The organism is Bradyrhizobium sp. USDA 4510, assembly GCF_054059095.1.
In genome coordinates, this window is sequence record NZ_JBSSBT010000001.1 from 3,202,609 (window position 1) to 3,257,603 (window position 54,995).

The following is a 54,995-nucleotide window of genomic DNA, read 5'->3' on the forward strand; positions in this document are numbered from 1 at the left end:
TTCGCCTTCCTGACCGATCCGCAAAAGATCGTAAGCTGGATGGGGCTGGAAGCCGCGACCGAGACGCATCCCGGGGGCCTCTACTTCCTCAAGGGGCTCGGCAGCGATCGCAGCCGCGCCGCGCGCGGAGCGTTCCGCGAGGTCGTGCCGGTGCATCGTCTCGCCTACAGCTTCGGCTGGGAGGGCAGCGAGGAAGTGCCGCCGGGATCGAGCCTGATCGAGATCGACCTGATGGAGCAGGACAACGGCACGCTGCTCCGCATGACCCATAGCGGCCTGCCGAACGCCGCGCAGTGCGAGAGCCACGACAAGGGTTGGGCGCATTACATGGGCCGGCTCTCCCACGCGGCCGCCGGTCGGGATCCCGGCCCCGACCACGGTCCTGCCAACCGCCATTGACGTCGCGTCATGTCGGCCATTTCGAGCCGAGGATGATCGAGCAGAAGTTCGTCCTGGTATAGTTCATGTCCTTCAGCGCCAGCACGTCGGCCTTGACGTTGCCGAAGGTCGTCAACGGCTTCCTGATGGTGCCGGCGGCGAAATGATCGATGATGTTCTCCTTGAAATTCGCCTCGCGCGGATGGTGCGCGCAGACATGGTCGCGGTGCTCGTGCGAGAAATCGTCGTAGGCGATGCCGAGCACGTCCATCTCGACGCCGGCGGTGACCAGCGCAATGGTCGGACGCATATGCTCGGGGACGCCAGGCGTGGTGTGCAGGGCGATTGAGGTCCAGACATCCTCGATGTCGCGCTCCGGAACGCCATAGCCCTTGAGGAAGTCGCGTGCAGCGTTGGCGCCGTCGACCTCGAAGCGCAGATCGGGGCTAGCGTGAGCAGCGGTGAGGCCCATGTCGTGGAACATGGCGCCGATATAGAGCAGTTCGGGATCGAATTTCAGCTTGCGGCGGTTGCCGGTCAGCGCGCCCCAGAAGAACACGCGGCGGCTGTGATTGTAGAGCAGGGCGTCCTCGGTATCCCATACCAGCTGGGTGGCGGCGCGGGCCATCGCGCTGTCGGGTACGCGGATGCCGGCGATGATCTCGGTCATTTCAAGACGCTCCTCGATGTGGCAAGACGATGCCGTGGCGTGCGAACACGCGAGCCCGGCGCTTGTCTCTGCGGTGTGTGCGGATCGCCGGATGGCGCGATCCGTGGGGTGCTTGTCGCCCGTTTTGGCCCGATCCCGCAACGATCGCGCGCCGCCGGATCGGGCCAACCAGACGTCGTTTCGCGCCAGCGGGCAGGGAGAAGGCATGGCGGTTCAGAGGGTCGCGATCGCGATTCACGAAGGGGTTCAGGCGCTCGATGTCGCGGGTCCCGTCGACGTGTTCGCGGAGACGAACGGCTTTGTGCCAGCGGGCGATGGCTATGAGACCGTGCTGGTCGGTGCCGACTGCGAACCGCTCCGCGCGTCGAACGGCATGAAGATATCGGCCGATCTCAGCTTCGCCGAGGCACAAGAGAGGTTCGATATCCTGCTGGTGGCGGGCGGGCCGGCATTGCCCGATGCCGCGCCGGATCCCGAACTGACACAGTGGCTGCGTGGGGCGCCCGCGCGCGCCGAGCTCTATGGTTCGATTTGCACCGGCGCCTTCGCGCTCGGCCATGCCGGGCTGCTCGACGGCCACAAGGTGACGACGCATTGGCAGAACGCGCAGCGGCTGGCGGCGCGCTTTCCCGCGGCCGAGGTGATCTTCGACCGCATCTACATTCGCGACGGACATCTGATGACCTCGGCTGGCGTGACCGCGGGGATCGATCTCGGGCTCGCGCTGGTCGCCGAGCGGCACGGGCCGCAGGTTGCGGTCGCGGTGGCCAAGCGCCTGGTCGTGGTGGCGCAGCGCCAGGGCGGGCAGTCGCAATTCAGTCCCTATCTCACCGCGCCGGTCGATGAGGATTCGCCGATTGCGCGCGCGCAGGCGCATGTCATGCAGCATGTCGGCGAGCGCCACACGCTGCAGTCGCTGGCGGAAGCCGTCGGCATGAGCGTGCGCAATTTCGGCCGCGCCTTTGCGCAGGAGACCGGAATCACGCCGCACGAATTCGTCGAGCGGGCGCGGGTCGACGCCGCGCGCCGGCTGCTCGAGGGCTCAGACCGGCCGCTGAAGGCGGTTGCATTCGACTGCGGCTTCGGTTCGGCCGACCGGATGCGGATCGTGTTTACCGAGCGGCTCGGCGTGTCGCCGGCGCAGTACCGCGCGAGTTTTCGCAAACTGTGATGCGGTTCATCAACCGGAGGCTGTATCGGGGATAGGATCGACGTCGCCGACGCCGGATCCTGCCACACATCTTCTCCCGAGAGGCCGCCCATGGACGCGCTCACGCTCTTCATCATCCGTCATGCCGAGAAGCCGGGCGATTCCTGGCCGGGACCCGGTTTCACCGCGGATGGCGTCTCAGACACCGAGTCGCTTGTGCTCCGTGGGTGGGAGCGTGCGGGCGCGTGGACCGCGTTGTTCGGCACCGATCTCACCGGCGGTGACTATGCCAAGCCCGATGCAATCTATGCCGCGACACCGGGCACCACGGCCAATCAGCCGCCGTCGAGCCGTCCGGCCGAGACGATCTCGGCGCTTGCCGCACGGCGCGGCCTGACCCCGAACGAAAGCTTTGGCAAGGGCGATGAGCCGAGGCTGGTGCCTGCGGTGCTGGCGCTGAAGGGCGTCGTGCTGCTGTGCTGGGAGCACAAGGCGATCATCTCCGATATCCTTCCGCTGATCCCGGTCAGCAAGGGCACCCCGCCGACCAAATGGGAGGGCAGCCGGTTCGACGTCGTGCTGCGCTTCGACCGCGCCAAGGGCGACGACAAGTTCGCCTTCAAGGAGCTGTTCCCGAAATTGCTGTCGGGCGATTCCGACAAGCCGCTGGGTGGTTGAGCCGCGTCGCGGCTCCGGCGATCAGTCGAGCCCGAGCGCCTTGCGCGACTTCCGCGTGAGCTTTCCGGCGATGAGCGCATGCGCCTGGTCGAGATAGGCCTTGAGCTCAGCGTCGGGCAGGGAGTCGTTCGCCATCAACTGCACCCATTTGGCGCGCGCCAGATACGGCGCCGGCCGCGCCAGGCCCTGCTCGATCAGAAGGTGATAGGCCATGTTCGAGGTCTTGAACATGAAGCCGCCGGTGCTCTCGATGTAGCCGCCGGCCAGCGCGAACATCTTGCCGCCGACCTTGAACACCGACGTGCCTTCCCATTGCACCACCTTGGTGGCGGCGGGCAGGCGCAGGCAATGGGCTTCGAAGGTCTTGGGGCGCATGAGTCGCGGGGCTGGAAGGCGTTCAAAGCCATAGGCCAGCCGCATGAAGGTCGGCAAGCCCCGGACTGAGAGCCCGGCCAGTCCTCGGCCAGCAGTCGTCGCCGTCCATTTCGGAAATTTCACGAAAATGTGGGTTGTTGTCCCTCCATCTGTAGATATATCGTAAGATATGTTTTCAGTAAGGAATGCACAAATGAGACGATCGATGTTTCGCGACCGGGACGATGACGGCTTCCGGTTTGGGTTCTTCGCCATGGGCCGGCATGGCAGGGGCGGTCACCGCTTTGGCCGCGGCGGCCATGGCTTCTTCGGGCGGGGTGGCGGCGGTGATTTTCCGGGATCGCGGCGGCTTTCGTCGCAGGATCTGCAACTGGTCATCCTGGCGCTGCTCGGCGAGCAGCCGGCGCACGGCTACGAGCTGATCAAGAGGATCGAAGAGCGGTCGGACGGCTTCTACAGCCCGAGCCCGGGCGTGATCTATCCGGCGCTGACGTTCCTCGAGGAGATCGGCCATGCCAGCGTCACCCAGGACGCGGCGCGCAAGCTCTACAGCATCACCGAGCAGGGCATGGCGTATCTCGGCGAGAACCGCGCGACCGCGGATACCATTCTCGAGGCGCTGTCGCGGATCGGCCGCCGCATGGAGGAGGTGCGCGAAGCCTTCGCCGGTGTGAGCGATCTCGATGGCGAAGCCTCCGACGAGGTGCACCGCGCCCGTCACGCGCTGAAGAGCGCGCTGCGCCAGAAGCGCGGCTGCGATGCCGCAGAGGCGCGGCGGATCGCAAAGATCCTCGACCGCGCGGCCGCTGAGATCCTGCAGCAATGACGCAGTCGCAAAGGAGCCCCTTCATGTACAACGCCGAACCGCACAGCGCGATCCGCGATGCCCGCGTCACGGCCGTCATCGAGCGCCTGCAGGCCACCCGCCGGGCGCCCGTGCGCGGCAATCCGATGCAGAGCGGCAGCCGCGACCCGCACGACTATGCCGAGCAGGGATTCTCGATCCACCCGGAGCAGGGCGAGCTGATCTATCTGTTGTGCCGCGGCTTGCGCGCCCAGCGCGTCGCCGAGTTCGCGACCTCGGTCGGAATGTCGACGCTCTATTTCGCCGCCGCGATGCGCGACAATGGCGGCGGCACCGTGATCGGGTCGGAGATCGTGCCGGCCAAGGTCGCAGCGGCGAAGCGCAATCTTGCGGAGGCCGGCCTTGCCGACTACGCCGACATCCGCGAGGGCGATGCGCGCAAGACGCTGCGCGATCTCGGTGGTCTCGTCGACTTCATCCTGATCGACGGCTGGCCGGGCGACAAGGGGCCGACGCTGGCGCGCCAGGTGATCGAGATCGTCGCGCCGCAGCTTCGGGTCGGCGGCTACGTCATGAACGACAATGCCGAGGCGGATTTCCTGGAGTTCGTGCGCGATCCCGACAATGGCTTCGTGTCGATCACGCTGCCGCTCAAAGGTGGCACCGAGCTCTGCCTGAAGGTGGCGTAGCGGGGTTTCACCTGCTGGCGTGATTGTGAGCCACAACCACAACACGCCATGCTGGATTTTGCCTGCGCTTCTTGCTCTGTTCGAGGAAAATCAGGAGCGAAGCGCCGCATGTCCGAAGTCCCGCCCAATCATCCGCTCGATCGCCCAATCTGGAGCGCGCTGACCACGAGACAACGCGAGCTGGCGGAAGGCGGCACCGATGCGCGGCGCTTTCCGCTCGCGATCGCACCCTTCGCCGACATGGTCGACATGTCGCCAAGGAGCTTTGCCGCGCTCGGTGCACTGCTGTCGGGACCTGACATCGCGGTGCTGTTCACGCCCGATCCTGTCCCGGTGCCGCCGCAGTTCAAGGTGCTGCTGGCCGAGACCGGCGAGCAGATGATCGGCGTGCCCGCGGACCATTCTGTGCCCGGCGTCGAGATCGTCACGCTCGGCGCTGCCGACGTTCCTGCGATGATGGCGTTGACGGAGCTGACAAAGCCCGGCCCGTTCAGTGTGCGGACGCATGAGCTCGGCAGCTTTCTCGGCATCCGCATCAATGGCGAACTGGTCGCGATGACCGGCGAACGGATGAAGCCGGGGAACTACACCGAGATAACCGCCGTCTGCGTGCATCCGGAGCATCGCGGCCATGGCTACGCGCAGGCGCTGCTGTCGGCGGTCGCCCGCCAGATCGTGGCGCGCGGCGAAATTCCATTCCTGCACGTCTTCACCAGCAACGTCTCGGCGATCGCGCTCTATCGCCGTCAAGGCATGGAGATTCGCCGCCGCCTGCACATCACGGTGTTGCAGAAGCAGGGGTAGGGATGCGCGGCAAAGTGGGTTGAGGGAAATCCCTCATTCCTCATCGCGGATCTCGTGCTTACCTTTGCCGGATCGCAACACGATGAGAGAGGATATCTCGATGTCCGAGCAATCCCAGGACAAGCGTCCCGTAGCCGATCCGGCGGAGAACAATGCTTACTCTCCGTCGCCTTACTCGCTTGGGCAATTCACCTCGGCCAAGTCGGATCTCTCCGGCGCAGACTATCCCAACGCCTACAGGGGCGGCCGCTGGAAAATTCTGATGATCGCCGCGGACGAGCGCTATCTGCTGTTGCAGAACGGCACGATGTTCTCGACCGGCAACCATCCCGTCGAGACCTTGTTGCCGATGTATCATCTCGACAAGGCGGGCTTCGAATTCGATATCGCGACCGTGTCGGGCAATCCGGTCAAATTCGAGCTCTGGGCGTTTCCGAAGGAGGATGACGCGGTCAAGAGCATCTACCAGAAATATCTCGCCAGGCTGAAGCAGCCGCTGAAGCTCTCCGACGTGATCGAAAACAAGCTCGGCAAGGATTCCGACTATATCGCGGTGTTCATCCCGGGCGGCCATGGTGCGCTGATCGGCTTGCCCGAAAGCACCGACGTGAAGGCCGCCCTGAAATGGGCGCTCGACAACGACAGGCACATCATCTCGCTTTGCCATGGCCCGGCGGCGCTGCTGGCGTCCGCGGTCGGCGAAGCCAAGGGCGACTATCCCTTCAAGGGCTACAAGATCTGCGCATTTCCCGACGCCATCGATCGGACCACGCCCGATATCGGCTACATGCCGGGCGCGCTGACCTGGGCGTTCGGCGAACAGTTGCAGGCGCTCGGGGTTGAGATCCTGAACAAGGACATCACCGGCAAGACCCATCAGGATCGCAAGCTGATCACCGGTGACAGCCCCTTCGCCGCCAATAATGTCGGCAAGGCAGCCGCAAGGGCTCTGCTCGATACGCTCGGCGGGCACTGAGCGGGCGGCGGCTCAACCTGCGGGCGGGGTGAACCGCGCCCCGCCGCCGGTGGCGGGCCAATGTCGCGCGCCTTGCAGGCCGACCTCGCTTGAGGGAAAATCCTCAACGCGCTCGGCCGCGCGCGACCGGCCTTCCGCACGACACGATGGCACCGCATGGACCGCTACATCGAAGCCGTGGTTGCGATCGAGGGCAGCGAGAGCTTGCCCGCGATCCAGGCGGCGGTGCGGTCCGCGAGCGTGCCGCTCGGCTACGACCGGTTCGTGATGTTCTCGGCGTCGCCGGCACGTGAGGACCTGGTTGACCGGATCTACTGGGTCGAAGGCGACTGGTTCGGCAAAGGCGTGACCGTCGATGCCGAAACCTATGTCCGGCATTGTCCGGTGACGCGCAATTTCCTCAATGTGGACCAGGCGTTTTTCTGGACCAAGGTGATGTCGGCGCGCGGCGAGAAGTATCGCGTGGTGCGCACGCCGCGCGGGCCCGGTTTCCATGGGCTGCAGGTTCCGGTGTTCGGGCGCACCGGCCTCGAAGGCGCGATGAGCTTCGCCGGAACGCGGATCGATGCGTCGCCGCGGACGCGTGCGGCGCTGACGATGGTCGGCGCGGCAGCCTTCCGCGCCGCCCGCGGGCTGATGGAAGCGCACGAGCCGAACGGTGCGTCGAGCCTGTCGCCGCGCGAGCGCGAGGTGTTGCGCTGGATTTCGGCGGGACGACGCCAGGCCGACATCGCGGCATCGCTCGGCCTGTCCGAACGCACGGTCGAGAACCATTTGCGGCGTGCGCGGCTTCGGCTCGGCGTCGCCACGACCGCGCAGGCCATCCGGCTTGCGATCCGCAGCGGCGAGATCGAGGACTGAGGCGCTTGCGGTCGGCCGCCACAGGGCCGGCGAGCGATAGCTGCGGCTCAGTGTTTCTTCGCCGTCTTCGCCCTGATCTTCGGCGCATGCGTGCCCGCAGCGATCCGCGTCAATGCATCGGCAAATGCACGTGCCGCAGGTCCCAGCGGTTCATCGAGCCGGTGGGCGAGATAGGCCTCCATCGCGAGCGCGGCGTTGCGGCCGAGCGCGCCGGTTTCGACCCGCACCAGGCGGCGCTCCTTCAGGTCGCGTGCCACCTGCCAGAGCGGCAGCCGGCCCCAGCCGAGCCCGGCCAGGATCATGGCGTGCTTGGTGTCCTGATTGCTCACCCGGCAGATCTGCGGCGAGAGCACGCCGAAGCTGCGGCCCTCCGACAGCGGGGTCGGATCCGACAGCACGATCTGCAGATGATCGGCGAGATCCGCCACGCTCTTGCGGCCGCGGCGCGCGAGCGGATGGCCGGCGGAGGCGACGGCGACGATCTGCACCGCGCAGATCGCATCGAGCGCAAGACGCGGATCGCGAAAATCCTCGCCGACCGTGACCGCGAGCGCGCTGCGCCGTTCGGTCAAGCCAGCGATCGGACCGCCCATCGGTTCGACCGCGAGCCGCACGCTGACGGACGGATAGGCCGCCCGCATTTCCGTCAGCGCCGCGCCGACGGCGGCGATCGGAAACAGCGTATCGACCACCAGCGACAGTTCCGATTCCACGCCATCGCCCAGGCCGCGTGCCCGCGCCCGCATCGCGTCGACACGGAGCAGCAGGTCGCGCGCGTTGCCCAGCAGTGCCTTGCCCTCGGCCGTCAGCGCCGGGCGATGGCTGGAGCGGTCGAACAGCGTCAGGCCGAGTTCGGCCTCGAGGTTGGCGATGGCATGGCTGACCGCGGATTGCACCCGCGCCAGTTTGGCCGCGGCGGCGCGGAAGCTGCCGCGCTCGGCGATGGCGACAAAGGTGCGGATCTGATCGAGCGTGAGGTTGTCGAGCATGATCTATGAAATCGATCAATCGGATGCAAAACATATCACTCCTGTCGATGGTCGGGAAACGCTATCTCTGTGCTCTGACCCAGGGCGGAGTGGACGCATGACGATCGAGACGGCCGTGATGCAGCAGAGCGAGGCGAAGCGATGGGCCACGGTCGCCATCGTGATCGGTTGCGGGATCGGCGCGGCGCTGCAGGTCGGCAAGGTTCCGATTGCCGCCTCGATGCTGCAACAGAGCCTCGGCATCGACCTTGCCGCGGTCGGAACGATCGCCGGCATCTTTGCGGTCCTCGGGCTTGTCGGCAGCGTTCCGGCGGGCGTGGTGATTGCCGCGGTTGGTGCTCGCAAGGTGCTGCTGTGCGGGCTCGCGGCCATCACGCTGGGGGCAGCCTCGGGCGCGCTCGCGCCACAGCTAGCGGTGCTGTTGGCGTCGCGCCTGCTGGAAGGGCTCGGCTTCCTGCTGGTGATGGTCGCGGCTCCTGCATTGCTGGATCGTGTCGTCGATGTCAGCGCGCGCGACGTCACCATGGCGGTGTGGAGCTGCGTGATGCCGTTCGGGATCGCGCTGGCGCTGGTCGCCGGCCCGATCTTCGATGGCTGGCGCACGATCTGGTGGGCCAGTGCTGCCTTTGTCGCCCTGCTGTTCGTACTCGCCGGCGTCATTGTGCCTGAAGTGGCATCGCGGACCGGCCCGGCGCGGAGCGGCCTGATGCAGGAAGCCACCGCGCTGGCGCGGCGCCGCACCCCGGCGCTTCTGATGGTGCTGTTTGCGCTCTACAGCCTGATGTTCTTTGCGTTGTTCAGCTTCCTGCCGATTCTGCTGACCGAGCGGCTCGGCGTGTCCAGCCAAGGCGCCGGCGGGCTCAGTGCGTTGGCCGCGGCCGGCAACATCGTCGGCAATCTCGCCGCCGGTCATCTGCTTGCGCGCGGCGTCAGCCGCAACTTGCTGATTGCCGTGGCGGCATTCGTGATGGGCGCGTCCGCGCTTGGAATCTTCCTGCCGGTGCTCGGCGGCTGGGGCGCATTCTGGCTGTGCCTTTTGTTCTCCGCGATCGGCGGCCTGATCCCGGCGACGTTGCTTGCAACCGCACCCGCGGCGGCGCGTTCGGCGGCGATGGTGCCTGTCATGATGGGCCTGTTGATGACGGGCAGCAATTTCGGCCAGGTCACCGGTCCAATCGCGGTCGGCGCCGTGGTCTCGGCATGGGGCTGGGCCGCGGCCTGCATCATGGTGGTGGCTGCGGCGATCCTTGCCGGTATTGCGGCATGGATGCTGGCGCGCGGCGATCACAAGCGCGTAAGCGAGGCGAGGGACCCGGCTTGACGCCGCGCACGCAGGGGCCGAAGGAGTGAAGGTCTCTCACGCCAACGACAACAGGAACCTTCATGACACGCGTGCGCTGTATCACCGAAATGGGCATGGGCGTCGACGTCCACGGCCGCGACGCCACCAAGGCCGCCAAGCGGGCCGTCTCGGATGCCATCCGTCATTCCAGCCTCGGCTTCTTCCGCATGCTCGGCAAGACCGCCAACGACATGTTCGTCGACGTCACGATCGCCGTGCCGAATCCCGAAGATGTCGATATCGAAGCGGTCGCGAAGAAATTGCCCTATGGCACCAAGACCGTGAAGGCGATCGCGGGCGGGCTCGAGATTCCGTCCGATCTCGGCAACGACCCGATCCTGATCGCGAACGCCGCCGTCATCGTCAGCTTCGACGACGGCAAGTGAGGGAAGCGCGTCGGGCGACCGCCATGCGGGCGTTATTCGCCGCCTCTGAAATAGTCGGGCTTGCCGGTCGTCCAGGTCTCGCCCCAATGCTGGCCGCCGCCGTCGACGGTCAGCGTCTCGCCGGTGATGAACTTGCCGGAGGGCGCGGCGAGGTAGACGGCGGCCTCCGCAATGTCCCAGGGGGTGCCCGGGCGCATCATCGGATTGGAGCGCGGATAGGCGGCGCGCGCCGCTTCGCTGTAAACGTTCCAGCCCTCGGTCTCGATCGCGCCGGGCGCGATGCAGTTGATGCGGATGTTCAGCGGCGCCCATTCGACCGCGAGCGCGCGCGACAGGCCGATCACACCGGAGCGTGCCGCGATCGAATGCGCAATGCCGTAGAGGCCGTGCGTCGTAACCACGACGATGTTGACGATGCTGCCGGGATGCTTGCGGTCGCGCCAGCGCTGCGCCGCGGCCTGCATCATGTACCAGGTGCCGTTGAGGTTGGTGTTGATGACCGCATTCCAGCCCTTGATCGAGACGTCGATCGCGGGTTGCGGGAACTGGCCGCCGGCGCTGTTGACGAGATGATCGACACGGCCGTGCTCGGTCCACAGCGCCTCGAACATTGCATCGACCGCGTCGGGATCCTTGATGTCGGCGACATGCGCGGACGCCTTGAGCCCGCGATGGACGAGACGATCGACCAGTGCGTCGAGCCTGCCGGCATTGCGGCCTGCGACGACGACATGCGCGCCGAGCCGCGCGAACAGCCATGCGATGGCGCGGCCGATGCCGCCGGCGCCGCCGGACACCACGACCACCCGACCGGCGAGCGCATCGGGGGCGAACACGGTCGGGTGCGTTGCGAGTTCGTCGTCGGAGAGGCCGAGCATTGCGCCTGTCGTTGCGCCCGTCTGTTGATCGTTCATGGCCGGTTGCAGACCTTGCGGCTTTCACTGAGCTCCGTACATTAGCCGTCCAACAACAACCCTGCAAAAGAATGTCGACATGACCGACTTGTCTGCCTTTGCCATCACAAAACGCTGGCCCGCCCAGCATCCGGACCGCCTCCAGCTCTATTCGCTGCCGACGCCGAACGGCGTGAAGGTCTCGATCATGCTCGAGGAGATCGGGCTGCCCTACGAGGTCCATCTCGTCGACTTCAACAAGGATGACCAGAAGGCGCCGGAGTTCCTGTCGCTGAACCCGAACGGCAAGATTCCGGCGATCCTCGATCCCAACGGCCCCGGCGGCAAGCCGCTGCCATTGTTCGAATCCGGCGCTATCCTGCAATATCTCGCCGACAAGACCGGCAAGCTGCTGCCGGTGGACGTCGCGCGCCGCTATCAGGCGATCCAGTGGGTACATTTCCAGATGGGCGGCATCGGACCGATGTTCGGCCAGGTCGGGTTCTTCCACAAATTCGCCGGCAAGGATTACGAGGACAAGCGGCCGCTGCAGCGCTACGTCGCCGAGTCGAAGCGCCTGCTCCGCGTGATGGAGACGCATCTCGCCGGACGGCAGTGGTTCATGGACGATGAATACAGCATCGCCGACATCTCGATGCTCGGCTGGGTGCGCAATCTGATCGGCTTCTACGGTGCGCGCGAGCTCGTCGAATTCGACCAGTTCACGCAGGTCGCGGCCTGGCTGGAGCGCGGTCTCAAGCGGCCGGCGGTGGAGCGCGGATTGAACATTCCGAAGCGTCCCTAGGCAACCTACTTCAGCACCTCATAGACGATGGGATTGTCGGCACAGGCGGCAAAGCCGCACTCGAGCAGGGTGGAGAACACATTCAGTGCCGTCAGCCCGACCACCAGCCACACCGCACCTTGCGCGAACCTGCCGGGCGAGCTGCCCGGCGCCGCGCGGTGCTCGAACTGGCGGTCGAACAGCAGTATCGCCGCGAGCAGCACGATCGCGACGACAAATCCGATCAGCGCCAACGTATAATAACGATAGCCGAGCAGCGCCGAACCGTAACCGGCGTCGCCGGGGAGGATGTGCAGCAGCACCTGCCGGGCCGAGACCGTGGCGCCAAGGACGGCCGTCAGCAGCGACAACGCATAATGACTCGGCCGTGGCCCGAAGCGGATATTGAGGATCGGCCCGATCGCCAGCAGGGCGAACAGGATGCGCTGCAACAGACAGAGCGGGCAGGGCAGCTCGTGGAGCAGCAGCTGCGCGGCAAAGGCGGCGGCCAGTACCAGCGCCAGCCCATAGAGCGCGACGGCATTGAGGGTGACGGCCTGCGTGTCGTTCATGGCCGGCCTCAGAACGACAAAGTGAGACGGTCGGTGGCGTGGTGCAGCAAGGTCGCGACGCAGGCGATCAGGATCACCGCGAACAGACCGATCGCGACGGGACGCGGGCCACGCCAGGCCACCAGCAGGGCGATGGTGATGGCGAGAAACAATGCCGTGAATTCCATTCCCAGCCTCCCGATGCGAGCCGGCCGCAGTCTATGACAGATTCGTGTGCGCTCGCGACGGTGCGAATGGGCATTGTCGCTTGCGCGCGGCTCCGCCAAGATGGCATCACCAGTTGAGTTCATCCCAGCCGGGGCACCTCATGACCACAGCCGCCATCAAGCCCGTTGCCCATCCCCGTCATCAGCCCTGGTACAAGATCCTCTACGTCCAGGTGCTGATCGCGATCGTGGCAGGTGTCCTGATCGGATATTTCTATCCGAATCTCGGCAAGGAATTGAAGCCGCTGGGCGACGGCTTCATCGCGCTGATCAAGATGATGATCGCGCCGGTCATCTTCTGCACCGTGGTGCACGGCATCTCCTCGATGGGCGACCTCAAGCGCGTCGGCCGGGTCGGGTTGAAGACCTTGATCTATTTCGAGGCGGTGTCGACGGTGGCGCTTGCGGTCGGTCTTCTGGTCGGCGAGCTGCTACAGCCCGGCCACGGCTTCAACATCGATCCTTCCACGATCGATCCGAAATCGGTCTCCAATTACGTCACGCAGGCCAAAGAGCAGGGCATCGTTGCCCATCTGATGGCGATCATTCCGGACAGCTATCTCGGCGCGGTCGCGCGCGGCGACCTGTTGCAGGTGCTGCTGATCTCGATCCTCTCGGGCTTCGCCATCGCTCTCATGGGCAAGGTCGGCGAGCCGATTGCGTCAGCGATCGACACGGCCGCCAAGATGTTCTTCGGCATCATCCGGATCATCGTCCGCGTCGCGCCGCTCGGCGCATTCGGCGCGATGGCCTTCACGGTCGGCGCCTACGGCCTCGGCTCGCTGCTGAATCTGGCAGCGCTGATCGCGACCTTCTACCTCACGAGCATCCTGTTCGTGCTGATCGTGCTGGGCGCCATCGCGCGGCTCGCCGGCTTCTCGATCATCCGCTTCATCGCCTATATCAAGGACGAGCTCCTGATCGTGCTCGGCACGTCGTCGTCGGAGACGGTGCTGCCGCAGATGATCCAGAAGATGGAGCATCTCGGCGCCTCGCGCTCGGTGGTCGGCCTCGTGGTGCCGACCGGCTACAGCTTCAATCTCGACGGCACCAACATCTACATGACGCTGGCGACGCTGTTCCTGGCGCAGGCCACCAACACGCATCTGACGATCTGGCAGGAGCTCGGCATTTTGGGCATCGCCATGATCACCTCGAAGGGCGCGTCCGGCGTCACCGGCGCCGGCTTCATCACGCTCGCCGCAACGCTGTCGATCGTGCCCGATATTCCGATCCAGTCGATCGCGATCCTGGTCGGCATCGACAAGTTCATGAGCGAGTGCCGCGCGCTCACCAACCTGATCGGCAACGGCGTCGCCTGCGTCGTGATCAGCCTGTCGGAAGGCGAGCTCGACAAGCAGGCGCTGCACGAGACGATGGCGCATCCGCTCGAGCTCGGCGAGGCGCTGGAGCCGGGCGGCTCAGGCTAGAGCAATATGAAGTTAAGGGGCCCGTCGGATAGGGCGCTGCCAAAATATCGAAAACAACCCCATGCAAAGCAGCCGGCGGCGGCCGGTGTTCGAGCAGGCATGTTCGAGCAGGCAGTTCGAGCAGGCAACTTGACATGTCGGGCAACTCAGGGATACTCTTCTAATATTCCGAAATTGCGCAGGTGTCCGCTCGTCCCAAGGCTGTCGCATATGGCATCTGCGGGCCTCTGCAACTGACTGCGTCGCAGGCGGGAGAGGGGAACGCGTCTCGTTCGCGGCCGCAGCCCAGGTCGTGAACCCATGAAGTGGGAAGGGCCCGCACTGTAGGATGACGACTATGCGCCAAGCCTTGCGTGCATGATGCTCCATCGATAGTCCGTGGCGGGACTGGCTCACCTCAGCGAGTTCGTCCATCCAGCCCAATCCAGGAACGCTTAACTATGCTCACCGTTATGGCGAAGGTCGTGGCTTCCGTGTTGTCTGGCTGCTCGAGGAACTAGGGTTGGCTTATCGGCTGCGCCCGGTCGATCTGTTCGCAGTCGAGAATGATCGCGATTTCCTCGCCATCAACCCTGCCGGCTTCATTCCGGTACTGCAGGACGGCGAGACGATCATGGTCGAATCGATCGCGATTCTCGAGTACCTGCTCGCCCGGCACGGCTCAGGTTCGCTTGCCGTCGCTCCGGACGATCCCGCCTTCGCGTCCTATCTGCAATTTCTCCATCTGGGCGAGGCCGGGCTCGCCGGGCCGATGAACGCCGTCATTGTCGGTCGCCAACTGGCGCCCGAAGCCGAGCGAGATGCCCGGGTTACCTGCTGGGCATTCGAGACCTTCGAGAGCCGGCTGGGGTTGGTTATCCGCCGCCTCGCGGATTGCCCCTATCTCGCCGGCGACCGATTCACCGCTGCCGATATCTCGGTGAGCTACGCCCTTCTGCTCGGCATGCGAACCGGCAACTACGTCCCCGGTCCTACCGAGCGGGACTATCTCGCCCGCACGACGGCACGCCCTGCCTACACGCGAGCGATGGAAAGCTGCCAGGCCACCAAGGCTTGGGCGGCGAGATCACCGGGATTGTAGTGCTCGCTTCAAGCCGGCTGTGGCTCCACGCTTACAAGTCCACTGCCCGGGCTGTGTACTCATTAGCGGCTGGCGCTGATGTGCGCTCAACCCCCACAGCGGCGAAAAAGCGGTCATCTCCCGAGATCGCCGAACGGCCGCAAGCGGGAGTGCCGCCTACTTCCCTCGATAACCGAAGAGCTTCAACCAGCAGCGAGAATGCCGGTGAAGGTTGACGACGGCTAGGGTAGTACAGGTGGTATCCGGAAAATGGAGGACACCAATCCGACAGTACCCGAACGAGCCGTCCGTCGGAGACGTAGGGCTGCACGTTACGCTCCATCAGGTATGCGAGGCCAAAGCCGTTCAACGCCGCTTGCAGGAGCGGGCCTGCGCCGTTGAAGACGAGCTGGCCGTCGACCCGCACGTTGAGCGCGCGCCCGTCCTTCTCGAATTCCCAAGCGTAGAGCCCGCCATGGGTCGGCAGGCGCAGGTTCAGGCAGTTGTGGCTGGTCAGATCCTGGGGCGTGCGCGGCCTCTTTCGGTTGGCAAAATATGACGGAGCGCCCACGACCGCGGACCGCAAATCCGGTCCGACGCGAACGGCAATCATGTCTTTGGCGACCAGCTCGCCAGGTCGGATACCGGCGTCGTATCGCTGCGCAACGATGTTCGCCAGGCCGTAGTCGACAATGACTTCGACACTGATGTCCGGGTAATTCGGCAGGATCTTCGCCAGGGCGGGCAGCAGGATCGCTTCGGCGGCGTGTTCGGTCGCAGTGATCCGGATGTTGCCGGCCGGTTTCTCCCGCAACTCGCCAAGGGCCGACAGCTCGGCGTCCATTTCCTCAAATTTCGGCCCGACGCTTCGGAGCAGGCGCTCTCCCGCCGGAGTCGGCGCAACGCTTCGCGTGGTGCGGTTGTACGCCGCGGCCTCTCGGCTCAACAATCGGCGTCTCTGGAATACTGGATCACCCGCATGCGCGTGTGATGACACTGAGCAAGCTGAGTAAGCCAATTCCGTCACTCTGAGCAGCGCCGCCTATTCGACGAGATCCAGCATTTTGAAAGGTCAGCAATGGTAGAGAGCTTCGAAGGAAAGGTTGCGCTTGTTACCGGCGCCGCTGGTGGCATTGGTCTGGCGACAGCCAGGGCATTTGGTGTTGCAGGCGCGTCCGTGGTCGTTGCAGACAGCAACACAGCGTTGCTCGAAACTGCCGCTGCTGAACTGTGATCCGCGGGTCATGACGTCCTTGCCGTCGGCTGCGATGTAACGGATCGGGGCCAGGTGAACGCAATGATCGAGCAGGCGATCGAGACTTACGGGAAGCTCGATGCAGCTTTCAACAATGCGGGCATCAACTGCGATGCTGCGCCATTGGTTGAAACGGAAGATGCCGAGTTTGACAACATCATCGATGTCAATCTGCGCGGTGTGTGGAACTGCATGAAGGCGGAGCTTCGCCACATGACCGCACAAGGAAGCGGCGCAATCGTCAACTGCTCGTCGATCGGCGGGATGAGGGGCTCCAAAGGGCGCGCCGCCTATTCCGCCAGCAAATTCGGGGTGATAGGTCTCACCCGCGCCTCCGCACTCGATTATGCCGGGAAGGGCATCGGTATCAACGCAGTATGCCCGGGCATTATCGGCAATACTCCGATGGCGAAGCGGGTAACAAGGAACAACGATCCAGAGATCGTCAAGGCGTTCGTAGCAGCCGAACCGATCGGACGCCTTGGTGAACCTGAAGAAATCGCTGCCGCTGTTCTATGGTTATGCGGTTCGGCGGCAAGCTTTGTGGTCGGCCATACCTTGGTGGTCGATGGAGGTATCTTGGCCTGACCAGCGGGTGAATGACGTCGCGCCGCCGGAGCAGCATCAGTCCGGGACGCCGGCCGCCTTCAGCGTCTCGCGATAGGTCGCGGACATCGCTTCCACCGGAAAGGGAATCCGCGACAGGAAGCCGGAGATCGTGAACTCCGGGTCGACCTTGAGCAGCTCGCGCGCGATCTGGGCCGCGCGTGCGGTGTCGCCGGTCCTGACCAGCGCCACGATCAGGACGCGCAGCGCCACCGCGAAGCGGCGGTTCTGCGCCAGCGCCTTGTCGGCCCACATCACTGCTTCGGCAAAATTTCGGTCGAGCACTGCGCAGATCGCCAGCGCCGCGGCGGCGAACCAGCCGCGCGGGTCGCGCGGGTTCAGCCGTTGCGCGCGCTCGATCATGGCGCGGCCGGCTTTCTGATTACCGCGCATCGCCTCGATCCAGCCGCCGAGCACGAGCGCCATCGCCGAGTTCGGATTGATCGCAAGCGACCGCTCGAACAGGTCGCGCGCAGGCTCAATCTCGTCGGCCATGTTCCAGATCGCGAACGCCGCCATCCACAACACCTGCGGGTCACCGGGCGCCAGCTCGACCGCGCGCCAGGCCTGCGCGACCGCGCGTTCGCGGTAGGCATCGTTCAGCTTCAGCCAGCCCTGGACATGGCGCATCGCATGACAATAGGCGGAGGCCGCCAGTGCGGGCGCGTAGGCGGGGTCGAGCGCCAGCGCTTGGTCGAGGCAATCGAGCGCCGCTTCCATGCTCTCGGGCGTGAACTCGTAACGCAGGCTGTAGGCGCGCAGCAGCAGCTCGTAGGCGTCGAGCCTGTCGGGCGGCGCTGCCCGCAGCCGTTCGGCTTCCGCGACGAGCAGGGTCGGCTCGATCGCGCCGACCACGTTCTCGGTGATGCGGTCCTGCAGGTCGAACACGTCGGCGGCCGCGCCGTCGAAGCGGTCGGCCCACAGATGCGCGCCAGAGCTGGCGTCGATCAACTGCCCGGTGATCCGCAACCGATCGCCGCCGCGGCGGACGCTGCCTTCGAGCACATAGCCGACGCCGAGATCGCGGCCGACCTGGCGGATGTCGACCGCCTTGCCTTTGTAGGTGAAGGCGGAGTTGCGCGCGATCACCGTGAGGCGGCTGCAACGCGCCAGCGCGGTGGTGATGTCCTCGGCGATGCCGTCGGCGAAATAATCCTGCTCGGGATCGCCGCTCATATTGGTGAAGGGCAGCACCGCGATCGACGGACCCTCGCTCGGCCGCGGCGGGCTGGCATTGTCTGCAACAGGGCGATCGTGCGCGGTGACCTCGCGGACATCGCCGACAAAGCGGAGACCCTTGCGGGGCAGGGTGCGGATCAGCCGCTGCTCCTCGCCATTGTCGCCGATCGCCGTCCGCGCGGCGTTGATCCGGCTGCTCAGCGTCGCTTCCGAGACGATCCGGCCGTGCCAGACGGCGGCCAGCACCTCGTCGCGGCTGACCACCCGATCGCGGGCGCGGATCAGGAACTCGATGAGGTCGAAGACCTGCGGCTCGACGGCCACCAGAGCATCGCCGCGGCGCAGCTCACGGCGCTCGGAATCGAGGGTCAAGTCGTTGAAATGGTAAGTCAAATCGAAGAGTCCGGCGGCCGGCGGCTGAGTTCGTGGCGGAACCTAGCACAGGCTGGGTGGAGCCAAAATCACGACGCTCTGAAGGACAAATCCACGTCCTCTGAAAGCGGACGGGGGCGGTCTCTGCAATATTCAATCCCGACACCAGACTTAAGGAGATCGCCATGTCGCAGTCCATCAATCAGCAGCGCCGCCGCTTCCTTGGCATCGCCGGCGGGATCCTTGCCGCTTCCCGGTTCGGGTTTGTCGGTTCCGCTCAGGCTCAGTCCAAGCCGGCGCTGCCTGCGATCAAGGCCGGCGCCCACACCACGATCGGTCCGGTCAAACAGATCAATGCCGGCGTGCTTAATACCGGCTATGTCGAGATGGGTCCTGCGTCCGGTCCCGCAGTGATCCTGCTGCACGGCTGGCCCTACGACATCCACAGCTATGCCGACGTCGCGCCGGCGCTGGCCGAGGCCGGCTACCGCGTGATCGTGCCGCATCTGCGCGGCTATGGCACCACGCGCTTCCTCTCCAGCGACACCATGCGCAGCGGCCAGCCGGTCGCGGTCTCAGCCGACATCATCGCGCTGATGGACGCGTTGAAGATCGAGAAGGCCGTGCTCGGCGGCTATGATTGGGGCGCGCGCACCGCCAACATCATGGCGGTGCTCTGGCCCGAGCGCTGTAAAGCCATGGTCTCGGTGAGCGGCTATCTGATCGGCAGCCAGGCGGCCGGCAAGATGCCGCTGCCGCCGAAGGCCGAGCTGCAATGGTGGTACCAGTTCTATTTCGCGACCGAGCGCGGCCGCGAGGGCTATGCCAAGAACCGGCACGATTTCAACAAGCTGATCTGGCAGCTGGCGTCGCCGCAGTGGAAGTTCGACGACGCCACCTACGACCGCAGCGCGGCGGCCTTCGAGAATCCTGATCACGTCGATATCGTGATCCACAATTACCGCTGGCGGCTTGGTCTCGCCGAGGGCGAGGCGAAGTACGACGCGTTCGAGAAGACGCTCGCCCAGGCGCCCGTCATCGCGATCCCGACCATTACGATGGAAGGCGATGCCAACGGCGCGCCGCATCCGGAGCCCGCGGCCTATGCCAAGAAATTCTCCGGCCACTATGAGCATCGGCTTCTGACCGGCGGCATCGGCCACAATCTGCCGCAGGAGGCGCCGCAGGCCTTCGTCCAGGCCATCATCGACGTCAGCAAGGTCTGAGACGGAGCGGATCGGGGATCATGAGACAAATTGTGAAATGGGCAGCTGCCGCGACCGCAGCAGCCTGCATCAGCGCGTCATTGCCGTTCGCCGTCGGGCATGCCGATGATGCTGCACCGGCATCGCCGATCTTCGGCGTGAAAATCCCTGACGGCTATCGCGACTGGAAGCTGATCGCGGTCGGCGAGGAGACCGGGCTCGATGAGCTTCGCAGCGTGCTCGGCAACGCCACCGCCGTGAAGGCCTATCAGGACGGCGCCGCGCGTTTCCCCGACGGCACCGTGCTGGTCAAGCTGGCCTGGAAGCGCAAGCCCGTTGATGGCCTCAACGGCGCCTTCATCGCGGGGCCGGCGACCACGGTGCAGGTCATGGTCAAGGACGCGGCCAAATATGCATCGACCGGAGGCTGGGGGTTCGGCCGCTTCGTCGACGGCAAGCCGGTCGATGCCGCTCAGCACGAGACCTGTTTCGCCTGCCACGAGGCCCATGCCAGCGATCACGATTTCGTCTTCACGCACTATGCGCATTGAATGCCAGCAATATCGGTGTGGAGACCTGATGGCTCCGATCTGGCGCCGGGATTGCCGCGAGGCTAATTTCCCGCCGCAATCGCATGCGGGGAACGGCATTGACCATCACCATCTACGGCATCAAGAACTGCGACACCATGAAGAAGGCGCGGGCCTGGCTCGACGATCACGACGTCGCCTACGACTTCCACGACTACAAGACCGCCGGGATCGCCAAGGATAAGCTCAAGCAGTGGAGCGACGAGGTCGGCTGGGAGACACTGCTCAATCGCGCCGGCACCACCTTCAAGAAGCTGCCCGATGCCGACAAGGAAGGCCTGAACGAGCGCAAGGCGCTGGCGCTGATGGCCGAGCAGCCCTCGATGATCAAGCGCCCGGTGCTCGATCTCGGGGGCAAGCGCGTGGTCGGCTTCAAGCCGGACATCTACGCCAAGGAAGTGCCGGCGAAGGCGCGCAAGAAGGGCTAAGGCGCTTCCAGCGATGCCGCGACCGCTTCGCGAGAAGTGACGAGTCTAGATCAGCTCGACTGAATCCTGACTTGCCGGACGATCCGCGGGCACGGACCTGCGGTCGATCACCGCCCTGATGGTGACGACCGGGACCGACTTCGCCTTCACGCCCATCAGATTGTGCAGCCGAAAGCCGCCTTCGATGCTGATCGCCTTGTAGGAGCCGATGATGTGCTCGACGGTGTCGCCGCGTCCGAACGGCAGCAGCAGCCGCTCATAGGACACGTCCTTGCCGTCGGCGTCCGTGACCTCCGCAACCGTATAGGTTGGACGCTTGAGCGCGAGGCAAGCACGATATGACAGGATCACTCCTGCGTAGCGCTCGGGTCCGATCGCATCGTCAAGAAAGCGGTTGGTGCGCAGCGGCGGCTCGATGTGCTCGTTGCCATAGGCCGTCGTCAGCCTCGCGCCTTCCTGCGTAATCAGGAAACGTGCCGCCTCGCCACTGCCGACCACGTCAAAGCTCATCATGTCGGCGCGCTCGTCGGCGGTGCCCTCGGTATGGAAGTCGCACAACAGAGGAAGCGCGTCCGGCAGGCGCAGCCCGCGCAGCCAGGCGTTCAGCAGCACCCGCTGCGTGATCGATTTGACCATCGATGGATCGGCGCTTCGGAATTGCATCGGCTAGCCGAATTCAGGCACATCCCCGGACGGGATGCGGCCAGGGACAAGTTCATCGATCTGCGGGATGGTTTGGCTGCGGGCATAAAGTCGCAGCCACGTGCCGAGGAAATCACGTTGCGGGATCGATTTGACGACCGAAGAATTGGCGCGCTTGAAATGCAAGGCTCTAGCCGTTCATCATGCAATGGCCGGAGCTTCGGCGAGAGGCGCAAATATTCTATGAAAGTGGGAGTCCGGAGCAAAACACCGTTAACGACCGCTTTCCCGAGGCGCAAAGCGCACGGAAATGCCATTCGACTAAGGATCAACCGGAACCGGTCACGCTGATGCCGCACTGCACAGCTTTCCACCTTGCGTAACTGCCGCAGATGACGGCATATTCCGGCCCGGAGGCGACGGGCCCCGGACGGTTTCCAAGACGGATCGGACGCCTGTCGGACACGAAAAAAGCTGGCCACGCGGGCGAGGGGCTTCGCAGCGATGGCGTATGGGGGAATCTATTTGGCCGATGAGTTCATCCTCGAAACCAGCGGATTGACCAAGGAATTCGCGGGTTTCTTCGCCGTTCGCGACGTCGCGTTGAAAGTGCGTCGGGGCAGTATCCATGCGTTGATCGGGCCGAACGGCGCCGGCAAGACGACCTGTTTCAATCTGCTGACCAAATTCCTGAAGCCGTCGGCAGGCCAGATTCGCTACAAGGGCCACGACATCACCGCGATGCCGCCGGCCGACGTGGCGCGCCTCGGGCTGGTCCGTTCGTTTCAGATTTCGGCGGTATTTCCGCATCTGACCGCGCTCGAGAACGTTCGCGTGGCGCTGCAGCGGCAGCACGGTTCGTCGTTCGATTTCTGGCGCTCGAAAAGCGTGCTCGACCGCTTCAATCCGCGCGCCCACGAGCTCCTGAACGACGTCGGCTTGAGCGAATTCGCCAATACGCCGGCGGTCGAGATGCCGTACGGCCGCAAGCGCGCACTTGAAATTGCAACGACGCTCGCGCTCGACCCCGAGATGATGCTGCTCGACGAGCCGATGGCCGGCATGGGCCACGAGGACATCGACAAGATCGCGGCGCTGATCAAGCGGATCTCCGCGAAATACACCATCCTGATGGTCGAACATAACCTCTCGGTGGTGGCCAACCTCTCCGACATCATCACCGTGCTGACGCGCGGGCAGGTGCTGGCGGAGGGCAACTACGCCGACCTCTCCAAGGACGAGCGCGTGAAGGAAGCCTATCTGGGAGCGGGTCATGGCTGAGGCAAAACTGGCGGAGAAGCCCGTCGCTGCGGCCGGCGCCGACGTGCTGACGGTCAAGGATCTGCAGGCCTGGTACGGCGAATCCCACATCCTTCACGGCATCAATTTCAACGTGAAGGCCGGCGAGGTGGTGACGCTGCTCGGCCGCAACGGCGCCGGCAAGACCACCACGTTGAAGTCGGTGATGGGCGTCATCAACAAGCGCTCCGGCTCGATCCGCTTCGACAATCAGGAAATCATCCGCGCTACCTCGGACAGGATCGCGCGGCTCGGCATCGCATTCTGTCCCGAGGAGCGCGGCATTTTCGCCAGCCTCGACGTGCGCGAGAACCTGCTGCTGCCGCCGGTGGTGCGGCCGGGCGGCCTGCCGCTCGACCAGATCTTCACGCTGTTTCCCAACCTGAAGGAGCGCCTCACCAGCCAGGGCACCAAGCTCTCGGGCGGCGAGCAGCAGATGCTGGCGATTGCGCGCATCCTGCGCACCGGCGCGCGCTTCCTGATGCTGGACGAGCCGACCGAAGGGTTGGCGCCGGTCATCATCCAGCAGATCGGGCACACCATTGCGCGCCTGAAGTCGCAGGGATTCACGATCCTGTTGGTCGAGCAGAATTTCCGTTTCGCCTCGACCGTTGCGGACCGCTATTACATTGTCGAGCACGGCAAGGTGATCGACGGCTTCGCGAATTCGGAGCTGTCGGCCAACATGGACAAGCTCCATACCTATCTCGGCGTCTGATATCGCCAGAACCAGAAAATTTAGGACGAGGGAATACGACATGAAGAACAAGATTTCGGCGCTCTTGCTCGGCACCGCGATGGTGCTGTCCGCCGCAAGCGTCGCCTCCGCCCAGGAAAAGCTCGACAAGACGGTCAAGATCGGCGCGCTGTCGGACCAGTCCGGCCTCTACGCGGATCTCGCCGGCCCCGGCTCGACGCTGGCGGCGCAGATGGCGATCGAGGACTCCGGCCTCAAGGCCAAGGGCTGGACCATCGACCTGATCTCCGGCGATCACCAGAACAAGCCCGATATCGGCACCACCATCGCCCGCCAGTGGTTCGACGTCGACAAGGTCGACACCATCGTCGACGTGCCGAATTCCGGCGTCGCGCTCGCGGTCAACAACGTCGTGAAGGAAAAGAACGGCGTCTACATCAATTCGGGCGCCGCCACCTCGGATCTCACCAACGCGCAGTGCTCGCCGAATACCGTGCACTGGACCTACGACACCTACATGCTCGCCCACGCCACCGGCCAGGCGCTGGTGAAGGCGGGCGGGGACACCTGGTTCTTCCTCACCGCGGATTACGCGTTCGGCGCCGCGCTCGAGCGCGACACCACATCCGTCGTCACCGCCAATGGCGGCAAGGTGGTCGGCGGCGTCAAGCATCCGCTCAACACCGCTGACTTCTCCTCCTTCCTGCTGCAGGCGCAGGCCTCCAAGGCCAAGATCATCGGTCTCGCCAATGCCGGCGGCGACACCACCAACTCGATCAAGCAGGCGGCCGAGTTCGGCATCGTCAAGGGCGGCCAGAAGCTCGCGGCGCTGCTGCTGTTCCTCACCGACGTCAAGGCGATCGGGCTCGAGACTGCGCAGGGCCTCAACTTCACCGAGACGTTCTACTGGGACCTCAACGACAAGACCCGCGCCTTCTCCAAGCGCTTCTCGGAGCGGATGAAGAACAGCGCGCCGCCGACCATGGTGCAGGCCGGCGTCTATGCGGGCCTCATGCATTACTTCAAGGCGCTGGAAGCGCTCGGCGGCAATCCGCATGACGGCGCCAAGGTGGTCGCGAAGATGAAGACGATCCCGACCGACGATCCGCTGTTCGGCAAGGGCGAGGTCGAGCCCAACGGCCGCGTCACCCACGACGCCTACCTGTTCGAAGTGAAGAAGCCTTCGGAGTCCAAGGGACCGTGGGACTTCTACAAGCTGGTCGGCACCGTGCCGGGCAACCAGGCCTTCACGCCGCTCGACAAGAGCGCCTGCGCGCTTCTGAAGAAGTGACGATCATGCCCGCCGGCCATGCGCGTGGCCGGCGGGCTTCATCTATCTAGCGAAAGCTCATTCGATGCAGGCTCTCTACGCACAGCTTCTGGTGGGACTGATCAACGGCTCGTTCTACGCGCTGCTCAGTCTGGGGCTCGCCGTCATCTTCGGCATGCTCAACATCATCAATTTCGCGCATGGCGCGCTCTACATGATGGGCGCCTTCGTGGCGTATTTCCTGCTCAACCTGGGCGGCATCAATTACTGGTGGGCGCTGATCATCGCACCCGTCGTGGTCGGCATCTTCGGCATGATCCTCGAGCGGACCATGCTGCAATGGCTGACCGGCCTCGATCATCTCTACGGATTGCTGCTGACCTTCGGCATCGCGCTGATCGTGCAGGGCGTGTTCCAGAACTATTTCGGCTCCTCGGGCCTGCCTTACTCGATCCCCGATCAGCTCAAGGGCGGCGTCAATCTCGGCTTCATGTTCCTGCCGATCTATCGTGGCTGGGTCGTCATCTTCTCGCTCGTGGTGTGCCTTGCGACCTGGTTCCTGATCGAGAAGACACAGCTCGGCGCCTACCTGCGCGCCGCAACCGAGAACCCGACGCTGGTGCGCGCGTTCGGCATCAACGTGCCGCGCATGATCACGCTGACCTACGGGCTCGGCGTTGGTCTTGCCGCGCTCGCCGGCGTGCTGTCGGCGCCGATCAACCAGGTCCGTCCGCTGATGGGCGCCGATCTCATCATTGTGGTGTTCGCGGTGGTCGTGATCGGCGGCATGGGCTCGATCATGGGCTCGATCATCACCGGCTTCGCGCTCGGCGTGATCGAGGGACTGACCAAGTATTTTTATCCCGAGGCCTCCAACACCGTGGTGTTTGTCCTGATGGTGGTGGTGTTGCTGGTGAAGCCAACGGGACTGACGGGACGGGCGGCTTGATATGTCAGCATTGACCGACGATACACTTCCGATCACGCCGCGCGCGATGCGCGACGAAATGATCGTATTCGCCGCGATGGCGCTGCTGCTGGCGATCGTGCCGTGGACGGGGATCTATCCGTTCTTCGTCATGCAGGCGCTGTGCTTCGCGCTGCTCGCCTGCGCCTTCAACCTCCTGATCGGCTATGGCGGCCTGCTGTCATTCGGCCACGCGATGTTCCTCGGCACCGCCGGTTACGTCTCGGCCCACGCGCTGAAGGTGTGGGGGCTGACGCCGGAGCTCGGCATCCTGGTCGGCACCGCGGCCGCGGCCTTGCTCGGCCTGGTCACCGGCTACATCTCGATCAAGCGGCAGGGCATCTATTTCTCGATGATCACGCTGGCGCTGTCGCAGCTGCTTTACTTCCTCTATTTGCAGGCGCCGTTCACCCATGGTGAAGACGGCATCCAGGGCATTCCGCAAGGCCACCTGCTCGGCATCTTCGATCTCTCGAAGCCGCTGGTGCTTTACTATGTCGTGCTGGTCGGCTTCCTCGCCGGGTTCCTGCTGATCTACCGCACCATCAACTCGCCGTTCGGCGAGGTGCTGAAGTCGATCCGCGAAAACGAGCCGCGGGCGATTTCGCTTGGCTACAAGACCGACCAGTACAAGCTGCTCGCCTTCATCCTGTCGGGCACGCTGGCGGGCTTTGCCGGCTCGCTGAAGGTGTTCGTGGCGCAGAATGCCTCGCTCACCGACGTGCACTGGTCGATGTCCGGTGAAATCGTGCTCATGACGCTGGTCGGCGGTCTCGGCACCATCTTCGGCCCGGTGGTCGGCGCCTTCGTGATCATCGCCATGCAGCAATATCTCGCCGGTTTCGGCCAGTGGGTGACGGTGATCCAGGGCGTGATCTTCGTGGCCTGCGTGCTGCTGTTCCGGCGTGGCCTGGTCGGTGAGCTGGCCCATTTGTTGCGGCGGTCGCTGTAGGGCAGGTCCCGGCGACTTTCGGCCGACATAGCGGTGGACGACCGCCCGCTCGGGCGGTCGACCCCGATGCTTTCCCCGCCAGATGCTCTATGACAGTTCTGTGACAGTCGCTAAAAGGGCTGTCCCGGAATGATGGAACTGAGACATGCTGCGCTGGTTTCGCGCCTTCCTGCCCAAGGAAGAGCGGTTTTTCGACCTGTTCGCCCGACACGCCCGGACCTCCGTGCAATGCGCATTGGCGTTGCAGGACATGCTGAAGGGCGGGGAGGAGACTCCGGTCTTTTGCCAGCGCGTCAATCAGTTCGAGAACGACGCCGATAGCGTCACCCGCGAGGTCCTGACCGCGGTTCGCCGCACCTTCATCACCCCGTTCGATCGTGGCGATATCAAGAACCTGATCACCTCGATGGACGACGCGGTCGACCAGATGCAGGCGACCGCAAAGGCGGTCATGCTGTTCGAGGTGCGCGAGTTCGAGCCGCCGATGCGCGAGATGGGCGGCCTGATCGTCGAATGCGCCAATCTGGTCGGCCGCGCGCTGCCCCTGTTGCAGTCGATCGGCCACAACGTCTCGATGCTGACCCAGATCACCGAGGAACTGACCAAGCTCGAGGGCCGGGTCGACGATCTCCAGGATATCGGGCTCAAGGAGCTGTTCCTGAAGCACCGCGACGCCAACACGATGGACTACATCGTCGGCGCGGAGATCTACGACCATCTCGAGAAAGTGGCCGACCGTTTCGACGACGTGGCGAACGAGATCAACTCGATCGTGATCGAGCAAGTCTGAGCATGATCCGGAAAAGTGTGATGCGGTTTTCCCTGCGACAAACACGAAGCGTTTGCGCGGCGATCATGCTCAACAAAGCACAATAGGGCAGGGCCATCACGTGGACGCCACGCTGGGTCTTCCGATTCTGACCATCCTGATCGCGGTCGCGCTGCTGTTCGACTTCCTGAACGGCCTGCACGATGCCGCGAACTCGATCGCGACCATCGTCTCGACCCGCGTGCTGCGGCCGCAATATGCGGTGGTCTGGGCGGCGTTCTTCAACTTCGTCGCGTTCCTCGTGTTCGGCCTGCACGTTGCCAACACGATCGGCACCGGGATCATCGAGCCGTCGGTGGTGGATGCGACCGTGATCTTCGCAGCATTGGTCGGCGCGATCGTCTGGAACGTGATCACCTGGGCGCTGGGCATTCCGTCGTCGAGCTCGCACGCGCTGATCGGCGGCCTGGTCGGCGCCGGCATGGCGAAGGCGGGGATTTCGGCGGCGGTGTGGAGCGGGCTCTCCAAGACCTTGCTCGCGATCGTGCTGTCGCCGCTGGTCGGCTTCCTGCTGGCGCTGGTGCTGGTCGCGATCGTGTCCTGGCTCTCGGTGCGCTCGACGCCGTTCGCGGTCGATCGCGCATTCCGCATCCTGCAATTCGCCTCGGCGTCGCTCTATTCGCTCGGCCATGGCGGCAACGACGCGCAAAAGACCATGGGCATCATCGCCGTGCTGCTCTATTCGCAGGGCCATCTCGGCGACACCTTCGAAATTCCGTTCTGGGTGGTGCTGGCCTGCCAGGGCGCGATGGCGCTGGGTACCCTGATGGGCGGCTGGCGGATCGTCCGCACCATGGGGCTGCGGATCACCAAGCTGACGCCGATGCAGGGTTTCTGCGCCGAAACCGGCGGCGCCGTGACGCTGTTCATGGCGACCTATCTCGGGGTTCCCGTATCGACCACGCACACCATCACGGGCGCCATCGTCGGCGTCGGCGCCGCACGGCGGCTTTCCGCCGTGCGCTGGAATGTGGCGAGCTCGATCGTCTACGCCTGGGTGATCACGATCCCGGCGTCGGCCGCGGTCGCAGCCGCGAGCTATTGGGCGGTGCAGATTCTGAAGTAGCGTTTTCGAGCGAAGTGGAAGCCGGTTCGCGTTAAGAAAACGCGTCCCAAAAAGGAGTAATCAGCCGACCAGCTTCAGCCCGACGATGCCGGCAACGATCAGTCCGATGCTGGCAAGCCGCATCGCGGTCGCGGGTTCGCCGAGCAGGATGATGCCGAGCGCCGCGGTGCCGACCGCGCCGATCCCGGTCCAGACCGCATAGGCGGTTCCAATCGGCAGCGTCTTCAGCGCGAGGCCGAGCAGGATCACGCTGCCGGCCATCGCCGCCAGCGTCAGCACCGACGGCACCAGCCGCGAGAAACCTTCGGTATATTTCAGCCCGATCGCCCAGCCGATCTCGAGCAGGCCAGCGGTGAACAGAATGGTCCAAGCCATCACGAACCCTCCAGATAAGGCAGGGTCGTCCCCGCGAATGGTATGGTGAGGAGAAGGTCGTCCTTCCGGTGCCCATATGGGGATGGTGCGGGCGTTCCGCATTGCGACAAAACGCCCTTGATTGCGCCCGTTTTCCCTGCCAAATGCCCCGCCATGTCCGACATTTCAGTTTCAGCCGAATCGCCGTCCCGCTCGCCGCTTTCAGAGGAAGTGGCGCGACGGCGTACCTTCGCGATCATCTCGCACCCGGACGCCGGCAAGACCACGCTGACGGAAAAGCTGCTGCTGTTCGGGGGCGCCATCAATCTCGCGGGCCAGGTCAAGGCCAAGGGCGAGCGGCGCAACACGCGCTCGGACTGGATGAAGATCGAGCGCGAGCGCGGCATCTCGGTCGTCACCTCGGTGATGACCTTCGAGTTCAACGACCTCGTGTTCAACCTCTTGGACACGCCGGGCCACGAGGACTTTTCGGAAGATACCTATCGCACGCTGACCGCGGTCGATTCCGCTGTGATGGTGATCGACGCGGCGAAAGGCATCGAGGCGCGCACGCGAAAGCTGTTCGAGGTGTGCCGGCTGCGTGACATCCCGATCATCACCTTCATTAACAAGATGGACCGCGAGAGCCGCGACACGTTCGAGCTTCTGGACGAGATCGAGAAGACGCTGGCGCTCGACACGACGCCGATGACCTGGCCGGTCGGCCGTGGCCGCGACTTCCTCGGCACCTATGACGTCGTCAATGGCGGCGTGCGGCTGCTCGAGGGCGGCGGCGCCAAGACCGGCGCCACCGAGCAGATCGACATCGCCGATCTCGGCAAGCGCAATCCCAATCTCGACGTCGCCGAGGTCAAGGACGAGCTCGCGCTGGCCTCGGAAGCCTGCAAGCCGTTCGAGCTCGCGGCGTTCCGCGAGGGCCACCTGACGCCGGTCTATTTCGGCAGCGCGCTGCGCAATTTCGGCGTCGGCGATTTGCTCGAAGGCCTCGGCAAGTTCGCGCCGGCGCCGCGCGCGCAGGACTCGGATTTGCGCAAGGTCGAGGCATCGGAGCCGCGCATGAGCGCATTCGTGTTCAAGATCCAGGCCAACATGGATCCGAACCACCGTGACCGCATCGCCTTCGCCCGGCTGTGCTCGGGCAAGCTCAGCCGCGGCATGAAGGCCAAGCTGGTACGCACCGGCAAAAACATGAGCCTGTCGAGCCCGCAGTTCTTTTTCGCGCAGGACCGCTCGGTCGCCGACGAGGCCTTTGCCGGTGACGTCGTCGGCATTCCCAACCACGGCACGCTCAGGATCGGCGACACCCTGACCGAGGGCGAGGATCTGACCTTCGTCGGCGTACCGAGCTTCGCGCCGGAAATCGTCCGCCGCGTCCGGCTGACCGACGCGATGAAGGCGAAGAAGCTGAAGGAAGCCTTGCAGCAGATGTCGGAGGAGGGCGTCGTGCAGGTGTTCCGCCCGCGCGACGGCGCGCCCGCGCTGGTCGGCGTGGTCGGCCCGCTGCAGCTCGATGTGTTGAAGGCGCGGCTCGATGCGGAATATTCGCTGCCGGTCGAGTTCGAGATCAGCGAATTTTCGCTGGCGCGCTGGATCTCGTCCGACGACCGCAAGCAGCTTGACGCCTTCATCTCCGCCAACAATTCCGGCATCGCCGACGACGTCGACGGCGATCCCGTGTTCATGGCCAAGAACGAGTTCTATCTTGGCTACACCCGCGAGCGCGCCGAGGGCATCACCTTCTCCAACGTCAAGGACGTGAAGAAGAAGGCGTAGTGGCGCTCGCTCCGGTGTCGTCCCCCGGGAAGGCGGGGGACCCGGTACGCCGCGGCTTCTCCGTTACTCGCTACGGTTTTCGGCGGGGAGGTGACTGCCGAAAAAGTCGATGAGGCTCTGCGGTGCGTTGGCGCCGTAGCACAACTCGAGGAGCTCCTCCGCATCAGCCGCTTCGGACGCGCTGCGGGGAAACAGGTCCTCTTCATAGGCGGCGAGCGCGGCCTCGACGTCACCTGGGTTGGCAGCGATCGCCGCGCCGAGTTCGGCACCGTCGTACATTGCGAGATTGGCGCCTTCACCCGATGGAACCATCAGATGCGCTGCATCGCCGAGCAGCGTGACGCCGGGCACGTGGTCCCATTGATGTGCGACCGGAAGCGCATGGATGAGGCGCAGCACCGGCGCCGTCTCGCCATCGGTGATCAGCGCGGTCAGCGCCCGGGCCCAGCCATCGAATTCCTCGGCGACGCGGGCGAGGGCGCTCGCAGGGTTGGAGAAGTCGAGGTTGGCAAACCATTCCTCAGGCTTGGTCAGCGCCACATAGGTGTGCAGCACGCCGTTCGGCTCACGATGCGCGGCGATGCCCTTTCCCGGCGCCAGCGCGAACATCGCGCCGCCGCCAACCGCTTCCGCGCTCGCTCGGTGACGGACATCGGCGTCGAACAGATATGTCTCGATGAACGAAGTGCCGACATAAGTCGGCTTGTGTGCGGAGAGAAGCGATCGCACGCGCGACCAGGCACCGTCGGCGCCGACCAGAAGCTCAGTCGTCACCGTCATGCCGTCGGCAAAGCTCAATAGGTGCCTTCCACCGCCGAGCGGAGTGGCCGCGGTGACCTTAGATCCCCAATGCACCGTGCCCTCGGGCAGCGAGTTGAGCAGGATCCGACGTAGCTCGCCTCGGGGTACCTCGGGGCGCCCGCCCGTGCCGTCATCCGGATGATGCAGCAGGACATTGCCTTGGGTATCGAGCGCGCGGGTTTCCTGGCCGCCGGGGTGGATCAGCTCGCGGAACTCCTCAAAGAGGCCTGCGGCCTTCAGCGCGCGTTGGCCGTTGTGCTCATGGATATCGAGCATGCCGCCCTGCGTTCGTGCCTCTGCGGAGGCTTCCGCTTCGTAGACGATCGCTGCGATCCCGTGGACATGGAGGACGCGGGCAAGCGTCAGGCCGCCGAGGCCGGCACCGACGATCGTGACGGGAGATTTCATGCGGAGTCCTTCCGGGCTGAGAGTTATGGAACGTCGTTCCAATACTTGGAATGCCGTTCCAGACGTGTCAAGGTTCGGCATGGTCAAGAAGGCGCGCAGCAGCCAGCGACGCGAGGACTCGCTCTCGCGGGATCGCATCATCGAGGCTTCGATCGAACTCCTGGACGAAAGCGGCGAGGACGGTCTGACGTTCCGTGCCCTGTCCGAACGGCTCGCGACCGGTCCCGGCGCGATCTACTGGCATATCGCCAACAAGAGTGATCTGCTGGTCGCCGCCTGCGATGCCATTGTCGCGCGCATGGTCGATGAGCACGTGGTCGGCGGATCGCCGAAGGCCACCATTCGCGCCCTTGCGCTCGGCATGTTCGACGCAATGGAGGCGCATGCGTGGGTCGGGACAGCGCTGATCCGTGCTGCCGGGCAGTTGCCGACCGTGCGCGTTCTGGAATGCATCGGCCAGCAGGTTCGCGCGCTTGGCGTGGCTGCCGACACGCAGTGGACGATCGTCTCGGTCCTGCTGAACTACATCCTTGGCGTCGGTGGCCAGAACGCAGCCAACGCGCAGTTCGCGCGGACGCATGGCCTGGACCGATCGAGCTTCCTGGATGCGGTGGCGACCGACTGGTCCGCGCTCGACGCAAGCGACTACCCGTTTGCACGCAGCGTGGCCGGCGCGATGCGGGACCACGACGACCGTGTCGACTATCTCGCCGGCATCGATCTCATCCTCGCCGGTATCAAGGGGACACGAACCGGCCGAACCTAGGTTTTAGTATTGACAAGCGCGAGGAATTGAACGCCGCCCCGCTTGATGCGGTCCGGCCGCGGACCCATTTTCTCCGGAGTGCAATCCGGGTCCGCCTGCATGCTCCGACGCGTCGCCATCTGCCTCGCTTTTGCCGTGCCGGCCTTTGCGCTCGCGAGCGCGGCCTCTGCGCAGCAGCGGCAACAAATCAACCCGGCGCCCTTCGCACACACGCCTTGCAGCGTGCTCGACGAAGGGCCTTGCATCCCGTCCTATTGCAGCGTGTTCAACCACGGGCCATGCCTGCCCGAGATGGATTATCCGTACGGCGAAAATCTCCAGCTCACGATCCTGACCGTGCCACCGCAGGATCAGGCCGAGAAGTACCGCAAGCCGGATCATGATCTCAATACCATCGGCGATCTGTTCGCCGCGCTGCGCGCCTGCTGGGCGCCGCCACCGCCGGACGACGCGCGCGCGGGCATGCAGATGTCGGTGCGATTCAGCTTCAAACGATCGGGCGAGATGATCGGCGCGCCGCGCCTGACGTTTTCGACGCGGGGCATCCCGGCCGACACCCGCACCACCTACCTCAATGCGATCAACGCCTCGCTGGATGCCTGCCTGCCGCTGAAATTCACCGGCGGATTGGGCGGCGCGCTGGCCGGCCGGCCGATCATGATCCGCTATGTCGACAACCGGGAGCTGGCCAAATCGGCCGGCAAGCCGTGAGACACGTCATTCCGGGGCGCGCTGCAAGCGCGAACCCGGAATCCCGGGATTGGCTTGCGCGCCCGGCAACCTCGAGATTCCGGGTCCGGCCCTGCGGGCCATCCCGGAATGACGGAGTCGTGGCGTGACGCATTGCCACCCGCCCGGCGAAGGTGATACGCGAAGGCATTAGTTCGATCAGGGGAGGAACATCGTGGGACTGCTCGTCATGATCCTGGGTCTCGTGCTGTTCCTCGGCGTCCATGTGCTGTCAAGCCTGCGCGAGATGCGCGCCGGCCTGATCAAGGCGATGGGCGAGGGCGGCTACAAGATCGCCTATTCGCTCGCCTCCGCGGCCGGGCTCGTGCTGATCATCTGGGGCTTTGCGCATTATCGCGCGAGCGGATGGATCGACGTCTGGACCCCGCCGACGGCGCTCAAGCACATCACGGTCGCGCTGATGCTGCCCGCCGTCATCCTCGTCGTCGCCTCCTATATCCGCGGCCGCATCTACACCACGCTGAAGCATCCGATGCTCGCCGGCGTGAAGCTGTGGGCGTTCGCGCATCTGCTCGCCAACGGCGACCTCGGCTCGATCATCCTGTTCGGCTCGTTTCTCGGCTGGGCGGTCTATGACCGCATCTCGCTGAAGCGCCGCACGGATGCTGGCGCGCCGCCGATTCCGGTGGGCGGCCCAACCAACGACCTGATCGCGATCGCGGTCGGTGTCATCGTCTATCTGGCGCTGGCGTTTGCGTTCCACCCGGTCGTGATCGGCGTGCCTGTCATGGGAGCCTGACTATGTCTGTTCAATCCGCCATCAAGCGCAAGACCGCGCCCGATCTGCGCGCCCGCAAGAACGGCGAGCCGATCGTGATGCTGACGTCCTATCATGCGCACACCGCGGCGCTGGTCGACCGTCATTGCGACGCCATCCTGGTCGGCGATTCCCTCGGCAACGTCATGCATGGCTTCGAGACCACCGTGCCGGTCACGCTCGACATGATGATCCTGCAAGGCCGCGCGGTGATGCGCGGCTCGCAAGCTGCGCTCGTCGTGGTGGACATGCCGTTCGGCTCCTATGAGGGTTCGAAGGAGCAGGCGTTTCAATCCGCGGTGCGGATCATGAAGGAGACGCTGTGCGGCGCGGTCAAGCTCGAGGGCGGCGCGCGGATGGCGGAGACGGTGGCGTTCCTGTCCGAGCGCGGCATTCCGGTGATGGGCCATATCGGTCTGACGCCGCAGTCGATCAACACGCTTGGCTCGTTCCGCGCGCAGGGCCGCGAGGAAGAGAACTGGGCGCCGATCGAAAACGACGCCAGGGCGATCGCGGAGGCGGGCGCGTTCTCGATCGTGGTCGAGGCGGTCGCCGAGCCGCTGGCGCGCAAGATCACGCAGTCGATCGCCGTGCCGACCATCGGCATCGGCGCCAGCGCTGCCTGCGACGGCCAGGTGCTGGTGCTGGAGGACATGCTCGGCCTGTCGCCGCGGGCGCCGAAATTCGTGCGCCGCTACGGCAATCTCGGGCCGATGATCGAGGAGGCGATCGCCGGCTATGCGCGCGACGTGAAGAGTCGCGCCTTCCCGGGGCCGGAGCACGTCTACGGCATGAAGAAGAGCTGACCGGGCGCGCATGGACTGGTCGCAGCACGCAATTCCGCCGATGCGGCTCGAGCCGCGGTTCGGCGACCGCGTCGTGCCGGCTTTCCCGGAGCGGCCCGGCAGCCTTTGGGCGATGATCGCGGACGCCGTTGCGCAGAACGGCGACGGCGAGGCGCTGGTCTGCGGCGCGACGCGCCTGAGCTGGCGCGAGGTCGCGGAGAAATCGGCCAAGGTCGCGGCGGGCTTTGCAAGACTCGGCCTTGCGCCCGGCGACCGCGTCGCGATCCTGCTCGGCAACCGCATCGAGTTCGTGCTGACGATGTTCGCCGCCGCGCATGCCGGGTTGGTCACGGTGCTGCTCTCGACGCGCCAGCAGAAGCCCGAGATCGCCTATGTGCTGAACGATTGCGGCGCGACGCTGCTGGTCCATGAGGCCACGCTTGCCGACCGCATCCCTGATGCGGCCGACGTTCCCGGCCTCAAGCATCGCATCTCGGTCAGCGATGACGGCGCATCGCAATTCGCTGGTCTCGCCGACAACGCTGCGGCCCAGGCGCCGGCGGAGGTGAGGGAAGAGGACACCGCGATGATCCTCTACACCTCGGGCACCACGGGCCGGCCGAAGGGCGCCATGCTCGCCCATTGCAACATCATCCACTCCTCGATGGTGTTCGTGTCGTGCCTGAAGCTGACCAAGTCGGATCGCTCGATCGCCGCGGTGCCGCTCGCGCATGTTACCGGCGCGGTCGCCAACATCACCACCATGGCACGCTGCGCCGGCGCGCTGATCATCATGCCGGAGTTCAAGGCCTCGGAATATCTGAAGGTCGCGGCGCGCGAGCGCGTCAGCTACACGGTGATGGTGCCGGCGATGTACAATCTCTGCCTGATGCAGCCGGACTTCGACAGCTACGATCTGTCGAGCTGGCGGATCGGCGGCTTCGGCGGCGCGCCGATGCCGGTCGCGACCATCGAAAAACTCGACGCCAAGATTCCCGGGCTGAAGCTTGCGAATTGCTACGGCGCGACCGAGACCACGTCGCCCTCGACGCTGATGCCGGGCGAACTGACCGCCGCCCATATCGACAGCGTCGGCCTGCCGTGCCCCGGCGCCGAGATCATCGTGATGGGCGCTGACGGCCGCGAACTGCCGCGCGGCGAGATCGGCGAGCTCTGGATCCGCAGCGCCTCGGTCATCAAGGGCTACTGGAACAATCCGAAGGCGACCGTGGAGAGTTTCACCGCCGGCTTCTGGCATTCCGGCGATCTCGGTTCGATCGACGCGGCAAACTTCGTCCACGTGTTCGATCGCCAGAAGGACATGATCAATCGCGGCGGCCTGAAGATCTATTCCGCCGAGGTCGAGTCTGTCCTGGCCGGCCATCCCGCCGTGGTCGAGAGCGCGATCATCGCCAAGCCGTGCCCGGTGCTCGGCGAGCGCGTGCACGCCGTGATCGTGACCCGCACGGACGTGAATGCGGAGAGCCTGCGCGCCTGGTGCGCCGAGCGGCTCTCGGACTACAAGGTGCCGGAGACCATGGCGCTGACATCAGAGCCGCTGCCGCGCAACGCCAACGGCAAGGTGATCAAGCGCCAGATCAGGGAGAGCCTGTCCGCGATAGGCGCGTAGCGAGGCGTGGACGTACCATCCGCGAATTCGGTCGACCTCTCCCGCTTGCGGGGGTCGAGACGAGCGAAGCTCGCTCTTAGGTCGGCACGTGCAGCGCGGGCTGGGGGCCTGTTGCGGCAAGTCGCAAACGTCCCCCGTTAACGCTTTGATCCGCCTCGCTTTGCCTTGCCTCCGCCACACCATTAGGGTAACGCCGCCGCGATGTGGGGATCGGGTAGGGCTGGGCCCCACCGATAGCAGCGGTCCCGAGGGGATGGGATAGCCTTAAGTGTCTGAATTATTTGACGAAGTCGACGAGGAAGTCCGTCGCGATCAGCTCAAGAAGCTGTGGGACAAGTACTCGCTCTTTATCATCGCCCTGGCGATCCTGATCGTTGCGGGCGTCGGTGGCTGGCGCGGCTACCAGTATCTTGAGGCCAAGAAGGCCGCCGAGGCCGGTGCGGCGTTCGACCGTGCCGTCGAATTGTCCGATCAGAACAAGCACGCCGAGGCCGAGGCTGCGTTCGCCGCTCTCATCACCAAGGCACCGTCCGGCTACCGCAATCTGGCGCGGCTGCGCATGGCCGCCGAGGTCGCGACCCGCGATCAGCCGGCTGCCGCGAAGCTCTATGACGAGATCGCAGCCGACCGCAGCGTCGGCGGTCCCGAGCAGGACCTGGCGCGGATCCGCGCCGCGCAGCTCGCGATGGAAACCACCACCTATCCGAACATGCTGCAACGGCTCGAGGCCACGGCAACGGCGAAGGACTCGACGTTCCGTCACTCCGCCCGCGAGCTGCTGGCGCTGTCGGCCTGGCGCGCCAACGATGCCACCGCCGCGCGGCAGTGGCTCGACCAGATTGCCAATGACGGTGAGACGCCGCCGAGCCTGCGCTCGCGTGCCGAAGCGCTGCAGGCCTTGTTGCCGCCGGTCGCGAAGAGCTGACTTGGCGCGAAACCCGAGTTTGAGTGAGAGATCGACCATGCGCCGCTCGCAACGCCTGATCGCAGCCGCAGTTCTGACAGCGCTTTGCAGCGTGCTGGCGGGGTGCGGCGGTGGCGGCATGTCCAATTTCGATCCGAGCGACCTGCTCGACTTCCTTGACACCAAGAAGAAGCTGGCCGGCGACCGCAAGCCGGTCTTCCCCGAAGGCGTGCCCGGCCTCGAGCAGGGTGTGCCGAAGGAATTGTACAAGGGCTCGCAGCAGGAACAGCTCGATCAGCAGAACGCCGCGGCAGCCGCTGCCGCCCAGCCGGCCCCGCCGCCCGAGCCGCCGAAGGGCGCCAAGAAGCACGCCAAGGGCAGGGCGGCGCCGGCCGCGGATCAGGCGGCTGCTCCCGATGCCGCAGCCGAGGAGGGCGCGCCCGCCGCGCTGCCGCCGGAGCCGAAGCCGAAGAAGATCGTCCGCCGCCGCACCACCGCGCCGCCCGCCGACGACCAGCAGCCACAGCCCGCGGCGCCGGCCCAGCAGACCACGCAACAATCCGGCGGCGCCTTCCCCGCACCGCTACCGAGCGGCGGATTTTCACGCTAATTGCGAGCGGGATTCCACCTCGCCCCGCCTGCGGGGAGAGGTCGGAATTCAAGCACAGCTTGAATTCCGGGTGAGGGGGAGTTTCAACCCTCTCCCCGTAAGAGCGGGGAGAGGGAGAAGATGCTCCATCATTTGCTTCGACCGCTCCCCATTCCTGCTGTAGTTCTTTCCAGCACCTTGACCCGCGGACAACAGACCGCGCCTGGATGATCCATGTCTTTTACCATCGCCATTATCGGCCGGCCCAATGTCGGAAAGTCGACGCTGTTCAACCGGCTGGTCGGCCAGAAGCTCGCGCTGGTCGACGACGAGCCCGGCGTGACGCGTGACCGTCGCGAGGGCCAGGCCAGGCTCTACGACCTCGACTTCACCATCATCGACACCGCAGGTCTGGACGAAGGCGCCAAGGGCTCCCTGACGGCGCGGATGCAGGAGCAGACCGAAACCGCGATCGAGCTCGCCGACGCCCTGATGTTCGTGATCGACGCCCGCGTCGGCCTGACGCCGACCGACCGTGCCTTCGCCGACTTCGCGCGAAAAGCCAACAAGCCGGTGGTGCTGGTCGCCAACAAGGCCGAGGGCAAGCATGGCGAGATCGGCGCGATGGAATCCTACGCGCTCGGGCTCGGCGATCCCGTCCAGATCTCCGCCGAGCATGGCGAGGGCATGGGCGACCTCCACGAGGCGCTGAGCGCGCTGGTGCCGGAGACACCGGAGGAAGACGACGAGCTTGAGGATGACGAGGACATCTCGGAGGAGGAGGCCGCGCAGCGCCCGATCCGCGTTGCCATCGTCGGCCGGCCCAATGCCGGCAAGTCGACGCTGATCAACCATCTGCTCGGCGAGGAGCGGCTGCTGACCAGCCCCGAGGCCGGCACCACGCGCGATTCCATCGCGGTCGAGATCACCTGGCAGGGCCGCCAGTTCCGGGTGTTCGACACCGCTGGCCTGCGCCGTCGCTCGCGGATCGAGGAGAAGCTGGAAAAGCTCTCGGTCGCCGACGCGTTGCGCGCGGTGCGCTTTGCCGAAGTCGTCGTGATGATGATGGACGCGCAGAACAAGTTCGAGGAGCAGGATCTGCGCATCGCCGACCTGATCGAGCGCGAGGGCCGCGCCATCGTGCTCGCGGTCAACAAATGGGACCTCGTCGAGCGCAAGCCGAACCAGATCTCGCAACTGCGCACCGATGCCGACCACTGGCTGCCGCAGGTCAAGGGCGCCCCGATCGTCGCCGTCTCCGGCCTGATGGGCGAAGGCATCGACCGCCTGATGACGGCGATCCAGGAGGCTTATGCGGTCTGGAACCGGCGCTTGCCGACCTCGGCGCTCAATCGCTGGTTCGAGCAGGCGATCCAGACCAACCCGCCGCCGGCGGTCTCGGGCCGCAGGCTGAAGCTGAACTACATCACGCAAGTGAAGGCGCGCCCGCCGAGCTTCGTGCTGTTCTGCTCGCGCGCCGACGCGATCCCGCGATCCTATCTGCGCTACCTCATCAACTCGCTGCGCGAGACGTTCGATCTGCCGGGCACGCCGATCCGGATCACGCTGCGCGAGAAGGCCAATCCGTTCGCCCACAAGCGCAAACGCCCGTCGTGAGCGAAAGGTCGGAGGGCGACACGGTTGCTGTAGCGCAACCGCGCAGCGGCGCGGTGATCTTCATCTTCATCACGTTGCTGCTCGACATGCTCGCGCTCGGGATCATCATCCCGATCCTGCCCAAGCTGATCGAGGGCTTCGTCAACAACGACACCGCTAATGCGGCGCGCATCTTCGGCGTGTTCGGCTCGATCTGGGCCTTGATGCAGTTCGTCTGCTCGCCGATCCTCGGCGCGCTGTCCGATCGCTTCGGCCGCCGGCCGGTGGTGCTGCTGTCGAATTTCGGCCTCGCCGCCGACTATGTGCTGATGGCGCTGGCGCCGAACCTGATCTGACTGTTCATCGGGCGGGCGATCTCGGGCATCACCTCGTCGAGCATCTCGACCGTGTTCGCCTATATCGCCGACGTCACCGCGCCGGAGCAGCGCGCCGCGATGTTCGGCAAGATTGGCGTCGCCTTCGGCGCCGGCTTCATCCTCGGACCGGCGCTCGGCGGCCTGCTCGGCGAGATCGATCCGCGGCTGCCGTTCTGGGCGGCGGCGGGTTTGAGCTTCGTCAACGGGCTGTATGGCCTGTTCATCCTGCCGGAATCGCTGCCCGTGGAGCGGCGCGCGCCGTTCAAATGGAAGAGCGCCAATCCGATCGGCGCGCTGCATTTCCTGCGCTCGAACCGGACGCTCGCCGGCCTGTCGCTGGCGACGTTCTTCGGCCAGCTCGCGCATGTCGTGCTGCCCTCGGTGTTCGTGCTCTACGCCACCTATCGCTATGGCTGGGACACCGGCACCGTCGGCGCGACGCTGGCGCTGGTCGGGCTCTGCGGCATGATCGTGCAGGGCGCGGCGATCGGCCCGATCGTGCAGCGCCTCGGCGAGCGCAACGCGCTGTTCCTCGGCCTCGTCTGCGGCGCCTTGGGCTTCGTGATCTTCGGCGCCGCGCCGACCGGCCAGCTGTTCTGGATCGGCATTCCCGTGATGGCGCTGTGGGGCCTCTCGGGCGCTGCGACGCAGGCGCTGACGACGCAGCTCGTCGCCGCCGATCAACAGGGCCAGTTGCAGGGCGCGACTTCAAGCGTGCAGAGCATGTCGGAATTGATCGGCCCGTTCCTGTTCACGCTGACGTTTGCGTATTTCATCGGCGATACCGTGCCGGTGAAGATGCCCGGCGCGCCGTTCTATCTGGCCGGCGCGCTGCTGCTGCTCGCGCTCGCCATCGCCTGGCGCACGACGGCGGCAAAGAGAGCGTAGGGCGGGCCGCCGACGGATCCACCACGAGACGCTCTATTCCGTCGCCGGCACCGAATGGTGCTCGTGCGTGACGCGCCACTCGCCGTCGACCTTGCGCAATCCGATCGTCAGCCTGAACTGGAACGTGGCATCAGGTGGCCCGCACCGCATCACCGCGACCGCGAAGGCCACATCATCGCCAGCCGTGATCGCGATCTCCTCGACATCGAAGGCGTAGGATGGGCGATGATACCTGAAGAACAAGTCCCACGTCTTCCGGTATTCATCCAATCCGCGTGACTGCAATGGCGGCGGAACGTCGAACATCACGATGTCCTGATCGTGATGGGCGAAGATGCCGGGATAGTCGCGTCGGCGGACGGCGTCCGTCCAGGCGTCGATGAGCGCCCTGATTTCGGTTTCCGCTTTCTGTTTCTGCTGTGTCATCGCTCGCGTGCTCCGAATGCTGGCTGATGCTTCGAGGACGAATGCGAGCGCGCCGATCCGACACGATGATGTGTCCGGCCGCACCGGGCGGATTGCGTCATATTGTCCATTGTCCATTTACAAACCATCCGGTTGGTTTGTATAAGAGCTGATACCGGATGAAGACGCGCCTCGCTCCGGGGCGCGCTGCCAGGAGCAGCATGGTGACCGACGAGGCCGTTGATATCTGCGATGAATTGACCCGCTTCAGCGCCGCGCAGGCGGCGCTGCTGACGTCGCGCGGCCTTGTCTACCTGACCGACCTGAAACTCGATGGCGGCAGGCACGGGACGATTGTCGCCGCCAGTCATGCTGAGGCGCAGGCCATCGCCCGCGCACGCGGTCGAGGGGAACGGGTCGTCGGCCGAATGGCCTACGGCTTCCTTCATGGCCTGCTGCAGAAGGTTCGCTTGTGCGCGTGAGCGATCGGATAGGTTGATGACCGATTCCTGAAATTGATGCGCCTTCCGAGGGCGACATCGCCATTTCGGGGACGCCGTTCGCGCTGCCTCGCAGCGCTTGAGATTGACCGAAGCCACTGAGATACTGTGATCTCAAGCGACTCCTTCTTGAGTACACCATGGATAATCCTTCCCGCTCGGAACGCTCCCGCAACGCCGCACTCGACGCCGCGATCACCATCGTGACGCGCGACGGTCCGGGGCGCCTGACGCTGGACGCGATTGCGCGCGAGAGCGGTCTCAGCAAGGGCGGCGTGATGCACCAGTTCCGCACCAAGGAAGCGGTGCTGCGCGCCTTGCTCGAGCAGCAGATGGCGCATTTCGAGGAATTCTCGAACCGCTACATCGAAAAGGTACGCGGGACCACGGACCAGCCCGAACTGTCGGCGCAGATCGCGACGCTGCGGGAGGCGATCTCAACGCCGCGGGCAGGGGCGTTCGCACTGCTGGCGGCGATGAACGAGAACCCCGAATTGATGGCGATGCCGCGCGATGTCGACATCAAGAAGGTCGCGCTGATGAAGGCCGAGGCGAGCGATCCCGATCTCGCGCTGCTGCGCTGGGCGGCGGCGCGGGGGCTGCTGCTGAGTTCGTTGTTCGGCATGTTGTCGCTGACCGAGGCCGAGCGCGATCGTCTGTTCGAGCGCTTGCTCGACGACAGCAAGTGGACCGCGATGGAGCAGGGCGCGACGGAGGCAGCAAAGCCAGCCAAGACAACGGCGGCGCGTACGGCATCTTCGCCTCCGGCCGGCGCGCGCGCGGCAAAGCCCGCATCGGCGCGCAAGCGCGGCTGAATTTCCGGCGCTGCCGAAAGCGCAACGCCGCCCAAGCGGAATATGGATCGCTTGGCGGCGTTGGATCGGCACCGGGCCCCTGAAATCCCCCGGCGATTTCTGCCGTACCACACGAGATGTCGCGGGTTTGTGACAACGCGCGGCCGCCATTCGCGAAGCCGCCTCGCCAGCCAACACGACATTTCGACCGCCGCATTTTTCCGACGCGTTTCCTGCGATTGCAATTTCACAAACCAACTGGTCGGTTTTATAATTGATCGCACTGAGGCAAGGTCTGGCGGCGCCGCGACGGCGAGTCAGACCGGCAGTGACGGCCGCAGCCGTACTTTCAGCCCCGGACGCGGCTGCGGCCGAGCTGCTCTTCCGCTTTAGGGTCGGATGAGGAGATTGGAATGGAGAGCTCGATCGCCGCGCGCGGTCTGGGAGCGATGGCGCTTTGCGTCCTCGCGGGAGGATGTGCCGCCGTCACGCCGGTGGCCTATTCGGATGTGGCATCGTCGGCCTACATGACGCCGGACACGTCCGATTCTTCGGGGCGTGTGCCGTATCGCTATGCGCCGCCGGTCGACTGGCGCAGCTACAACAAGGTGATGATCGATCCGGTCGTGATCTATCGCGGCGCGGATCATCAGTTCGGCGACATGTCCGAGAAGGACAAGCAGACGCTCGCCGCCTACATGCAGACCCGCTTCGCCGACAAACTGCGCGGCCGCTTCACGCTGGTGAACACGCGCGGGCCGAACACGTTCCGCCTGCGGCTGACGCTGACCGGCGCGGTCGCCAACACGCCGGTGCTCGGCACGCTGTCGCGTTTCGATCTGGCGGGCGCGGTCTACAACGGCGTGCAGGCCGCGCGCGACGGCGAGGGCACGATGACCGGCTCCGTCATCCATGCCGTCGAGATGTTCGACAGCTCGACCTCGCGGCTGCTCGGCGCCTATGTCAGCAAGCAATATCCCAATGCCTACGACATCAAGGCCAGCGTCGGCGATCTCGCCGCGGCCACCGCCGGCATCGACAAGGGTGCCGATGCCTTCATGGCGCAATTGAAGTGACGCGCGCCGCGCGCGTCCGCAAACCATCCCGACGCTGAAAGGTCCTTTACCATGAACTTTCTGGTTCGCATGTTTCTGCGCAGCCTCGTCGCTGCCTTGCTGATGAGCTCGACCGGCCGCGCCGAGACGATTGCCCCAGCCGATCCCAGCGGCACCTGGCTGACCGAAGACGGCCGCGCACGCATCCGCCTCGAGCGCTGCGGCCCTGCGCATGACCGCATCTGCGGCTTCATCGTGTGGATGAAGGATCCGCTCGATTCACACGGCCAGCCGCTCCGCGACAGCTTCAATCCCGAACCCGACAAGCGGACGCGTGCGCTGCTCGGCCATCAGCTGATCCTCGGATTGAAGCTGACGCCGGAGGGCAGGTTCGACGGCGACATCTACAACGCCGAGGACGGCAAGTCCTATGCGGTCTCGCTGTGGCGCGACAAGTCCGACCGGCTGAAGCTCAAGGGATGCCTGCTCAAGCTGCTGTGCCAGACCCAGACCTGGACGCAGACGCTGGACGTGCAGCCGGGCCAGCTCGTCGGCCTGACCGGCGACGTCGGCGGCCCGCGCGCCGACAGGGAATGGGCATCGCTGCCGCCGCCCGTCAAGGCGAAGTCGGCGGCGAAGTAAGAAGGTGCAAAAAGTCATTCCGGGGCGATGCGCAGCATCGAACCCCGGAATCTCGAGATTCCCCGATGCGCAATTGCGCATCTGAGGTTCGCGCGTTGCGCGCCCCGGAATGACCGCTACGCGGTCACTTCTTCAGCAGCGGACAGTCGCTGGCCTCAAGCGGCTTTGCGGCGTCTTCCGGCGCGATCGTGGCGATCAGCTTGTAATAGTCCCAGGGATATTTGGACTCTTCGGGCTTCTTCACCTCGAACAGATAGGCCGGAATCAGGCGCCGGCCGTCGGCGCGGAGCGGGCCCTTGCCGAACAGCGGATCGTCGGTCGGCAATTCCTTCATCTTGGCGACGACCTTGGCGCCGTCATGCGGATTGCCGCCAAGCGCTTCCATCGCCTTGAGATAGTGCAGCACCATCGCGTAGTTGCCGGCCTGGGTCATCGACGGCATCGCGTTCTTGCTGGCGAGGGCGGAGAACCGCTTCGACCAGGCGCGGGTCTGGTCGTTCATGTCCCAGTAGAAGGATTCCGTGAACGTCAGGCCTTGCGCGGTCTTCAACCCGAGCGAATGCACGTCGTTGATGAACAGCAGCAGCGCCGCGAGCTTTTGGCCGCCGGAAACGATGCCGAATTCGGCCGCCTGCTTGATCGCGTTGGTGGTGTCGCCGCCGGCATTGGCGAGGCCGACCACCTTGGCCTTGGACGATTGTGCCTGCAGCAGGAACGAGGAGAAATCGGCGGTGTTGATCGGATGCTTGACGCTTCCGAGCACCTTGCCGCCATTGGCGTTGACGACCGCGGTGGTGTCGCGCTCGAGCGCGTGGCCGAATGCATAATCGGCCGTCAGGAAGAACCAGGTGTCGCCGCCGGCCTTCGTCAGGGCCTTGCCGGTGCCGTTGGCCAGCATGTAGGTGTCGTAGGTATATGAAATCGTATTCGGCGTGCAGGCCTTGCCGGTGAGGTCGGCGGTCGCCGCGCCCGAATTCAGCAGGACGATGTTCTTTTCCTTGACGAGATTGTTGACCGCAAGCGCCACGCCGGAGTTCGGCGTGTCGGCGATCGCATCGACCTTCTCGTTGTCGACCCATTGCCGAGCGATGTTGACGCCGACGTCGGGCTTGTTCTGGTGGTCGCCACTCAGGACGTCGATCTTCCAGCCCTTCTTGAGCAGGCCGGAATCCTCCACAGCCATCTTGATCGCGACCACCGAGTTCGGGCCGCCGATGTCGGCATAGAGGCTCGACATATCGTTCAGCACGCCGATCTTGACGGTCTTGTCCTGCGCGAACGCAGAAGTTGAAAGGCCGAGTGCGGCGCAAGCAAGAAGCGCGGCGCAGCGCCGCGCAAACGTCGTTGTCATGAAATTCCCTCCACTGTCTAAAGCCCGGACAGCCCTCTTGCGGAGCCTTTTTGCCGGTCGCTCAGGTTCCCGCTTACCCTTTCCCGGGGGGCGCGGCAATCCGCCTAAAGCCGGGTGGGCCTGCGTCGAAGCGTCATCCGGTGAAACCCTTACTTGAGCGCGTCGGAGGTCAGCTTGAATTTCTGGATCCGCTTTCCGGTGTCGACCTCGGCGGTATAGACGTTGCCCCTGGCGTCGACCGCGAGCGCGTGCACCCAGTGGAACTGCCCGGCGTTGCGGCCGTTGCGGCCGAAGCTGCCGACCACTGCGCCGTCGTCACGCCTGATGATGCGGATCTCGTTGTTCTCGCCGTCGGCGGAGAGCAGGTAGGTCTGCTTGGGATCGGGCCACAGCGCGATGTCCCACACCGCGCCGTTGCCGAGCGTGCTCTTCTCGAAGAAGAACTCCTTCACGAAGCTGCCGTCCTTCCTGAACACCTGGATGCGGTTGTTGATGCGGTCGCAGACATAGACCAGTCCGTCATCGGCGATCTTCACGCAGTGCACGGGATTGCCGAACTGCTGCGCGACCTGCGCCTTCGGATCGTAGGGTGGCTGCTTGGCGTCGTCGGGCTTGTTGCCATAGGCGCCCCAGTGCCGCTTGTAGGCGCCGGTGGTGGCATCGAACACGATGACGCGCCGGTTGCCGTAACCGTCGGCGACGTAGATCTCGTTGGCCTCCTTGTCGATCGCGGTCTCGGCGGGCTTGCCGAGCTGGGTGGTGTCGTTGCTGCCCTTGCTCGGTGCGATCGAGCCGATCTGCGAGACGAACTTGCCGTCGAGGGTGAACTTGAGGATTGCATTGTCATTGTCGGCGTTGCCGCCGATCCAGACGAAGCCGCGCTCGTCGACCTCGATGCCGTGCTCGCGGCCAACCCACTCATAGCCGTCACCCGGACCGCCCCAGGACCGCAGTAGATTTCCGTCAGCGTCGAATTCGAGCACCGGCGGCGCCGAGACGCAGCATTTCGAGCGCGGCGGATTGAGGCTCGCGCCCTTCTCGTCGTCGGTCAGCGAGCGCGGCCGGTGGATCACCCAGATGTGGCCCTGCCAATCCACCGTGATGCCGCCGACCTGGCCGAGGATCCAGTTGTTGGGAAGTTGCTTCGGCCAGGACGCATCGACCGCAAACGTCGGGACGTCACTGGCCCTGGCGGGCGCTGGCTGAGCAAAAAGGGCTGATGATGCGATGCAGGCGGAGAGAAACAATCCGGACAGAATGAAGCGCGCGCGATTGAACGTCGGCGTCATGTTGCCTCCCGAAATTTTTCTTGGCGGGCGTCCCGCTGGGAAGGGCAGTCAATCGTGGGGACGCGAGCGAGTCAATCGCAAGGAGGTGCGTAGCCCGGATGGAGCGAAGCGAAATCCGGGGCCGGTTTCTCGGCGTAGAGATTATCCCGGATTGCGCTTCGCTCCATCCGGGCTACGAGAGAGAGAGCCGGGCTCACGCCGGCGGCTGGAAGCTGCGTAGCGTGCGCGCCTTGTAGTCGTAGAGCTTGCCGGTCTCGGTCCACGCGGGCGAACACATCGGCACGATGGATTCGGCGGCCATGTCGGGCGTATCCAGCGTCATCGGGTCTTCGCCGGGAAATACCTGCGCGCGCATCCGGGTGCGGATCGGGCCGGGGCTGAACAGGTTGACGCGGAGCTTTGTGTTGGCGGTCTCGTTGGCCCAGGAGCGCACCAATGCCTCCAGCGCGGCCTTCGAGGCCGCATAGGGGCCGAGATAGGCGTTGGCTTTGTGGGCCACGCCCGACGTCACGAACACCGAGCGGCCGGCGTCGGATTGGCGCAGCAGCGGGTCCATGCAGCGGATCAGCTGGAAGTTGGCGGTGACGTTGATCGCGAACACGTCGTTCCATGGTTTCAGCTCGATATGGCCGAGCGGCGACGACGGCCCTGCGGTGCCGGCATTGCCGACCAGGATATCGAGCTTGCCGTGGCGCTCATGCAGCGCAAGGCCGAGCCGCGCGATGCCGTCGTAATCGGTGAGCGAGAGCGGCACCAGGGTGGTGCTGCCGCCGGCCTTGCGGATCTCGTCGTCGAGCTCTTCCAGCCCGCCTTGCGTGCGCGCCACCGCCACGACATGCGCGCCGGCCTTGGCCAGTGCGACCGCGGTCGCATAGCCGATGCCGCGCGAGGCGCCGGTCACGAGGGCGATACGGGAGGCGAGGGGTTTTGTCATGGAAGGGACTCTAACAAATCGTCGTCCCTGCGAAAGCAGGGACCCATACGCCGTGACGGCGGTAATGGAAGTTCGTGTCTAACACTGTCGCCAGCCAGATAGGCCGGTGGTTATGGGTCCCTGCTTTCGCAGGGACGACAGCGCGGATGTGGCTAGCTCGCCTCCGCCAGCAGCGAGAGCTGGCGCGGCGGGGCCTCGATTTCGCTCTGGTCGGTGAGGTGTGTCGGGTAGGCGCCGGTGAAGCAATGGTCGGCGAATCTCGGATTTGCCGGGTCGCGGCCCTCATAGCCCATCGCGCGGTACATGCCGTCGATCGACAGGAAGGCGAGCGAGTCGGCGCCGATGATGTCGCGCATCTCCTCGAGCGAATGGGTCGCGGCGAGCAGGCCGCCGCGGTCCGGCAGGTCGATGCCGTAATAGTCGGGATAGAGGATCGGCGGCGAGGCGAGGCGGAAATGCACCTCACGGGCGCCGGCGTCGCGCATCATGCGCACGATCTTCTTCGAGGTGGTGCCGCGCACCAGACTGTCGTCGATCAGGATGATGCGCTTGCCCTCGATCGCGGCGCGGTTGGCCGAATGCTTCATGCGCACGCCGAGCTCGCGCACGCTCTGGGTCGGCTGGATGAAGGTGCGGCCGACATAGTGGTTGCGGATGATGCCGAGCTCGAACGGCACGCCGGAATACTGGCTGTAGCCGACCGCGGCGGGCACGCCGGAATCCGGCACCGGCACCACGACGTCGACCTCGGGATGGCTCTCGCGCGCCAGCTGGGCGCCGAACGCCTTGCGCACGTCGTAGACCGAGCGGCCGCCGACGATCGAATCCGGGCGCGCGAAATAGATGTATTCGAAGATGCAGGGCCGGGCCGGCTTCGGCGGGAACGGCTTGTGGCTGTGAGCCCCTCGCTCGTCGAACACGATGATCTCGCCAGGCTCGATGTCGCGGACGTATTTGGCGCCGATCATGTCGAGCGCGCAGGTCTCCGAGGTCAGGATCGGACGGCCGTCGAGATCGCCGAGCACCAGCGGGCGGATGCCGAGCGGGTCGCGCGCGCCGACCAGCTTCTTGTTGGTCAGCGCGACCAGCGCATAGGCGCCCTCGATGGTGCGCAGCGCCTCGATGAAGCGGTCGATGAAGCGGGTGCGCTTGGACTGCGCCACGAGATGCAGGATCACCTCGGTGTCGGTGGTCGATTGCATCATGGCGCCGCCCTTGACCAGCTCGCGGCGCAGGGTCAGGCCGTTGGTGAGGTTGCCGTTGTGGCCGACCGCAAATCCGCCGGCGCTGAGCTCGGCGAACAGCGGCTGCACGTTGCGCAGGATGGTGCCGCCGGTGGTGGAGTAGCGGACATGGCCGACCGCGGCGTTGCCCGGCAGGCGCTCGATCACCTCGCGGCGGGAGAAGGCGTCGCCCACCAGGCCGAGGCGGCGTTCACTGTGGAAGCGGCTGCCGTCGAAGGAGACGATGCCGGCAGCTTCCTGGCCGCGGTGTTGCAGGGCGTGCAGGCCGAGTGCGGTGATCGCGGCGGCCTCGGGATGGTCGAAGATGCCGAACACGCCGCATTCCTCGCGGAGCGAGTCGCCATCGAGGTCGGGGTGGTATCTGAGAGGGTCTTGCAGTTCGATCGGGCCGAGGTCGAGATCCATTTGGTCGGTATGATCCGAAGGGGTCTGCATCTCGTTCATCGCCTCTCGTAAGGGCCCAAATAGTTTATCGGCCCGCGGGTTTCTCGATCAGCTTCTTCAAGCTGTCACGCGCAGGTTTGCTATAGCCATCACCCGACGCCGGCGTCGCCTGATCATTGGTATCGGCCGCAGAATCGTCGTCTGGCTTATTCTTCTTGAACTTCTTTAAGATGGTGTTCTCGGGGTCGTCAGGCAAGAGCGACATCAGCCAATCCCCGGTTCCCTGCAGCACTACGCGGGACTTCGCCCCGGTCACCCAATCGGGCCGCTGCTTGTCCGGAACCAGCCAGGTGAAGAACATGAACGCCACGACCACGATCAGGAGGCCGCGAGCGAGCCCGAACAGGAAGCCAAGGGTGCGGTCGAGCGCGCCGATCCGGGAATCCAGGATCATGTCCGAAATCCGCACCGTGACGATCGAGACCACGATCAGCGTGCCGATGAAGACGCCGGCCACCACGACCACGGCGGCGACCGTGTCGTTGTTGAAATAGGTCTTGGCGGTCGGCAGAAGCTTCGAGAACGCATATAGCGTGACCAAAGCGGCGGCGCCCCAGGCCGCGATCGACAGGATCTCGCGCATGAAGCCGCGCACCATCGCGAGCAGGCCCGAAATCAGCATCACGCCGAGCAGGACGAGATCAAGTATCGTTATGGGCATCGGCTGGTCAGGTCCGCTGGTACGTTTCGGTACGCTGTTAAGGGCTTACGTTGTTAAGGGCTTACGCTGCTAAGGGCTCTCGCGAATCGGCGAAGTCGGTGCCGTCCTAACTGAGGCGCATTGGGGGCATCCGGCAAGGCCAGAGCGCCACCTGTCCCGCGCGGCGGATGTATAGCGGCGGGGGGCTGATACGTCACGCCCGCTTTAGCTGGTCTCGCGACGGAATCGGGCCGGTGTGGCATTTTTCTCAGCCGCATCAGGGCCTCCGGAGCTGCCCTGGTCGCGCCGGCCGCCCCGGGGCGTCCCGCGTGCCGCAATTTCGGCGACCAGCGTGGTGAGATTGCCGACGCTGTTGAGGGTGAGCCCTGAATCGCCGCCGCTCTCGCCGCGGGCCGATTCGGGCAGGATGGCCCGGGCGAAGCCGAGCTTGAGGGCCTCCTTGAGCCGGGCCGGGGTCTGCGCCACCGGGCGGATCGCGCCCGATAGCGAAATCTCGCCGAAATAGACCGCATCCGTCGGCAGCGGCGCGTTCACCAGCGATGAGACCAGCGCGGCCGCCGCGGCAAGGTCCGCGGCCGGTTCCTGGATGCGCAGGCCGCCGGCGACGTTGAGATAGACGTCATGTCCGGACAATTTGACGCCGCAATGCGCTTCGAGCACCGCGAGCACCATCGACAGCCGGCTCGGGTCCCAGCCGACCACGGCGCGGCGTGGCGTGCCGAGCGAGGTCGGTGCCACCAGCGCCTGCAACTCGACCAGCACCGGACGGGTGCCCTCGATGCCGGCGAACACCGCCGTGCCGGGGCTGCCGAGCTCGCGCTCGGAGAGGAACAATTCCGAGGGGTTGGTGACCTCGCGCAGGCCGAGGCCGGTCATCTCGAATACGCCGATCTCGTCGGTCGCGCCAAAACGGTTCTTCACCGAGCGCAGGATGCGGAACTGCTGCGAGCCTTCGCCCTCGAACGACAGAACCGCATCGACCATGTGCTCGACCACGCGGGGACCGGCGATCTGGCCGTCCTTTGTCACATGGCCGACCAGGATGATCGCGGCACCCGTCTTCTTGGCAAAGCGAATGAGGGCCTGCGCCGAGGCGCGGACCTGGGTCACCGTGCCGGGCGCGGATTCCACCGTGTCGGTCCACATGGTCTGGATCGAGTCGATCACGATCAGGCGCGGCACCGCGCCTTCCGATAGCGTCGCGACGATGTCCTCGACCGACGTTTCCGAAGCCAGCTGCACCGGCGCGTCCGCGAGCCCGAGCCGTTCGGCGCGCAGCCGCACCTGGGCGACCGCCTCTTCGCCGGAGATATAGACCGCGCGGTGGCCGGCGCGCGCCATCATGCTGGTCGCCTGGGTCAGCAGCGTCGATTTTCCGATGCCGGGATCGCCGCCGACCAAAAGCACCGAGCCGCGGACGAAGCCGCCGCCAGTGACGCGGTCGAGCTCGGCCATCCCGGACGACAGCCGCGGCGCGTCCTGGGTCTTGCCGGACAGCGATTCCAGCGCAAACGTCCGCCCCTTGCGCTTGCTGCGGATCGAGACCGGCACCGAGCCTGTGGTGTCCTCCTCGGCCAGCGTGTTCCACTCGCCGCAGGAATCGCACTTGCCCTGCCAGCGATTATACGCCGCGCCGCAGTTCTGGCAGACGAAGGAGAGGGTGGATTTGGCCATGGAGCAGGTGAGTCGCGCTGTCGAGCACGATGCATAACACGGTTCGGCCGCCGCGCACGATCCATCGAAGAAGACGAAGCGCGAGATGGCGGGGCCGGCTCAGCGCGAGAACACCCGCGTTCCGCCCGGCCAGCGCGGCTTGTCGCCGACCGGGCTGGCGCCGATTTCCCAGCCGACGCCGCCCCACAGCACGTCGACGGCACCAAGCTCTCCGGCGCTGTCGCGTACGTAAAACACGTTCGGCTTGGCGTTGACCTCCAGCGGGCCATTGCTGCCGCTGGGCTGTCGCCTCAACGCGCACCAGACGTCGGCCAGCCTGCTCTCGTGGCTCTGACCCAGTTTGGCGAGGATCTCCTTGTCGCTCGAGGCTGCGCTCAGGATGAAGGTCTGCAACGATGCGCCGCCGCTATCGTCCTCGATCTTGTTCGTGAAGCGCTGCGCGAAGGTCGCGCCTAACCAGGAAATCCTGACCGGCGCGCTCGAGGCGATGTCCTCCTTGAAATGTTCCCGCGCGACGAATTTTTCGGCGTGAGGAATTGCCGAGGTCGACGACGGATCGGACGGTTCCTCACTTTTTGGCTGCAGGGAACATGCAACGCGGTCAGCAGCGGCAACGGCACCCGGTTGCCCCGGTCTTGTATCGTCTGCCGCGACGCTCAATCCCTGCGTCGCCAGAACAACGGTCAACCACAGGGTGAGGCTTGGTTGGCGCATGTTGTTGTTGTCCCTGAATCCGCTGTGCTCGCGGAGACAAGGTAAACCGCATCTTGCAGATGTAAATCAAAGATCAGGTTTCTGGTTAAGGATAAAAAGTAAGTTCAACTACAGCGCGAATTTGAATCAAATGCGCTTCGCGCAAGGGAACTGCTCTCGTTTGTACGCGCGGTCAAACGTGGATGTCCCGCCTCGACAGCAGCAGCGGCGGATTCTCGCGCGGCGTCAAACTCGTCGGCAGAGCGCGGCAGCATCTCGCCTGCGCGCGCAACGGATCGCTCCAGCTCCAGCGAACCCGCCACGACGGATTGTTGGCGTAGGCCGGAATGCGCCAGACCCAGATCGTCTCGTAGACGCTGTCTCCGAACTGCGCGACATCGGGCCTTGCCGTCGGCCAGAACGCCGAGCCGGCAACGGCGAACGTCACAATCGCCGCAGTCGTGATCATCATCTTGCGCATCGCGCGCCTGCCTTTCCCGCCTGTCGTGGGCTTTGACGACCCGCGACTCCCAATGCTTCGACTTGCGATCCCGCATTCGTCAGGCCGACATCGGCGACATCAGGCGCCGGGCTCTGCGCCCGATCTGCACGCCAGGTGTCGCTGAACCTCGTCGTCTGAACTCTCGGGACTCGCATCCGGGTCGTCGATCAACCCTGTGATGCCTGCTGGAGCAAAGTTCTTTTCCGCAAACGATCAAGTGCAAGTAATGAGATTGTCATAAACGCAGCGGCCGGACGATGGCAATCCGGATAACAACGGAAGGTGAGCGCTCAACAAAACTCTTTCGGGGTACACGCCACCCGATGCGCAAAGCCCCGTAGAATTACGACACCATCGGGAGAATGTTGGTGTTCGTCACGGTGAAATCCGTTTGCCCAGGGCCCGGTCGATGTCGGAATTTTACTGCGTCATTGCAGACCACAACAGCGCCGTGCCCGCCGCCAGCATGATGCCGTCCATGATCAGGCGGAACGACTCCGGCTTCAGCTGCAGCACGAAGCGCTTTGCGATGAAAGCGCCGGCCATCAGCGAGGCGCCGGCGATCAGGCCCTTCAGCGCAATGTCCGGCGTCAGCGCGCCGAAACGCTCGAACGTCACCGACTTGCTGACATAGAGCCCGAGCGAGCTCGCCGCCTCGGTGGCGAGGAACGCGCCCTTGCTGAGACCGTAGAACAGGAACAGCGGCACGCTGAGCGGGCCGGTCGAGGCCACGATGCCGGTGAGGTAGCCGATGAGCGCACCGCCGATTGCGAGATGCCAGAGATTGGCCTTCAGCCTGTGCCGCGCCAGCCAGTGCCGCACCGGCACCATCGCGATCAGGAATACGCCGATCGCTATATCGACCGCATGCGAGGGCAGCGCGAGCAGGGTGCGCGCGCCGAGCGCGGCGGCCGGGATGCCGGTGATCGAGTAGGCGATGCAGGCACGCCAGTCGACCTCGCGCCACCAGGCGAGGATTCGCGACAGATTGGCCATCACGGCGGCGACGGCCATGATCGGCACCGCCTGCTTCGGCCCGTACTGATAGACCAACACCGGCATCAGCATGATCGACGAGCCGGTGCCGACGATGCCGGAAATGGTGCCGGCGACCAGGCCGACGATGAGGACGAAGAGAAAGCCCACCTGCGCGCTCCGGTGAGGTGATCCCGAGCCATGCTGAATGCGTGTCCCGGGAGAGGGGCTCAGTGTGACCTCATGGTTCGAGACGGCGCAAGGGCGCCGCCGAACCATCGACACGCCATCGTGCGCAGCGCAGCAAGACTTGGACAAATCATGTCGCGAGAATGCGGAGGTATGACTCACAGACCGCGCAACACATTTGTTGTCGACCCTGCGAAAGCAGGGACCCATAACCACGAATGCGGATTATTGCGCGCCGCCGGAACGACAAGTCCCGTTCACAACATCGGCCGCGGAGTATGGGTCCCTGCTTTCGCAGGGACGACAGAGTGATTGTGGCGCGAGCGCGACACGCAAACCCGTCACCTCAACACCACCCACGCCGGCGCGTGATCGCTGGCGCCGTCCTCGCCGCGGATGGCGCGGTCGACGCCGGCTTTCACGAGGCGCGGCGCCACTGCGGGGCTGAGCAGGAGATGATCGAGCCGCAGGCCTGCATCGCGTGGCCAGCGCTGGCGCTTGTAGTCCCAGAAGGTGAACATCGGCGCGTCCGGATGCAGCGCGCGGATCGCATCGCACCAGCCCTGATCGACCAGCGCCTTGAAGGCGGCGCGGCTCTTCGGCTGGATCAGCGCATCCTTGTCCCAGGACCGCGTCGGGTAGATGTCGAACGGCGTCGGCGCGACATTGTAGTCGCCGGCGAGCACCACCGGGACGTCCTGCTTGAGCAGCTTGGCGGCATGGGCGCGCAGCCGCTTGAACCAGGCGAGCTTGTAATCGAATTTCGGCCCGGGCTGCGGATTGCCGTTCGGCAGATAGAGGCTGGTGACGACGATGCCGCGCACCGCGGCCTCGATGTA

General features: G+C 65.1%; 58 protein-coding genes and 3 pseudogenes (2 of these 61 only partly in view). 38 read left to right on the forward strand and 23 right to left on the reverse strand.

What is annotated here, in order from left to right:
* A protein-coding gene (locus tag ACVMDN_RS14350) for an SRPBCC family protein (RefSeq protein ID WP_057019819.1) crosses the window boundary here: on the forward strand, positions 1-399 show its 3' portion. Its footprint begins 60 nt before the window's first position; only the last 399 of its 459 coding nucleotides appear in the window; the start codon falls outside the window, past its left edge; its stop codon occupies positions 397-399.
* Positions 400-406: 7 nt separating this feature from the next.
* Here the strand turns inward: ACVMDN_RS14350 and ACVMDN_RS14355 are convergent, their stop codons facing one another.
* Positions 407-1,048, reverse strand: coding sequence for an HD domain-containing protein (locus ACVMDN_RS14355; protein WP_057019820.1), 642 nt, complete (start codon positions 1,046-1,048; stop codon positions 407-409).
* 205 nt (positions 1,049-1,253) lie between these two features.
* On the opposite strand from ACVMDN_RS14355, the gene ACVMDN_RS14360 reads away from it, so the two are divergent.
* Together ACVMDN_RS14360 and ACVMDN_RS14365 are read left to right on the forward strand one after the other, a co-directional pair.
* Entirely contained in the window at positions 1,254-2,219 is a 966-nt protein-coding gene (locus ACVMDN_RS14360; protein WP_141342284.1) for a GlxA family transcriptional regulator, read from the forward strand.
* Between the two features lie 90 nt (positions 2,220-2,309).
* A complete protein-coding gene (locus ACVMDN_RS14365) occupies positions 2,310-2,876 on the forward strand; it encodes a hypothetical protein (protein ID WP_018271230.1) in 567 nt (188 codons plus the stop codon).
* A gap of 21 nt (positions 2,877-2,897) precedes the next feature.
* Here ACVMDN_RS14365 and ACVMDN_RS14370 read toward each other — a convergent pair whose 3' ends face one another.
* Complete coding sequence (locus tag ACVMDN_RS14370) at positions 2,898-3,251, reverse strand: MmcQ/YjbR family DNA-binding protein (RefSeq protein WP_057019824.1); 354 nt, start codon at positions 3,249-3,251, stop codon at positions 2,898-2,900.
* Between the two features lie 193 nt (positions 3,252-3,444).
* Between ACVMDN_RS14370 and ACVMDN_RS14375 the strand changes: the two genes are divergently transcribed.
* From ACVMDN_RS14375 to ACVMDN_RS14395, 5 genes are all read left to right on the forward strand, one after another.
* A complete protein-coding gene (locus ACVMDN_RS14375) occupies positions 3,445-4,077 on the forward strand; it encodes a PadR family transcriptional regulator (RefSeq protein ID WP_246786708.1) in 633 nt (210 codons plus the stop codon).
* A 23-nt stretch (positions 4,078-4,100) separates the two neighbouring features.
* Entirely contained in the window at positions 4,101-4,745 is a 645-nt protein-coding gene (locus ACVMDN_RS14380; RefSeq protein ID WP_141342285.1) for an O-methyltransferase, read from the forward strand.
* A 108-nt stretch (positions 4,746-4,853) separates the two neighbouring features.
* The gene (locus tag ACVMDN_RS14385; RefSeq protein ID WP_253639925.1) at positions 4,854-5,549 is read left to right on the forward strand and encodes a GNAT family N-acetyltransferase; all 696 of its coding nucleotides are present in this window, start codon (positions 4,854-4,856) and stop codon (positions 5,547-5,549) included.
* Positions 5,550-5,649: 100 nt separating this feature from the next.
* Complete coding sequence (hchA, locus tag ACVMDN_RS14390; RefSeq protein ID WP_456835131.1) at positions 5,650-6,525, forward strand: glyoxalase III HchA; 876 nt, start codon at positions 5,650-5,652, stop codon at positions 6,523-6,525.
* A gap of 156 nt (positions 6,526-6,681) precedes the next feature.
* Entirely contained in the window at positions 6,682-7,386 is a 705-nt protein-coding gene (locus ACVMDN_RS14395; protein WP_456835130.1) for a PA1136 family autoinducer-binding transcriptional regulator, read from the forward strand.
* Positions 7,387-7,433: 47 nt separating this feature from the next.
* Here ACVMDN_RS14395 and ACVMDN_RS14400 read toward each other — a convergent pair whose 3' ends face one another.
* Entirely contained in the window at positions 7,434-8,375 is a 942-nt protein-coding gene (locus tag ACVMDN_RS14400) for a LysR family transcriptional regulator (RefSeq protein WP_456835129.1), read from the reverse strand.
* Positions 8,376-8,472: 97 nt separating this feature from the next.
* On the opposite strand from ACVMDN_RS14400, the gene ACVMDN_RS14405 reads away from it, so the two are divergent.
* Complete coding sequence (locus ACVMDN_RS14405; protein WP_456835128.1) at positions 8,473-9,696, forward strand: MFS transporter; 1,224 nt, start codon at positions 8,473-8,475, stop codon at positions 9,694-9,696.
* A 62-nt stretch (positions 9,697-9,758) separates the two neighbouring features.
* Complete coding sequence (locus ACVMDN_RS14410) at positions 9,759-10,103, forward strand: Lin0512 family protein (RefSeq protein WP_456835127.1); 345 nt, start codon at positions 9,759-9,761, stop codon at positions 10,101-10,103.
* A gap of 32 nt (positions 10,104-10,135) precedes the next feature.
* Here ACVMDN_RS14410 and ACVMDN_RS14415 read toward each other — a convergent pair whose 3' ends face one another.
* Positions 10,136-11,017, reverse strand: coding sequence for an SDR family oxidoreductase (locus ACVMDN_RS14415; RefSeq protein WP_141342291.1), 882 nt, complete (start codon positions 11,015-11,017; stop codon positions 10,136-10,138).
* Positions 11,018-11,096: 79 nt separating this feature from the next.
* Here ACVMDN_RS14415 and ACVMDN_RS14420 point away from each other — a divergent pair, with 79 nt between their 5' ends.
* Complete coding sequence (locus tag ACVMDN_RS14420) at positions 11,097-11,801, forward strand: glutathione S-transferase family protein (RefSeq protein WP_456835126.1); 705 nt, start codon at positions 11,097-11,099, stop codon at positions 11,799-11,801.
* 5 nt (positions 11,802-11,806) lie between these two features.
* On the opposite strand, the gene ACVMDN_RS14425 is transcribed toward ACVMDN_RS14420, so the two are convergent.
* Entirely contained in the window at positions 11,807-12,352 is a 546-nt protein-coding gene (locus ACVMDN_RS14425) for a disulfide bond formation protein B (protein ID WP_456835125.1), read from the reverse strand.
* Between the two features lie 8 nt (positions 12,353-12,360).
* Positions 12,361-12,519, reverse strand: a complete 159-nt coding sequence (locus tag ACVMDN_RS14430) for a DUF5993 family protein (RefSeq protein WP_168855627.1) — start codon at positions 12,517-12,519, stop codon at positions 12,361-12,363.
* A gap of 140 nt (positions 12,520-12,659) precedes the next feature.
* Between ACVMDN_RS14430 and ACVMDN_RS14435 the strand changes: the two genes are divergently transcribed.
* Positions 12,660-13,988 (forward strand): dicarboxylate/amino acid:cation symporter, encoded by a 1,329-nt coding sequence (locus tag ACVMDN_RS14435; RefSeq protein ID WP_076831866.1) that lies wholly within the window; start codon positions 12,660-12,662, stop codon positions 13,986-13,988.
* 412 nt (positions 13,989-14,400) lie between these two features.
* Entirely contained in the window at positions 14,401-15,069 is a 669-nt protein-coding gene (locus tag ACVMDN_RS14440) for a glutathione S-transferase family protein (protein WP_456835873.1), read from the forward strand.
* A 156-nt stretch (positions 15,070-15,225) separates the two neighbouring features.
* Here ACVMDN_RS14440 and ACVMDN_RS14445 read toward each other — a convergent pair.
* Positions 15,226-15,970, reverse strand: a pseudogene (locus ACVMDN_RS14445) (LysR substrate-binding domain-containing protein); the annotation flags it as partial.
* A gap of 156 nt (positions 15,971-16,126) precedes the next feature.
* Here ACVMDN_RS14445 and ACVMDN_RS14450 point away from each other — a divergent pair.
* A pseudogene (locus tag ACVMDN_RS14450) lies at positions 16,127-16,891 on the forward strand (SDR family NAD(P)-dependent oxidoreductase).
* Between the two features lie 36 nt (positions 16,892-16,927).
* On the opposite strand, the gene ACVMDN_RS14455 reads toward ACVMDN_RS14450, so the two are convergent.
* Positions 16,928-18,481, reverse strand: coding sequence for a winged helix-turn-helix domain-containing protein (locus ACVMDN_RS14455; RefSeq protein ID WP_456835124.1), 1,554 nt, complete (start codon positions 18,479-18,481; stop codon positions 16,928-16,930).
* 164 nt (positions 18,482-18,645) lie between these two features.
* Between ACVMDN_RS14455 and ACVMDN_RS14460 the strand changes: the two genes are divergently transcribed.
* The 3 genes from ACVMDN_RS14460 to ACVMDN_RS14470 all read left to right on the forward strand — a co-directional run bounded on the left by ACVMDN_RS14460 (position 18,646) and on the right by ACVMDN_RS14470 (position 20,683).
* Positions 18,646-19,686 (forward strand): alpha/beta fold hydrolase, encoded by a 1,041-nt coding sequence (locus ACVMDN_RS14460; protein WP_141342297.1) that lies wholly within the window; start codon positions 18,646-18,648, stop codon positions 19,684-19,686.
* A gap of 20 nt (positions 19,687-19,706) precedes the next feature.
* Positions 19,707-20,216: a cytochrome P460 family protein gene (locus ACVMDN_RS14465; RefSeq protein WP_141342298.1), complete on the forward strand. Its 510-nt coding sequence runs from the start codon at positions 19,707-19,709 to the stop codon at positions 20,214-20,216.
* A 98-nt stretch (positions 20,217-20,314) separates the two neighbouring features.
* Entirely contained in the window at positions 20,315-20,683 is a 369-nt protein-coding gene (locus ACVMDN_RS14470; protein WP_141342299.1) for an ArsC family reductase, read from the forward strand.
* A 45-nt stretch (positions 20,684-20,728) separates the two neighbouring features.
* Here the strand turns inward: ACVMDN_RS14470 and ACVMDN_RS14475 are convergent, their stop codons facing one another.
* Both ACVMDN_RS14475 and ACVMDN_RS14480 read right to left on the reverse strand, forming a co-directional pair.
* Positions 20,729-21,319 carry a hypothetical protein gene (locus ACVMDN_RS14475; protein WP_246786709.1) on the reverse strand — a complete coding sequence of 197 codons (591 nt, stop codon included), beginning with the start codon at positions 21,317-21,319 and terminating at the stop codon, positions 20,729-20,731.
* Positions 21,320-21,349: 30 nt separating this feature from the next.
* A complete protein-coding gene (locus tag ACVMDN_RS14480) occupies positions 21,350-21,511 on the reverse strand; it encodes a hypothetical protein (protein ID WP_159109470.1) in 162 nt (53 codons plus the stop codon).
* Positions 21,512-21,850: 339 nt separating this feature from the next.
* On the opposite strand from ACVMDN_RS14480, the gene ACVMDN_RS14485 reads away from it, so the two are divergent.
* The 7 genes from ACVMDN_RS14485 to ACVMDN_RS14515 all read left to right on the forward strand — a co-directional run bounded on the left by ACVMDN_RS14485 (position 21,851) and on the right by ACVMDN_RS14515 (position 28,405).
* Positions 21,851-22,606, forward strand: a complete 756-nt coding sequence (locus tag ACVMDN_RS14485) for an ABC transporter ATP-binding protein (protein ID WP_016839877.1) — start codon at positions 21,851-21,853, stop codon at positions 22,604-22,606.
* The gene (locus ACVMDN_RS14490) at positions 22,599-23,342 is read left to right on the forward strand and encodes an ABC transporter ATP-binding protein (RefSeq protein WP_038383662.1); all 744 of its coding nucleotides are present in this window, start codon (positions 22,599-22,601) and stop codon (positions 23,340-23,342) included. The genes ACVMDN_RS14485 and ACVMDN_RS14490 overlap by 8 nt, the downstream gene beginning before the upstream one ends.
* Positions 23,343-23,382: 40 nt before the next feature.
* Positions 23,383-24,612, forward strand: a complete 1,230-nt coding sequence (locus ACVMDN_RS14495) for an ABC transporter substrate-binding protein (protein ID WP_141342302.1) — start codon at positions 23,383-23,385, stop codon at positions 24,610-24,612.
* A 64-nt stretch (positions 24,613-24,676) separates the two neighbouring features.
* Positions 24,677-25,540 (forward strand): branched-chain amino acid ABC transporter permease, encoded by an 864-nt coding sequence (locus ACVMDN_RS14500; RefSeq protein ID WP_016839880.1) that lies wholly within the window; start codon positions 24,677-24,679, stop codon positions 25,538-25,540.
* Between the two features lies 1 nt (position 25,541).
* The gene (locus ACVMDN_RS14505) at positions 25,542-26,510 is read left to right on the forward strand and encodes a branched-chain amino acid ABC transporter permease (protein ID WP_057019845.1); all 969 of its coding nucleotides are present in this window, start codon (positions 25,542-25,544) and stop codon (positions 26,508-26,510) included.
* A gap of 145 nt (positions 26,511-26,655) precedes the next feature.
* Complete coding sequence (locus tag ACVMDN_RS14510; protein ID WP_057019846.1) at positions 26,656-27,300, forward strand: DUF47 domain-containing protein; 645 nt, start codon at positions 26,656-26,658, stop codon at positions 27,298-27,300.
* A gap of 100 nt (positions 27,301-27,400) precedes the next feature.
* Positions 27,401-28,405: an inorganic phosphate transporter gene (locus tag ACVMDN_RS14515; protein ID WP_141342303.1), complete on the forward strand. Its 1,005-nt coding sequence runs from the start codon at positions 27,401-27,403 to the stop codon at positions 28,403-28,405.
* A 60-nt stretch (positions 28,406-28,465) separates the two neighbouring features.
* Here ACVMDN_RS14515 and sugE read toward each other — a convergent pair whose 3' ends face one another.
* A complete protein-coding gene (sugE, locus tag ACVMDN_RS14520; RefSeq protein WP_016839884.1) occupies positions 28,466-28,780 on the reverse strand; it encodes a quaternary ammonium compound efflux SMR transporter SugE in 315 nt (104 codons plus the stop codon).
* Between the two features lie 153 nt (positions 28,781-28,933).
* Between sugE and ACVMDN_RS14525 the strand changes: the two genes are divergently transcribed.
* On the forward strand, positions 28,934-30,553 hold the full coding sequence (locus ACVMDN_RS14525) for a peptide chain release factor 3 (RefSeq protein ID WP_028335130.1): 1,620 nt from the start codon (positions 28,934-28,936) through the stop codon (positions 30,551-30,553).
* 63 nt (positions 30,554-30,616) lie between these two features.
* Here the strand turns inward: ACVMDN_RS14525 and ACVMDN_RS14530 are convergent, their stop codons facing one another.
* Positions 30,617-31,762 (reverse strand): FAD-dependent oxidoreductase, encoded by a 1,146-nt coding sequence (locus tag ACVMDN_RS14530; protein ID WP_141342306.1) that lies wholly within the window; start codon positions 31,760-31,762, stop codon positions 30,617-30,619.
* Positions 31,763-31,841: 79 nt separating this feature from the next.
* Between ACVMDN_RS14530 and ACVMDN_RS14535 the strand changes: the two genes are divergently transcribed.
* The 9 genes and pseudogenes from ACVMDN_RS14535 to ACVMDN_RS14575 all read left to right on the forward strand — a co-directional run bounded on the left by ACVMDN_RS14535 (position 31,842) and on the right by ACVMDN_RS14575 (position 40,804).
* Complete coding sequence (locus ACVMDN_RS14535) at positions 31,842-32,528, forward strand: TetR/AcrR family transcriptional regulator (protein ID WP_141342307.1); 687 nt, start codon at positions 31,842-31,844, stop codon at positions 32,526-32,528.
* Positions 32,529-32,627: 99 nt separating this feature from the next.
* Positions 32,628-33,239, forward strand: coding sequence for a hypothetical protein (locus ACVMDN_RS14540; protein WP_141342308.1), 612 nt, complete (start codon positions 32,628-32,630; stop codon positions 33,237-33,239).
* 193 nt (positions 33,240-33,432) lie between these two features.
* Positions 33,433-34,017 (forward strand): NnrU family protein, encoded by a 585-nt coding sequence (locus ACVMDN_RS14545; RefSeq protein ID WP_057019851.1) that lies wholly within the window; start codon positions 33,433-33,435, stop codon positions 34,015-34,017.
* A gap of 2 nt (positions 34,018-34,019) precedes the next feature.
* A complete protein-coding gene (panB, locus tag ACVMDN_RS14550; RefSeq protein WP_018271260.1) occupies positions 34,020-34,841 on the forward strand; it encodes a 3-methyl-2-oxobutanoate hydroxymethyltransferase in 822 nt (273 codons plus the stop codon).
* A 10-nt stretch (positions 34,842-34,851) separates the two neighbouring features.
* The gene (locus ACVMDN_RS14555; protein WP_456835123.1) at positions 34,852-36,450 is read left to right on the forward strand and encodes a class I adenylate-forming enzyme family protein; all 1,599 of its coding nucleotides are present in this window, start codon (positions 34,852-34,854) and stop codon (positions 36,448-36,450) included.
* Between the two features lie 268 nt (positions 36,451-36,718).
* Positions 36,719-37,375, forward strand: a complete 657-nt coding sequence (locus ACVMDN_RS14560) for a tetratricopeptide repeat protein (protein WP_028335134.1) — start codon at positions 36,719-36,721, stop codon at positions 37,373-37,375.
* 37 nt (positions 37,376-37,412) lie between these two features.
* Positions 37,413-37,964 (forward strand): hypothetical protein, encoded by a 552-nt coding sequence (locus ACVMDN_RS14565; RefSeq protein ID WP_253639922.1) that lies wholly within the window; start codon positions 37,413-37,415, stop codon positions 37,962-37,964.
* A gap of 213 nt (positions 37,965-38,177) precedes the next feature.
* Positions 38,178-39,560, forward strand: a complete 1,383-nt coding sequence (der, locus tag ACVMDN_RS14570) for a ribosome biogenesis GTPase Der (protein ID WP_141343243.1) — start codon at positions 38,178-38,180, stop codon at positions 39,558-39,560.
* A pseudogene (locus tag ACVMDN_RS14575) lies at positions 39,557-40,804 on the forward strand (MFS transporter). The gene der and the pseudogene ACVMDN_RS14575 overlap by 4 nt, the downstream one beginning before the upstream one ends.
* A gap of 33 nt (positions 40,805-40,837) precedes the next feature.
* On the opposite strand, the gene ACVMDN_RS14580 reads toward ACVMDN_RS14575, so the two are convergent.
* Positions 40,838-41,230 (reverse strand): nuclear transport factor 2 family protein, encoded by a 393-nt coding sequence (locus ACVMDN_RS14580; RefSeq protein ID WP_141343241.1) that lies wholly within the window; start codon positions 41,228-41,230, stop codon positions 40,838-40,840.
* A 200-nt stretch (positions 41,231-41,430) separates the two neighbouring features.
* Between ACVMDN_RS14580 and ACVMDN_RS14585 the strand changes: the two genes are divergently transcribed.
* From ACVMDN_RS14585 to ACVMDN_RS14600, 4 genes are all read left to right on the forward strand, one after another.
* On the forward strand, positions 41,431-41,691 hold the full coding sequence (locus tag ACVMDN_RS14585; protein ID WP_159109494.1) for a hypothetical protein: 261 nt from the start codon (positions 41,431-41,433) through the stop codon (positions 41,689-41,691).
* Between the two features lie 158 nt (positions 41,692-41,849).
* Positions 41,850-42,524 (forward strand): TetR/AcrR family transcriptional regulator, encoded by a 675-nt coding sequence (locus ACVMDN_RS14590; protein ID WP_456835122.1) that lies wholly within the window; start codon positions 41,850-41,852, stop codon positions 42,522-42,524.
* Positions 42,525-42,916: 392 nt separating this feature from the next.
* On the forward strand, positions 42,917-43,579 hold the full coding sequence (locus ACVMDN_RS14595; protein WP_141343238.1) for a DUF3313 domain-containing protein: 663 nt from the start codon (positions 42,917-42,919) through the stop codon (positions 43,577-43,579).
* Positions 43,580-43,630: 51 nt separating this feature from the next.
* A complete protein-coding gene (locus ACVMDN_RS14600; RefSeq protein ID WP_057019861.1) occupies positions 43,631-44,200 on the forward strand; it encodes a DUF2147 domain-containing protein in 570 nt (189 codons plus the stop codon).
* A gap of 124 nt (positions 44,201-44,324) precedes the next feature.
* Here the strand turns inward: ACVMDN_RS14600 and ACVMDN_RS14605 are convergent, their stop codons facing one another.
* From ACVMDN_RS14605 to ACVMDN_RS14650, 10 genes are all read right to left on the reverse strand, one after another.
* Positions 44,325-45,551 carry an ABC transporter substrate-binding protein gene (locus ACVMDN_RS14605; RefSeq protein ID WP_028335143.1) on the reverse strand — a complete coding sequence of 409 codons (1,227 nt, stop codon included), beginning with the start codon at positions 45,549-45,551 and terminating at the stop codon, positions 44,325-44,327.
* Positions 45,552-45,700: 149 nt separating this feature from the next.
* Complete coding sequence (locus tag ACVMDN_RS14610; RefSeq protein ID WP_141343237.1) at positions 45,701-46,840, reverse strand: NHL repeat-containing protein; 1,140 nt, start codon at positions 46,838-46,840, stop codon at positions 45,701-45,703.
* Positions 46,841-47,033: 193 nt separating this feature from the next.
* Positions 47,034-47,774 (reverse strand): SDR family NAD(P)-dependent oxidoreductase, encoded by a 741-nt coding sequence (locus ACVMDN_RS14615; RefSeq protein ID WP_456835121.1) that lies wholly within the window; start codon positions 47,772-47,774, stop codon positions 47,034-47,036.
* A gap of 152 nt (positions 47,775-47,926) precedes the next feature.
* Positions 47,927-49,423, reverse strand: a complete 1,497-nt coding sequence (purF, locus tag ACVMDN_RS14620) for an amidophosphoribosyltransferase (protein ID WP_456835872.1) — start codon at positions 49,421-49,423, stop codon at positions 47,927-47,929.
* 64 nt (positions 49,424-49,487) lie between these two features.
* Positions 49,488-50,123, reverse strand: coding sequence for a CvpA family protein (locus ACVMDN_RS14625; protein ID WP_026192677.1), 636 nt, complete (start codon positions 50,121-50,123; stop codon positions 49,488-49,490).
* Between the two features lie 204 nt (positions 50,124-50,327).
* Positions 50,328-51,797 (reverse strand): DNA repair protein RadA, encoded by a 1,470-nt coding sequence (radA, locus tag ACVMDN_RS14630; protein WP_141343102.1) that lies wholly within the window; start codon positions 51,795-51,797, stop codon positions 50,328-50,330.
* A 99-nt stretch (positions 51,798-51,896) separates the two neighbouring features.
* The gene (locus tag ACVMDN_RS14635) at positions 51,897-52,511 is read right to left on the reverse strand and encodes a hypothetical protein (RefSeq protein WP_141343103.1); all 615 of its coding nucleotides are present in this window, start codon (positions 52,509-52,511) and stop codon (positions 51,897-51,899) included.
* Positions 52,512-52,683: 172 nt separating this feature from the next.
* Positions 52,684-52,971, reverse strand: a complete 288-nt coding sequence (locus tag ACVMDN_RS14640) for a hypothetical protein (protein WP_057019868.1) — start codon at positions 52,969-52,971, stop codon at positions 52,684-52,686.
* A 441-nt stretch (positions 52,972-53,412) separates the two neighbouring features.
* Entirely contained in the window at positions 53,413-54,138 is a 726-nt protein-coding gene (locus ACVMDN_RS14645) for a sulfite exporter TauE/SafE family protein (protein ID WP_028335150.1), read from the reverse strand.
* Between the two features lie 359 nt (positions 54,139-54,497).
* On the reverse strand, positions 54,498-54,995 hold the 3' portion of the coding sequence (locus tag ACVMDN_RS14650; RefSeq protein WP_456835871.1) for an exodeoxyribonuclease III. Its footprint extends 273 nt past the window's final position; the window shows 498 of its 771 coding nt (coding positions 274-771); the start codon falls outside the window, past its right edge — the gene reads right to left on this strand; its stop codon occupies positions 54,498-54,500.

Excerpts from the sequence above, each read along its gene's own strand:
- ACVMDN_RS14355 (WP_057019820.1), bottom strand. The coding sequence starts at position 1,048 with ATGACCGAGATCATCGCCGGCATCCGCGTACCCGACAGCGCGATGGCC.
- ACVMDN_RS14360 (WP_141342284.1), top strand. The coding sequence starts at position 1,254 with ATGGCGGTTCAGAGGGTCGCGATCGCGATTCACGAAGGGGTTCAGGCG.
- ACVMDN_RS14365 (WP_018271230.1), top strand. The coding sequence starts at position 2,310 with ATGGACGCGCTCACGCTCTTCATCATCCGTCATGCCGAGAAGCCGGGC.
- ACVMDN_RS14370 (WP_057019824.1), bottom strand. The coding sequence starts at position 3,251 with ATGCGCCCCAAGACCTTCGAAGCCCATTGCCTGCGCCTGCCCGCCGCC.
- ACVMDN_RS14375 (WP_246786708.1), top strand. The coding sequence starts at position 3,445 with ATGAGACGATCGATGTTTCGCGACCGGGACGATGACGGCTTCCGGTTT.
- ACVMDN_RS14380 (WP_141342285.1), top strand. The coding sequence starts at position 4,101 with ATGTACAACGCCGAACCGCACAGCGCGATCCGCGATGCCCGCGTCACG.
- ACVMDN_RS14385 (WP_253639925.1), top strand. The coding sequence starts at position 4,854 with ATGTCCGAAGTCCCGCCCAATCATCCGCTCGATCGCCCAATCTGGAGC.
- hchA (WP_456835131.1), top strand. The coding sequence starts at position 5,650 with ATGTCCGAGCAATCCCAGGACAAGCGTCCCGTAGCCGATCCGGCGGAG.
- ACVMDN_RS14395 (WP_456835130.1), top strand. The coding sequence starts at position 6,682 with ATGGACCGCTACATCGAAGCCGTGGTTGCGATCGAGGGCAGCGAGAGC.
- ACVMDN_RS14400 (WP_456835129.1), bottom strand. The coding sequence starts at position 8,375 with ATGCTCGACAACCTCACGCTCGATCAGATCCGCACCTTTGTCGCCATC.
- ACVMDN_RS14405 (WP_456835128.1), top strand. The coding sequence starts at position 8,473 with ATGACGATCGAGACGGCCGTGATGCAGCAGAGCGAGGCGAAGCGATGG.
- ACVMDN_RS14410 (WP_456835127.1), top strand. The coding sequence starts at position 9,759 with ATGACACGCGTGCGCTGTATCACCGAAATGGGCATGGGCGTCGACGTC.
- ACVMDN_RS14415 (WP_141342291.1), bottom strand. The coding sequence starts at position 11,017 with ATGAACGATCAACAGACGGGCGCAACGACAGGCGCAATGCTCGGCCTC.
- ACVMDN_RS14420 (WP_456835126.1), top strand. The coding sequence starts at position 11,097 with ATGACCGACTTGTCTGCCTTTGCCATCACAAAACGCTGGCCCGCCCAG.
- ACVMDN_RS14425 (WP_456835125.1), bottom strand. The coding sequence starts at position 12,352 with ATGAACGACACGCAGGCCGTCACCCTCAATGCCGTCGCGCTCTATGGG.
- ACVMDN_RS14430 (WP_168855627.1), bottom strand. The coding sequence starts at position 12,519 with ATGGAATTCACGGCATTGTTTCTCGCCATCACCATCGCCCTGCTGGTG.
- ACVMDN_RS14435 (WP_076831866.1), top strand. The coding sequence starts at position 12,660 with ATGACCACAGCCGCCATCAAGCCCGTTGCCCATCCCCGTCATCAGCCC.
- ACVMDN_RS14460 (WP_141342297.1), top strand. The coding sequence starts at position 18,646 with ATGTCGCAGTCCATCAATCAGCAGCGCCGCCGCTTCCTTGGCATCGCC.
- ACVMDN_RS14465 (WP_141342298.1), top strand. The coding sequence starts at position 19,707 with ATGAGACAAATTGTGAAATGGGCAGCTGCCGCGACCGCAGCAGCCTGC.
- ACVMDN_RS14475 (WP_246786709.1), bottom strand. The coding sequence starts at position 21,319 with ATGGTCAAATCGATCACGCAGCGGGTGCTGCTGAACGCCTGGCTGCGC.
- ACVMDN_RS14490 (WP_038383662.1), top strand. The coding sequence starts at position 22,599 with ATGGCTGAGGCAAAACTGGCGGAGAAGCCCGTCGCTGCGGCCGGCGCC.
- ACVMDN_RS14495 (WP_141342302.1), top strand. The coding sequence starts at position 23,383 with ATGAAGAACAAGATTTCGGCGCTCTTGCTCGGCACCGCGATGGTGCTG.
- ACVMDN_RS14500 (WP_016839880.1), top strand. The coding sequence starts at position 24,677 with ATGCAGGCTCTCTACGCACAGCTTCTGGTGGGACTGATCAACGGCTCG.
- ACVMDN_RS14505 (WP_057019845.1), top strand. The coding sequence starts at position 25,542 with ATGTCAGCATTGACCGACGATACACTTCCGATCACGCCGCGCGCGATG.
- ACVMDN_RS14510 (WP_057019846.1), top strand. The coding sequence starts at position 26,656 with ATGCTGCGCTGGTTTCGCGCCTTCCTGCCCAAGGAAGAGCGGTTTTTC.
- sugE (WP_016839884.1), bottom strand. The coding sequence starts at position 28,780 with ATGGCTTGGACCATTCTGTTCACCGCTGGCCTGCTCGAGATCGGCTGG.
- ACVMDN_RS14525 (WP_028335130.1), top strand. The coding sequence starts at position 28,934 with ATGTCCGACATTTCAGTTTCAGCCGAATCGCCGTCCCGCTCGCCGCTT.
- ACVMDN_RS14530 (WP_141342306.1), bottom strand. The coding sequence starts at position 31,762 with ATGAAATCTCCCGTCACGATCGTCGGTGCCGGCCTCGGCGGCCTGACG.
- ACVMDN_RS14535 (WP_141342307.1), top strand. The coding sequence starts at position 31,842 with ATGGTCAAGAAGGCGCGCAGCAGCCAGCGACGCGAGGACTCGCTCTCG.
- ACVMDN_RS14540 (WP_141342308.1), top strand. The coding sequence starts at position 32,628 with ATGCTCCGACGCGTCGCCATCTGCCTCGCTTTTGCCGTGCCGGCCTTT.
- panB (WP_018271260.1), top strand. The coding sequence starts at position 34,020 with ATGTCTGTTCAATCCGCCATCAAGCGCAAGACCGCGCCCGATCTGCGC.
- ACVMDN_RS14555 (WP_456835123.1), top strand. The coding sequence starts at position 34,852 with ATGGACTGGTCGCAGCACGCAATTCCGCCGATGCGGCTCGAGCCGCGG.
- ACVMDN_RS14565 (WP_253639922.1), top strand. The coding sequence starts at position 37,413 with ATGCGCCGCTCGCAACGCCTGATCGCAGCCGCAGTTCTGACAGCGCTT.
- der (WP_141343243.1), top strand. The coding sequence starts at position 38,178 with ATGTCTTTTACCATCGCCATTATCGGCCGGCCCAATGTCGGAAAGTCG.
- ACVMDN_RS14580 (WP_141343241.1), bottom strand. The coding sequence starts at position 41,230 with ATGACACAGCAGAAACAGAAAGCGGAAACCGAAATCAGGGCGCTCATC.
- ACVMDN_RS14585 (WP_159109494.1), top strand. The coding sequence starts at position 41,431 with ATGGTGACCGACGAGGCCGTTGATATCTGCGATGAATTGACCCGCTTC.
- ACVMDN_RS14590 (WP_456835122.1), top strand. The coding sequence starts at position 41,850 with ATGGATAATCCTTCCCGCTCGGAACGCTCCCGCAACGCCGCACTCGAC.
- ACVMDN_RS14595 (WP_141343238.1), top strand. The coding sequence starts at position 42,917 with ATGGAGAGCTCGATCGCCGCGCGCGGTCTGGGAGCGATGGCGCTTTGC.
- ACVMDN_RS14600 (WP_057019861.1), top strand. The coding sequence starts at position 43,631 with ATGAACTTTCTGGTTCGCATGTTTCTGCGCAGCCTCGTCGCTGCCTTG.
- ACVMDN_RS14605 (WP_028335143.1), bottom strand. The coding sequence starts at position 45,551 with ATGACAACGACGTTTGCGCGGCGCTGCGCCGCGCTTCTTGCTTGCGCC.
- ACVMDN_RS14610 (WP_141343237.1), bottom strand. The coding sequence starts at position 46,840 with ATGACGCCGACGTTCAATCGCGCGCGCTTCATTCTGTCCGGATTGTTT.
- ACVMDN_RS14615 (WP_456835121.1), bottom strand. The coding sequence starts at position 47,774 with ATGACAAAACCCCTCGCCTCCCGTATCGCCCTCGTGACCGGCGCCTCG.
- purF (WP_456835872.1), bottom strand. The coding sequence starts at position 49,423 with ATGGATCTCGACCTCGGCCCGATCGAACTGCAAGACCCTCTCAGATAC.
- ACVMDN_RS14625 (WP_026192677.1), bottom strand. The coding sequence starts at position 50,123 with ATGCCCATAACGATACTTGATCTCGTCCTGCTCGGCGTGATGCTGATT.
- radA (WP_141343102.1), bottom strand. The coding sequence starts at position 51,797 with ATGGCCAAATCCACCCTCTCCTTCGTCTGCCAGAACTGCGGCGCGGCG.
- ACVMDN_RS14635 (WP_141343103.1), bottom strand. The coding sequence starts at position 52,511 with ATGCGCCAACCAAGCCTCACCCTGTGGTTGACCGTTGTTCTGGCGACG.
- ACVMDN_RS14640 (WP_057019868.1), bottom strand. The coding sequence starts at position 52,971 with ATGCGCAAGATGATGATCACGACTGCGGCGATTGTGACGTTCGCCGTT.